The sequence below is a fragment of the Pseudomonas sp. Z4-7 genome (assembly GCF_051131965.1).
Taxonomy (GTDB): domain Bacteria; phylum Pseudomonadota; class Gammaproteobacteria; order Pseudomonadales; family Pseudomonadaceae; genus Aquipseudomonas.
Map to the genome: position 1 here is coordinate 4830701 of NZ_CP071642.1, position 57671 is coordinate 4888371.

At 61.4% G+C, this 57671-nt stretch carries 52 protein-coding genes (2 of these 52 running past the window's edge); 16 read left to right on the plus strand and 36 right to left on the minus strand.

Features of this window, described 5'->3' with window-relative positions; genetic code table 11:
- From J3P91_RS21650 to J3P91_RS21680, 7 genes are all read right to left on the minus strand, one after another.
- Positions 1–337: the start of a peptidoglycan DD-metalloendopeptidase family protein gene (locus J3P91_RS21650; protein ID WP_305499117.1), read on the minus strand. 509 nt of this gene lie to the left of the window's left edge; the window shows 337 of its 846 coding nt (coding positions 1–337); its start codon is at positions 335–337; its stop codon lies off the left edge, out of view.
- Positions 338–564: 227 nt separating this feature from the next.
- Entirely contained in the window at positions 565–1200 is a 636-nt protein-coding gene (locus J3P91_RS21655) for a protein-L-isoaspartate(D-aspartate) O-methyltransferase (protein WP_161796107.1), read from the minus strand.
- Between the two features lie 41 nt (positions 1201–1241).
- Entirely contained in the window at positions 1242–1991 is a 750-nt protein-coding gene (gene surE, locus J3P91_RS21660) for a 5'/3'-nucleotidase SurE (RefSeq protein WP_305499115.1), read from the minus strand.
- A complete protein-coding gene (gene truD / locus J3P91_RS21665; protein WP_434572140.1) occupies positions 1979–3037 on the minus strand; it encodes a tRNA pseudouridine(13) synthase TruD in 1059 nt (352 codons plus the stop codon). Before truD ends, surE begins: the two co-directional genes overlap by 13 nt.
- On the minus strand, positions 3034–3507 hold the full coding sequence (ispF, locus tag J3P91_RS21670; protein WP_305499111.1) for a 2-C-methyl-D-erythritol 2,4-cyclodiphosphate synthase: 474 nt from the start codon (positions 3505–3507) through the stop codon (positions 3034–3036). The genes truD and ispF overlap by 4 nt, the downstream gene beginning before the upstream one ends.
- Positions 3508–3550: 43 nt before the next feature.
- The gene (fghA, locus tag J3P91_RS21675) at positions 3551–4396 is read right to left on the minus strand and encodes an S-formylglutathione hydrolase (RefSeq protein ID WP_434572137.1); all 846 of its coding nucleotides are present in this window, start codon (positions 4394–4396) and stop codon (positions 3551–3553) included.
- Between the two features lie 8 nt (positions 4397–4404).
- A complete protein-coding gene (locus J3P91_RS21680) occupies positions 4405–5517 on the minus strand; it encodes an S-(hydroxymethyl)glutathione dehydrogenase/class III alcohol dehydrogenase (RefSeq protein ID WP_214915574.1) in 1113 nt (370 codons plus the stop codon).
- A gap of 107 nt (positions 5518–5624) precedes the next feature.
- Between J3P91_RS21680 and J3P91_RS21685 the strand changes: the two genes are divergently transcribed.
- Positions 5625–6521: a LysR substrate-binding domain-containing protein gene (locus tag J3P91_RS21685; RefSeq protein WP_092330626.1), complete on the plus strand. Its 897-nt coding sequence runs from the start codon at positions 5625–5627 to the stop codon at positions 6519–6521.
- A 150-nt stretch (positions 6522–6671) separates the two neighbouring features.
- On the opposite strand, the gene ispD is transcribed toward J3P91_RS21685, so the two are convergent.
- The 23 genes from ispD to rpsB form a co-directional block, all read right to left on the minus strand.
- The gene (gene ispD / locus J3P91_RS21690) at positions 6672–7379 is read right to left on the minus strand and encodes a 2-C-methyl-D-erythritol 4-phosphate cytidylyltransferase (protein ID WP_434572134.1); all 708 of its coding nucleotides are present in this window, start codon (positions 7377–7379) and stop codon (positions 6672–6674) included.
- Entirely contained in the window at positions 7376–7654 is a 279-nt protein-coding gene (ftsB, locus tag J3P91_RS21695; protein WP_003184873.1) for a cell division protein FtsB, read from the minus strand. Before ftsB ends, ispD begins: the two co-directional genes overlap by 4 nt.
- 168 nt (positions 7655–7822) lie before the next feature.
- On the minus strand, positions 7823–9112 hold the full coding sequence (gene eno / locus J3P91_RS21700; protein ID WP_434601710.1) for a phosphopyruvate hydratase: 1290 nt from the start codon (positions 9110–9112) through the stop codon (positions 7823–7825).
- Positions 9113–9266: 154 nt separating this feature from the next.
- Positions 9267–10112 carry a 3-deoxy-8-phosphooctulonate synthase gene (gene kdsA / locus J3P91_RS21705; RefSeq protein WP_041022908.1) on the minus strand — a complete coding sequence of 282 codons (846 nt, stop codon included), beginning with the start codon at positions 10110–10112 and terminating at the stop codon, positions 9267–9269.
- A gap of 4 nt (positions 10113–10116) precedes the next feature.
- On the minus strand, positions 10117–11748 hold the full coding sequence (locus tag J3P91_RS21710; RefSeq protein WP_434572132.1) for a CTP synthase: 1632 nt from the start codon (positions 11746–11748) through the stop codon (positions 10117–10119).
- Between the two features lie 274 nt (positions 11749–12022).
- Positions 12023–13348 carry a tRNA lysidine(34) synthetase TilS gene (tilS, locus tag J3P91_RS21715; protein WP_434601711.1) on the minus strand — a complete coding sequence of 442 codons (1326 nt, stop codon included), beginning with the start codon at positions 13346–13348 and terminating at the stop codon, positions 12023–12025.
- A gap of 133 nt (positions 13349–13481) precedes the next feature.
- Entirely contained in the window at positions 13482–14429 is a 948-nt protein-coding gene (locus tag J3P91_RS21720; RefSeq protein ID WP_434572128.1) for an acetyl-CoA carboxylase carboxyltransferase subunit alpha, read from the minus strand.
- A 149-nt stretch (positions 14430–14578) separates the two neighbouring features.
- Positions 14579–18100 carry a DNA polymerase III subunit alpha gene (gene dnaE, locus J3P91_RS21725; RefSeq protein ID WP_434601712.1) on the minus strand — a complete coding sequence of 1174 codons (3522 nt, stop codon included), beginning with the start codon at positions 18098–18100 and terminating at the stop codon, positions 14579–14581.
- Positions 18101–18199: 99 nt separating this feature from the next.
- Positions 18200–18844 (minus strand): ribonuclease HII, encoded by a 645-nt coding sequence (gene rnhB / locus J3P91_RS21730; protein ID WP_305501184.1) that lies wholly within the window; start codon positions 18842–18844, stop codon positions 18200–18202.
- A gap of 11 nt (positions 18845–18855) precedes the next feature.
- Positions 18856–19986: a lipid-A-disaccharide synthase gene (gene lpxB / locus J3P91_RS21735; protein WP_434601713.1), complete on the minus strand. Its 1131-nt coding sequence runs from the start codon at positions 19984–19986 to the stop codon at positions 18856–18858.
- Between the two features lie 2 nt (positions 19987–19988).
- Complete coding sequence (gene lpxA, locus J3P91_RS21740; RefSeq protein ID WP_434572124.1) at positions 19989–20765, minus strand: acyl-ACP--UDP-N-acetylglucosamine O-acyltransferase; 777 nt, start codon at positions 20763–20765, stop codon at positions 19989–19991.
- Positions 20762–21202 carry a 3-hydroxyacyl-ACP dehydratase FabZ gene (gene fabZ / locus J3P91_RS21745; RefSeq protein ID WP_008154051.1) on the minus strand — a complete coding sequence of 147 codons (441 nt, stop codon included), beginning with the start codon at positions 21200–21202 and terminating at the stop codon, positions 20762–20764. The genes lpxA and fabZ overlap by 4 nt, the downstream gene beginning before the upstream one ends.
- A gap of 111 nt (positions 21203–21313) precedes the next feature.
- Complete coding sequence (gene lpxD, locus J3P91_RS21750) at positions 21314–22369, minus strand: UDP-3-O-(3-hydroxymyristoyl)glucosamine N-acyltransferase (protein WP_434601714.1); 1056 nt, start codon at positions 22367–22369, stop codon at positions 21314–21316.
- 3 nt (positions 22370–22372) lie between these two features.
- On the minus strand, positions 22373–22876 hold the full coding sequence (locus J3P91_RS21755) for an OmpH family outer membrane protein (RefSeq protein ID WP_003184901.1): 504 nt from the start codon (positions 22874–22876) through the stop codon (positions 22373–22375).
- Between the two features lie 45 nt (positions 22877–22921).
- Positions 22922–25297: an outer membrane protein assembly factor BamA gene (bamA, locus tag J3P91_RS21760; protein ID WP_434601715.1), complete on the minus strand. Its 2376-nt coding sequence runs from the start codon at positions 25295–25297 to the stop codon at positions 22922–22924.
- Between the two features lie 74 nt (positions 25298–25371).
- Complete coding sequence (gene rseP / locus J3P91_RS21765) at positions 25372–26724, minus strand: RIP metalloprotease RseP (RefSeq protein WP_434572117.1); 1353 nt, start codon at positions 26722–26724, stop codon at positions 25372–25374.
- A 52-nt stretch (positions 26725–26776) separates the two neighbouring features.
- A complete protein-coding gene (gene ispC, locus J3P91_RS21770; RefSeq protein WP_434601716.1) occupies positions 26777–27967 on the minus strand; it encodes a 1-deoxy-D-xylulose-5-phosphate reductoisomerase in 1191 nt (396 codons plus the stop codon).
- Positions 27964–28770, minus strand: coding sequence for a phosphatidate cytidylyltransferase (locus tag J3P91_RS21775; protein ID WP_434601717.1), 807 nt, complete (start codon positions 28768–28770; stop codon positions 27964–27966). Before J3P91_RS21775 ends, ispC begins: the two co-directional genes overlap by 4 nt.
- A complete protein-coding gene (uppS, locus tag J3P91_RS21780) occupies positions 28770–29525 on the minus strand; it encodes a polyprenyl diphosphate synthase (protein WP_305499090.1) in 756 nt (251 codons plus the stop codon). The genes J3P91_RS21775 and uppS overlap by 1 nt, the downstream gene beginning before the upstream one ends.
- Positions 29526–29538: 13 nt before the next feature.
- Complete coding sequence (gene frr / locus J3P91_RS21785; protein WP_305499089.1) at positions 29539–30096, minus strand: ribosome recycling factor; 558 nt, start codon at positions 30094–30096, stop codon at positions 29539–29541.
- On the minus strand, positions 30093–30836 hold the full coding sequence (pyrH, locus tag J3P91_RS21790) for a UMP kinase (RefSeq protein WP_039591983.1): 744 nt from the start codon (positions 30834–30836) through the stop codon (positions 30093–30095). The genes frr and pyrH overlap by 4 nt, the downstream gene beginning before the upstream one ends.
- Before the next feature lie 215 nt (positions 30837–31051).
- Positions 31052–31915, minus strand: a complete 864-nt coding sequence (gene tsf / locus J3P91_RS21795) for a translation elongation factor Ts (protein ID WP_024619613.1) — start codon at positions 31913–31915, stop codon at positions 31052–31054.
- Between the two features lie 194 nt (positions 31916–32109).
- Positions 32110–32847 (minus strand): 30S ribosomal protein S2, encoded by a 738-nt coding sequence (gene rpsB, locus J3P91_RS21800; protein WP_003198231.1) that lies wholly within the window; start codon positions 32845–32847, stop codon positions 32110–32112.
- Between the two features lie 373 nt (positions 32848–33220).
- Between rpsB and map the strand changes: the two genes are divergently transcribed.
- The 5 genes from map to J3P91_RS21825 all read left to right on the plus strand — a co-directional run bounded on the left by map (position 33221) and on the right by J3P91_RS21825 (position 38929).
- Positions 33221–34003 carry a type I methionyl aminopeptidase gene (gene map / locus J3P91_RS21805; protein WP_030139491.1) on the plus strand — a complete coding sequence of 261 codons (783 nt, stop codon included), beginning with the start codon at positions 33221–33223 and terminating at the stop codon, positions 34001–34003.
- Positions 34004–34057: 54 nt separating this feature from the next.
- Positions 34058–36760 (plus strand): [protein-PII] uridylyltransferase, encoded by a 2703-nt coding sequence (locus tag J3P91_RS21810; RefSeq protein ID WP_305499088.1) that lies wholly within the window; start codon positions 34058–34060, stop codon positions 36758–36760.
- Positions 36761–36898: 138 nt separating this feature from the next.
- The gene (dapC, locus tag J3P91_RS21815) at positions 36899–38098 is read left to right on the plus strand and encodes a succinyldiaminopimelate transaminase (protein ID WP_434601718.1); all 1200 of its coding nucleotides are present in this window, start codon (positions 36899–36901) and stop codon (positions 38096–38098) included.
- A 176-nt stretch (positions 38099–38274) separates the two neighbouring features.
- On the plus strand, positions 38275–38616 hold the full coding sequence (locus J3P91_RS21820) for a type II toxin-antitoxin system RelE/ParE family toxin (protein WP_434601719.1): 342 nt from the start codon (positions 38275–38277) through the stop codon (positions 38614–38616).
- Between the two features lie 10 nt (positions 38617–38626).
- Complete coding sequence (locus tag J3P91_RS21825) at positions 38627–38929, plus strand: Fis family transcriptional regulator (protein WP_434601720.1); 303 nt, start codon at positions 38627–38629, stop codon at positions 38927–38929.
- A gap of 222 nt (positions 38930–39151) precedes the next feature.
- On the opposite strand, the gene J3P91_RS21830 is transcribed toward J3P91_RS21825, so the two are convergent.
- On the minus strand, positions 39152–40795 hold the full coding sequence (locus J3P91_RS21830; protein WP_434601721.1) for a Na+/H+ antiporter: 1644 nt from the start codon (positions 40793–40795) through the stop codon (positions 39152–39154).
- A 353-nt stretch (positions 40796–41148) separates the two neighbouring features.
- Between J3P91_RS21830 and J3P91_RS21835 the strand changes: the two genes are divergently transcribed.
- The 4 genes from J3P91_RS21835 (at position 41149) to J3P91_RS21850 (ending at position 44207) form a co-directional block, all read left to right on the plus strand.
- Positions 41149–41457: an arsenate reductase gene (locus tag J3P91_RS21835; protein ID WP_434605203.1), complete on the plus strand. Its 309-nt coding sequence runs from the start codon at positions 41149–41151 to the stop codon at positions 41455–41457.
- Between the two features lie 33 nt (positions 41458–41490).
- Positions 41491–42525, plus strand: a complete 1035-nt coding sequence (dapD, locus tag J3P91_RS21840; protein WP_434572101.1) for a 2,3,4,5-tetrahydropyridine-2,6-dicarboxylate N-succinyltransferase — start codon at positions 41491–41493, stop codon at positions 42523–42525.
- 75 nt (positions 42526–42600) lie between these two features.
- Positions 42601–43806 (plus strand): aminotransferase class V-fold PLP-dependent enzyme, encoded by a 1206-nt coding sequence (locus J3P91_RS21845; protein ID WP_434601722.1) that lies wholly within the window; start codon positions 42601–42603, stop codon positions 43804–43806.
- A complete protein-coding gene (locus J3P91_RS21850) occupies positions 43803–44207 on the plus strand; it encodes a SufE family protein (protein WP_434601723.1) in 405 nt (134 codons plus the stop codon). The genes J3P91_RS21845 and J3P91_RS21850 overlap by 4 nt, the downstream gene beginning before the upstream one ends.
- Positions 44208–44328: 121 nt before the next feature.
- Here J3P91_RS21850 and tcdA read toward each other — a convergent pair whose 3' ends face one another.
- Positions 44329–45141: a tRNA cyclic N6-threonylcarbamoyladenosine(37) synthase TcdA gene (gene tcdA, locus J3P91_RS21855; RefSeq protein ID WP_434601724.1), complete on the minus strand. Its 813-nt coding sequence runs from the start codon at positions 45139–45141 to the stop codon at positions 44329–44331.
- Positions 45142–45451: 310 nt separating this feature from the next.
- On the opposite strand from tcdA, the gene dapE reads away from it, so the two are divergent.
- The 3 genes from dapE (at position 45452) to J3P91_RS21870 (ending at position 47873) form a co-directional block, all read left to right on the plus strand.
- On the plus strand, positions 45452–46603 hold the full coding sequence (dapE, locus tag J3P91_RS21860; RefSeq protein ID WP_434601725.1) for a succinyl-diaminopimelate desuccinylase: 1152 nt from the start codon (positions 45452–45454) through the stop codon (positions 46601–46603).
- Positions 46603–47412 (plus strand): putative RNA methyltransferase, encoded by an 810-nt coding sequence (locus J3P91_RS21865; RefSeq protein ID WP_434601726.1) that lies wholly within the window; start codon positions 46603–46605, stop codon positions 47410–47412. Before dapE ends, J3P91_RS21865 begins: the two co-directional genes overlap by 1 nt.
- An 83-nt stretch (positions 47413–47495) precedes the next feature.
- Entirely contained in the window at positions 47496–47873 is a 378-nt protein-coding gene (locus J3P91_RS21870; RefSeq protein ID WP_434601727.1) for a hypothetical protein, read from the plus strand.
- 143 nt (positions 47874–48016) lie between these two features.
- Here the strand turns inward: J3P91_RS21870 and J3P91_RS21875 are convergent, their stop codons facing one another.
- On the minus strand, positions 48017–48226 hold the full coding sequence (locus J3P91_RS21875; protein ID WP_003198198.1) for a cold shock domain-containing protein: 210 nt from the start codon (positions 48224–48226) through the stop codon (positions 48017–48019).
- Between the two features lie 224 nt (positions 48227–48450).
- Here J3P91_RS21875 and plsB point away from each other — a divergent pair, with 224 nt between their 5' ends.
- Both plsB and J3P91_RS21885 read left to right on the plus strand, forming a co-directional pair.
- Positions 48451–50952: a glycerol-3-phosphate 1-O-acyltransferase PlsB gene (gene plsB / locus J3P91_RS21880; protein ID WP_434601728.1), complete on the plus strand. Its 2502-nt coding sequence runs from the start codon at positions 48451–48453 to the stop codon at positions 50950–50952.
- 96 nt (positions 50953–51048) lie between these two features.
- Positions 51049–51738 (plus strand): DUF4197 domain-containing protein, encoded by a 690-nt coding sequence (locus J3P91_RS21885; protein ID WP_434572087.1) that lies wholly within the window; start codon positions 51049–51051, stop codon positions 51736–51738.
- Between the two features lie 140 nt (positions 51739–51878).
- On the opposite strand, the gene J3P91_RS21890 is transcribed toward J3P91_RS21885, so the two are convergent.
- Together J3P91_RS21890 and J3P91_RS21895 are read right to left on the minus strand one after the other, a co-directional pair.
- A complete protein-coding gene (locus J3P91_RS21890) occupies positions 51879–54944 on the minus strand; it encodes an efflux RND transporter permease subunit (protein ID WP_434601729.1) in 3066 nt (1021 codons plus the stop codon).
- A gap of 6 nt (positions 54945–54950) precedes the next feature.
- Complete coding sequence (locus J3P91_RS21895; protein WP_434572084.1) at positions 54951–56051, minus strand: efflux RND transporter periplasmic adaptor subunit; 1101 nt, start codon at positions 56049–56051, stop codon at positions 54951–54953.
- Between the two features lie 94 nt (positions 56052–56145).
- On the opposite strand from J3P91_RS21895, the gene J3P91_RS21900 reads away from it, so the two are divergent.
- Positions 56146–56781, plus strand: a complete 636-nt coding sequence (locus J3P91_RS21900; RefSeq protein ID WP_434572083.1) for a TetR/AcrR family transcriptional regulator — start codon at positions 56146–56148, stop codon at positions 56779–56781.
- 152 nt (positions 56782–56933) lie between these two features.
- Here J3P91_RS21900 and J3P91_RS21905 read toward each other — a convergent pair whose 3' ends face one another.
- Positions 56934–57671: the 3' portion of a class I SAM-dependent methyltransferase gene (locus J3P91_RS21905; protein ID WP_434601730.1), read on the minus strand. It continues 45 nt past the right edge of the window; the window shows 738 of its 783 coding nt (coding positions 46–783); its start codon lies beyond the right edge, outside the window; the stop codon is at positions 56934–56936.

Below are 57671 nucleotides of genomic sequence, written 5' to 3' on the forward strand. Positions count from 1 at the left end.
CGACCGCGGTAGGCGTTGAGGCACTGCGACCGTCAAAGCGAATTGTCTGACCCGGATGGATCGTATAAGGCGCAGGAATGTTGTTGCGAGCCGCGAGGGCTTTGTAGTCCCAGCCGTAGCGAAACGCGATGGAAAACAGCGTATCGCCGCGACGGACTACATACTGGCCGGTCGTCACTGTAGGCCGTTGCGGTGTCGCATTGTTGCGATCGACCACCCGGACATTACCCGACGGAGTACTGGAACAACCGACCAGCAAGGTACTCAAGAGAAGGCCAGTCACCAGGCGCTTGAAGCTCGTGATACCCATACGCTGCGCAATGACTGTGAGACTCACCCCGCCGCTCCCTTTGTGGTGGCTGAAAAAATTGCACACTGCCTGTCCAGGCAGAAATATTGCCCCGTGGCGAGCCGACACCACGCTTCCATAAAGGAAGCGCGAAAAGCTGCCGCACACGTTTGCTCGACGCTGTTGAACGCTGTTTGGCAAACCAGCGCTTGTCGAACTACTGCTGCCGTAAGACACATGTCGTGCCCCGGAATTCAGCGTCTGTCTATAAATGCTCAGGCCAACGGCCCGTTGAGCAACGGCACGAAACGCACCGCCCCGAGGACGTGTCGTGAAAAACCGTGTTCTTCACGCACAATCAACATCAGTTGCTGGACTTCGCCCGCACCCACCGGAATCACCAGTCGCCCGCCGGGAGCGAGTTGGTCCAGCAGGGCCTGGGGAACATCGGTGGCAACGGCCGTGACGATGATGCCGTTATAAGGCGCCAGTGCCGGCCAGCCTTCCCAACCGTCGCCCCAGCGAAACACCACGTTGCGCAGGTTCAGCTCCACCAGGCGCTCCTTGGCGCGATCCTGAAGGACCTTGATTCGCTCCACGGAAAACACCCGCTCCACCAACTGCGACAATACCGCGGTCTGGTAACCCGAGCCTGTGCCGATCTCCAGCACCTTGTCCAGCGGCCCCGCCTCCAGCAGCAACTCGCTCATGCGAGCCACCATGTAGGGCTGGGAAATGGTCTGGTTGTGGCCGATCGGCAACGCCGTGTCTTCATAGGCGCGATGGGCCAGCGCTTCATCGACGAAAAGATGACGCGGCGTACGGCGAATCACCTCGAGCACTTGGGCGTTGGACAAGCCTTCTTCGTACAGCCGCTGGATCAACCGTTCCCGGGTCCGCTGGGAGGTCATGCCAATTCCGCGGCGCAGCATATCGTCTTGTTCACGACCCATCAGCGCAGCCCCTCCAGCCAGCCATCGAGACTTCGAAAGGCATCGTTGAAAGTGCGATCGAGCTGCAAGGGTGTGATCGAGACATAGCCCTGCATCACTGCATGGAAGTCGGTGCCAGGCCCGCCATCTTCGGCATCACCAGCAGCGGCGATCCAGTAGCCGGCCTTGCCGCGCGGGTCGACAACATGCATCGGCCTGGCGGCACGGGCGCGGTGGCCCAGGCGAGTGAGCTGGATGCCACGGATATGATCAAGCGGCAGATTCGGGATATTCACGTTCAGCACCGTACGCGGCGGCAGGTCCAGTTCGCCGTGGGCCTGCACCAGTTTGCGGGCGAAGTAGGCGGCAGTGGGCAAATTGTCGACCTGCCGTGAAACAAACGAAAAGGCAAACGACGTATGGTTGAGGAAACGACCTTCCAGGGCGGCGGCGACCGTTCCGGAATACAGTACGTCATCGCCCAGGTTGGCCCCCAGATTTATCCCGGAGACCACCATGTCGGGCTCGCGCTCCAGCAGGCCGTTCAGGCCCAGATGCACGCAATCGGTCGGCGTGCCGTTGAGGCTGATGAAACCGTTGTCCAGGTAGCAGGGATGCAGCGGACGGTCGAGCGTCAGCGAGCTGCTCGCGCCGCTTTTGTCCTGGTCCGGGGCGATGACCACGCACTCGGCAAAATCCGCCAGCGCAGCATAAAGCGCGGCAAGACCGGGTGCTGTCACCCCGTCGTCGTTAGAAATCAGAATACGCATGGGCTGTCCGTCTGCCCCACCGGCACCAGATCGACGAGTTCGCGCACCAAGACAGTGGCGAAACATCCGGCCGGCAGGACGAATTCCAATTGCAGAATGTCAGGCGAGGGATAATGCCACGACAGCCCGCCAATGGGCAGTCGCAGGATGCGACGTTCGTGACTCATTCCCGCGTTTATCAACCAGTCCCGCAGATCGGCCTCGTCCGCGGCGATGGCCTGCTCCAATTCGAAGGTTGCCCCGGCGGCGGGCGAAGGTCCTTCGCCCCACTGCGGCCCGGTCGGGTGCAGATCGAGAATGGCCAGGCGCGGATCGCTGCACTCAGCCTCACCGGCAGGGAAAAAGCTGCGGCTGTCGGTAAAGGCGAGCAAGTCGCCCACCTGGGCTTGCCGCCAGGTACCGTCGGCGACTCGCGCCGCCAGCACCCGGTTGAACAGAAAGCTGCGCGCGGTGGACAACAGCCGAGAACGCACGTTGCGCTGCTCCGGCAAAGCCTTGCGCGCCGCCCAGGCACGGGCATCGACGACATTGCCACCGTCATGGCCAAAGCGCTGGGCACCAAAATAATTCGGAATGCCTTGAAGGGCGATGTGTTGCAGACGTGTCTCGATAGCCTCTTTGTCGCCCGAGAATTGGGTCAGGCGCAAGGTAAAGCCATTGGCCGAGTGCGCGCCGCGCTGCAGTTTGCGTCTGTGGCGTGCGGTCTTGAGAATCTTCAGCGTATCGTTTTCTGCCGTCGACAGGTCCGGGTCGGCCTTGCCGGGCAACTGCACGCTGAACCATTGCCGGGTCAGGGCCTGACGATCCTTGAGCCCGGCGTAGCTGACCGTGCGCAAAGGCACGCCGGCGGCCTTGGCGATTCGCCGGGCAGCCTCCTCGGTATTCAAGCCGCGTTTTTCCACCCAGATCCACAGATGCTCGCCATCACCGGACAACGGGATATCAAGCACTTCGTCGACCTGGAAGTCCTCGGCGGTAGCCTTCAGTACCGCACGGCCCAATGTCTCACCGTAGGCCCGCGGGCCCAAGAGTTCCAGTTCGGTCATGGGCGCTGCAACAAGGCGACGGAATGGACGGCGATACCTTCTTCGCGACCAACGAAACCAAGCTTCTCGGTCGTGGTGGCCTTGACGTTCACCTGGTCCAGCTCAACTTGGAGATCCTCGGCAATCCGCTGGCGCATCGCTTCGATGTGCGGCGCCATCTTGGGGGCCTGGGCAATAATGGTGTTGTCGACATTGGCGACGACCCAGCCCTTGGCGTGGATCAACGCGACCACGTGGCGCAGCAGTACGCGGCTGTCGGCGCCCTTGAATTGCGGGTCGGTGTCCGGGAAATGTTTGCCGATGTCGCCCAGGGCAGCCGCGCCGAGCAGAGCGTCGCTCAAGGCGTGCAGCAACACGTCACCGTCAGAATGCGCAAGCAGCCCGAAGCCGTGTGCGATACGCACGCCGCCCAGAGTAATGAAGTCGCCTTCAGCGAAACGGTGAACATCGTAGCCGTGGCCAATACGCATAAAAAAACGCCCCGATTTTTGTCAGGGCGTGATTCTACCTGCATTAGGCGTTCAGAGCGCGCGCATGATGCTGCAAGTGTTCATCAATAAAGCTGGCGATGAAGAAATAGCTGTGGTCGTAGCCTGCTTGCAGGCGCAACTCCAGCGGATGACCGGCCGCTTTGGCCGCCTGCTGCAGCGCTTCGGGCTTGAGCTGATTGGCCAGGAAATCATCGCGATCACCCTGATCCACTAGCAGTGGCAGCTTTTCCTGCGCCTCGGCGATCAATGCACAGGCATCCCACTCACGCCATTTCGAGCGGTCTTCCCCCAGGTAACGGGAAAAAGCCTTCTGCCCCCACGGGCAATCCATCGGGTTGTTGATTGGCGAAAAAGCCGACAACGAACGGTAGCGCCCAGGGTTGCGCAAGGCGCAGACCAGCGCGCCATGGCCGCCCATGGAATGACCGCTGATGCCGCGTTTATCCGAGGCAGGGAAATGTGCTTCGACCAGCGTCGGCAATTCCTGCACCACATAATCATGCATCCGATAGTGCCGCGCCCAAGGATCCTGCGTGGCGTTCACATAAAAACCCGCGCCCAGGCCGAAATCCCACGCGCCGTCCGGATCGCCCGGCACGTCGGCGCCACGGGGGCTGGTGTCCGGCGCAACGATGATCAGCCCCAACTCGGCGGCCATGCGCTGGGCACCGGCCTTGTGCATGAAGTTTTCATCGGTGCAGGTCAGTCCGGACAACCAGTACAGCACCGGCAGCTTGCCGCCCTGCTCGGCTTGCGGCGGCAGGTAGACGGCAAAGACCATGTCACAACCGAGCACTTCGGAACGGTGGCGGTAACGTTTGTGCCAGCCGCCGAAGCTTTTCTGGCAGGAGATGTTTTCCAGGCTCATGACCGACCTCAGAAATGAATAACGGTACGGATGCTCTTGCCTTCGTGCATCAGGTCGAATGCCTTGTTGATATCTTCCAGGCCCATGGTGTGGGTGATGAAAGTATCCAGCGGGATCTCGCCCTTTTCGGCCATTTCCACATAGCTTGGCAACTCGCTGCGACCACGCACGCCGCCAAAGGCCGAACCGCGCCAGACGCGGCCGGTCACCAGCTGGAATGGACGGGTGGCAATTTCCTGGCCGGCCCCGGCCACGCCGATGATTACCGACTCGCCCCAGCCCTTGTGGCAGCATTCCAGCGCGGCGCGCATCAACTGGACATTGCCGATGCATTCAAAGGAGAAGTCCACGCCGCCATCGGTCATGTCGACGATGACTTCCTGGATCGGGCGATCGAAGTCTTTCGGGTTGACGCAATCGGTCGCGCCGAGCTGCCTGGCGATTTCGAACTTGGCCGGGTTGATGTCGATAGCGATGATGCGCGAGGCCTTGGCTTTCACCGCGCCGATCACTGCCGACAGGCCGATGCCGCCCAGGCCGAAGATTGCCACGGTGTCCCCTGGCTTGACCTTGGCGGTATTGAGCACCGCGCCGATGCCGGTGGTGACGCCGCAGCCCAGCAGGCAGACTTTTTCCAGCGGCGCTTCTTTTGGAATCTTCGCTACGGAGATTTCCGGCAGCACGGTGTATTCAGAGAACGTCGAAGTGCCCATGTAGTGGAAAATCGTCTCGCCCTTATAGGAAAAGCGCGAAGTGCCGTCCGGCATCAGGCCTTTGCCCTGGGTGGCGCGAATCGCCTGACACAGGTTGGTCTTGCCCGACTTGCAGAATTTGCACTGGCCGCACTCCGGTGTGTACAGCGGAATCACATGGTCACCCACTGCCACCGAAGTCACGCCTTCGCCAATGGCCTCGACGATCGCGCCGCCTTCATGTCCGAGTATCGACGGGAAGATCCCCTCCGGGTCGGCGCCCGACAACGTGTAGGCGTCGGTATGGCAAACGCCCGAAGCCACCACGCGCAACAGCACCTCGCCGGCTTTCGGCATGGCGACGTCGACTTCAACGATTTCCAGGGGTTTCTTGGCCTCGAAGGCAACGGCGGCGCGCGACTTGATCATTCGGATTCTCCGGCAAATAAAAACAAGACCGGGAGTGTAATCCTTCGCCCAACGATGAATAATCCAACCAAAAGCAAAACATTATTGCTGTATAGGGACAATCCTTGATGTCTGATAATCGCTGGGAAGGCATCGACGAGTTCGTCGCCGTGGCCGAATGCAGCCAGTTCACCGCGGCGGCCGAGCGCCTGGGGGTTTCGTCTTCTCACATCAGTCGACAAATCGTACGACTGGAAGAGCGTCTGCAGACACGATTGCTCTATCGCAGTACCCGGCGTGTGACCCTCACCGAGGCTGGTCAGACGTTTCTGCAGCACTGCCAACGCCTGCAGGACGGACGCGAGGAAGCGCTGCGGGCGGTGGGTGATCTCACCAGCGAACCCAAGGGCATGCTGCGAATGACCTGCGCCGTGGCCTATGGAGAGCGCTTTATCGTGCCGCTGGTGACGCGGTTCATGGGGCTGTACCCGCAACTGCGAGTAGACATCGAACTGAGCAATCGCCCACTGGACCTGGTCCACGAAAGTCTTGATCTGGCGATTCGCCTCGGCCGCCTGCAGGACTCGCGCCTGGTCGCGACACGCCTGGCGCCGCGGCGCATGTACCTCTGTGCTTCACCGTCCTATCTGGAACGCTACGGTCGGCCCCACAGTGTGTCGGAACTGAGCCGTCACAACTGCCTCATCGGCAGCTCCGACATTTGGCAACTGGAGCAGAACGGGCGGGAATTTTCTCAACGGGTGCAGGGAAACTGGCGTTGTAACAGTGGGCAAGCGGTGCTTGATGCGGCGCTTCAAGGCGTGGGTTTGTGCCAGTTGCCGGATTATTACGTGCTTGAACATCTGCACAGCGGTGCGCTGATCTCTTTGCTGGAGGCTCATCAGCCGCCGAACACAGCGGTTTGGGCACTGTACCCGCAGCAGCGACATCTGTCGCCCAAGGTGCGCAAGTTGGTGGATTACTTGAAGGAGGGGTTGGCTGAGCGGCCGGAGTATCGGGGGTGACAGTGGTTTTTGTGTTGCCTGAGCAATTGCTATCGCGAGCAGGCTCGCTCCCACAGAGGTTTTTGGTTGTACCCAACATTCATGGCGACTGAAGATCCAATGTGGGAGCGAGCCTGCTCGCGAAGACGGTCAGGAAGACGCCTCCAGCGCTCAATGCCGATTCGCCCAGCGCTGGCGCAACCACTCCAGGTCTTCCGGCCGGGTGACCTTGATGTTGTCCGATCGCCCTTCGATCAACCGAGGCGCCTGCCCCGCCCATTCCATGGCCGAAGCTTCGTCGGTGATCAGTGCATCCGCCACCAGGCTGTCGGCCAGGGCCCGATGCAAGGCGCCGAGGCGGAACATCTGTGGCGTGTAGGCTTGCCAGATCACGCTGCGATCGATCGTTTCCAACACACGGCCATGCTTGTCGACGCGCTTGAGCGTATCGCGGGCGGGCACTGCCAAGAGTCCTCCGACCGGATCGTTCGCCAGCTCATGGAGCAATGTGTCGAGATCGCCCCGCGCCAGATTGGGCCGCGCGGCGTCATGCACCAGGACCCAATCGAAATCGTCGGCGCCGTGTTCATGAAGGTGCAACAAGGCATTGAGCACCGAATCGGAACGCTGCTCACCGCCGTCCACACGCTGGATTCGAGGATCGCTGGCGCAGGCCAGTGTCGGCCAGTAAGGATCATCCTGTGCAACGCTGACCACCACGCCCTTGACGGTTGGGTGGTCGAGAAAGCAGCCAAGGCTGTGTTCGAGAATGGTACGTCCGCCCAGCTGCAGATATTGCTTGGGACGGTCCGCGGCCATGCGGGCACCAACGCCCGCGGCAGGAATCACGGCCCAGAAGGCCGGCAAACGAATACTCATTGGGCCAACTGGTAGAGGGTTTCGCCCTCCTTGACCATGCCCAGCTCATGTCGAGCCCGCTCTTCAACGGTCTCCATGCCTTTTTTCAGCTCTGTCACTTCGGCGTCCATTACCCGGTTACGCTCCAGCAGCGCCTCGTTTTCAGCGTGCTGGTCGGCAATTTGCTGAGTCAGGTCGGCCACTTGCGCCAGGCTGCCATTCCCCACCCACAGGCGGTACTGCAAGCCGGCCAGCAAGAGAAGCAAGACAAGAAACAACCAATTGGGACTGCGCATCGAATATCAGTATCCAGTGAAAAAAGACCGCCATGCCAAACTTGAAGGTCTGATAGCACGAAGCCTGGAAAATCCAGGCTTGTGCTTGATAAGGCATCAGATTAGAGGCAAAACCGTCGCCTTGGCGACCTTTGCTACACAATCCGCTGTCTTTTTACCATTTACCGCTTAGCCGCGAAACTCGGCACGGCCGTTGTACTTGGCCTTGCCGTTCAACTGCTCTTCGATACGCAGCAGTTGGTTGTACTTGGACACGCGGTCGGAACGGCACAGGGAACCGGTCTTGATCTGGCCTGCCGCAGTACCCACGGCCAGGTCGGCAATGGTCGAGTCTTCGGTTTCACCGGAACGGTGGGAGATGACCGCGGTGTAGCCGGCAGCCTTGGCCATCTGGATGGCTTCCAGGGTTTCGGTCAGGGTACCGATCTGGTTGAACTTGATCAGGATCGAGTTGGCGATCTTCTTGTCGATGCCCTCTTTCAGGATCTTGGTGTTGGTCACGAACAGGTCGTCACCCACCAGCTGGGTTTTCTCGCCGATCTTGTCGGTGAGGATTTTCCAGCCTGCCCAGTCGGACTCGTCCAGGCCATCTTCGATGGAGATGATCGGGTAGCGCTCGGTCAGGCCCTTGAGGTAGTCGGCAAAACCTTCGGCGGTGAACACCTGGCCTTCGCCGGACAGGTTGTATTTACCGTCTTCGAAGAACTCACTGGCCGCGCAGTCCAAGGCCAGGGTCACGTCGGTGCCCAGCTTGTAGCCAGCGTTGGCCACGGCTTCGGAGATCACTTTCAGCGCGTCTTCGTTGGACGCCAGGTTCGGCGCGAAGCCGCCCTCGTCGCCAACCGCGGTGCTCAGGCCACGAGCCTTCAGCACAGCCTTGAGGTGATGGAAAATCTCGGTGCCCATACGCAGGCCTTCGGAGAAGGACTTGGCGCCGACCGGCTGGACCATGAACTCCTGGATGTCGACGTTGTTATCGGCATGCTCGCCGCCGTTGATGATATTCATCATCGGCACCGGCATCGAGTAGACGCCCGGGGTACCGTTCAGGTTGGCGATGTGCGCGTACAGCGGCAGGTCCTGGTCCTGGGCGGCAGCCTTGGCGGCGGCCAGGGAAACGGCGAGGATCGCGTTGGCGCCCAGGGTCGCTTTGTTTTCGGTACCGTCGAGTTTGATCATGGCCTGGTCGAGGGCTTTCTGGTCGGCAGGGTCCTTGCCCAGCAACAGGTCACGGATCGGACCGTTGATGTTGGCGACGGCCTTCAGCACGCCCCTGCCCAGGTAACGGCTCTTGTCGCCATCACGCAGCTCCAGCGCTTCGCGCGAGCCAGTGGAAGCACCGGACGGCGCGCAGGCGCTGCCGATGATGCCGTTGTCGAGAAGCACGTCCGCTTCGACAGTGGGGTTGCCACGGGAGTCGAGAACTTCACGACCTTTGATGTCGACGATTTTTGCCATTGTTGTGAACACTCCAAAGTTGACGAAAACGACGCAGCGAGAGGAAATCTTTTACCGTCGGCGGGTACAGAGCAGCGGGCAGGCTCGCCGACGATAACGCCCGGCCCGCAGGCCAGAGCGTTTATCGAGCGGTACTTTACCGGAGAAAGCCGTGTTACGCGGTTTCTATCGTCGGAAAACCCTTGACCAGCTCGTCCAGCGCCTTGAGCTGAGACAGGAAAGGTTCCAGCTTGTTCAAGCGCAGGGCACAAGGGCCGTCGCACTTGGCGTTGTCCGGATCAGGGTGGGCTTCGAGGAAGAGGCCCGCCAGGGACTGGCTCATGCCGGCCTTGGCCAGGTCGGTTACCTGGGCGCGACGACCGCCGGCGGAATCGGACCGACCACCGGGCATCTGCAGCGCATGAGTAACGTCGAAGAACACCGGGTACTCGAACTGCTTCATGATGCCGAAGCCGAGCATGTCCACCACCAGGTTGTTGTAGCCGAAGCTCGAACCGCGCTCGCAGAGGATCAGTTGATCGTTGCCGGCCTCTTCGCACTTGCTCAGGATGTGTTTCATTTCCTGGGGCGCGAGGAACTGGGCTTTCTTGATGTTGATCACCGCGCCGGTCTTGGCCATCGCGACCACCAGGTCGGTCTGGCGCGACAGGAAGGCCGGCAGTTGGATGATGTCGCAGACCTCGGCGACAACCGCGGCCTGGTCAGGCTCGTGCACGTCGGTGATGATCGGCACGCCGAACGCTTGCTTGATGTCCTGGAAGATCCGCATGCCCTCTTCCAGGCCAGGACCACGGTAGGACGTCACGGATGAACGGTTGGCCTTGTCGAAGCTGGCCTTGAACACGTAAGGGATGCCCAGCTTCTGGGTGACCTTGACGTATTCCTCACAGACCTGCATTGCCATGTCGCGGCTTTCCAGCACGTTCATGCCGCCGAACAGCACCATGGGTTTGTCGTTGGCAATCTCGATGTCGCCGACGCGAATGATCTTCTGGGCCATGGTCTTATGCCTTCTTCTGGTGTTGAGCCAAAGCGGCTTTGACGAAACCGCTGAACAACGGATGACCGTCACGCGGTGTCGAGGTGAACTCCGGGTGGAACTGGCAAGCGACGAACCACGGGTGATCCGCGGCCTCGACCACTTCAACCAACGCACCATCACCGGAGCGGCCGGAGATTTTCAGGCCGGCTTCGATCAGTTGTGGCAGCAGGTTGTTGTTGACTTCATAGCGGTGGCGGTGACGCTCGACGATCACGTCCTTGGCGTAGCAATCGTGCACCTTGGAGCCAGCTTCAAGCAGGCATTCCTGGGCACCGAGGCGCATGGTACCGCCCAGATCGGAAGTTTCGGTACGCACTTCGACCGAGCCGGTGGCGTCTTCCCACTCGGTGATCAGGCCCACGACCGGGTGGCCGCTGGCGCGATCGAATTCGGTGGAGTTGGCGTCCTTCCAGCCCATCACATTACGCGCGAACTCGATGACGGCCACTTGCATGCCCAGGCAGATGCCCAGGTAAGGCACCTTGTTCTCGCGAGCGTATTGCACCGCGGTGATCTTGCCTTCCACGCCCCGCAGGCCAAAGCCGCCCGGCACGAGGATCGCATCGGCGCCTTCGAGCAGGCCGGTGCCCTGGTTCTCGATATCTTCGGAATCGATGTAGCGCAGGTTGACCTTGGTGCGGTTGCTGATGCCGGCATGGCTCATCGCCTCGATCAGCGACTTGTAAGCGTCCAGCAGCTCCATGTACTTGCCGACCATGGCGATGGTGACTTCGTGCTCCGGGTTCAGCTTGGCATCGACCACCGCGTCCCATTCGGACAGGTCGGCACTGGCGCATTGCAGGCCGAAGCGCTCGACGACGAAGTCATCCAGGCCCTGGGAATGCAGGATGCCGGGGATCTTGTAGATAGTGTCGGCGTCTTCCAGGCCGATCACCGCACGCTCTTCGACGTTGGTGAACTGGGCGATCTTGCGGCGCGAGGAAATATCGATCGGGTGGTCGGAGCGGCAGATCAGCACGTCCGGCTGCAGGCCGATGGAGCGCAGTTCCTTGACCGAGTGCTGGGTCGGCTTGGTCTTGGTTTCACCGGCGGTAGCAATGTACGGAACCAGCGTCAGGTGCATCAGCATCGCGCGCTTGGCGCCGATTTCGAAACGCAGCTGGCGGATGGCCTCGAGGAACGGCTGGGATTCGATATCGCCCACGGTACCGCCGATCTCGACCATCGCCACGTCGGCGTCGCCGGCACCCTTGATGATGCGGCGCTTGATTTCGTCGGTGATGTGCGGAATGACCTGGATGGTCGCGCCCAGGTAGTCACCCCGACGCTCCTTGCGCAACACGTGCTCGTAGACACGGCCGGTGGTGAAGTTGTTGTTCTGGGTCATGGTCGTGCGGATGAACCGCTCGTAGTGGCCCAGGTCCAGGTCGGTCTCGGCGCCGTCGTGGGTGACGAACACTTCACCGTGCTGGAACGGGCTCATGGTGCCCGGGTCGACGTTGATGTACGGGTCCAGCTTGAGCATGGTGACCTTAAGTCCCCGCGCCTCCAGGATGGCCGCCAATGAAGCCGAGGCAATGCCTTTCCCCAATGAAGAAACAACACCGCCCGTGACGAATATGTAGCGCGTCATGAAAAACCCTAGAAGTCTGCGTTAAAGCGGTCCGAGCCGCCGGGGAGAGCGAAGGAAGGCCGAAGCCCCCGATCACCTGCATTAATCACAGTGCACCTTTCAAAAAAACCGCCGCGTCGGGACAGACCGGAGGTGAAATCACCGGTACGTTGCTCGCTACACATTTTTTGGAATCGCCCAGCAAAGACTGCTTGGTAATCGGCAACTCCTGCAATTCAGGCGAATCCACAGAAGTTGTATCAAGAAGGGAGCGTAGTCTACCGGAAAGCCCCTTTCAGCTCAAACCCAGATCTTGGCTTCCTGGCGTCCAGATCAATTGCCAGCTGCCATCAACCTGCGCGTCGAGCCCGGCCAGATTGGCCACCGCCAATAATTGTTCACCTTGATAAAGCAGCGGCAATCGACCACGGACGAACGCCGGCAGGCCGCTTTCATTGAGCAGGCGCTTGAGATCACGGTGACCACGGCCGGGAACGTCAAGCACTTCGCCGCCTTGGCGATAACGAATACAGAGTGGGCCGACGGGGCCCTTGCCGCGCAGGATCACCCTGCCGTTATCGGGCAATGACAAGGGTTGATCAACCCGCGCCCAGGCTACGGAGCCCGAGACCGGGCGCAGCCAGTGGTCGGATAACCACCAGACTCTTGCACCGGCCCGGTGCAATTCGCCGCCGGCCAGTCGCCAGATCGGGCGGGCGTCCTCTTGCGCGTCACGCAGTGAGTCCCAGCCGACCCAATGATCGCTGTCGGGAAGGGTCGTCAGCGGCGCCAGCCAATGACTCAGCGCATTGCGCTGTCGAGCCGGCGAGAGGGCCCGCAATGGCGCCAGTTCAAGCGACTGCAGCCCGAGCCAGTCGAATGCGCCCGGGATGCGGGCGCGGTGCAGATCGAGCTGCGCCAGCTCGTCCAGCAAGCCCTGCGCCTCGCTCAAATGCGCGGCGCTGCGGGCCAGGGTCAACGACGCTTGGGGCCACTGCGCGGACAACACCGGGAAGACCCGCTGGCGCAGATAATTGCGCGCGTACCGGAGATCGTTGTTGGAGGGATCCTCAATCCAGTCCAGGCCTTGCTCCGCCGCGTAGTTTTCCAACTCTGCCCGGGACACGTCGAGTAATGGCCTCAGCAAATGCCCCTGACCCAAGGGACGCTGCCGGGGCATCGCCGCCAAGCCCCTCGCCCCTGCCCCGCGCAGCAAACGAAACAACAGGGTTTCTGCCTGATCATCACGATGCTGGCCAGTGAGCAACACTTCGTTGCCCTGCGTCGCGGCAATGAACGCCGCATACCGCGCGTCACGGGCGGCTCGTTCGATGCTGGCGCCGGGGCGGACCTGCACACTGACCACCTCCAGAGGCACGCCAAGGGCTGCGCAAACCCGACGACAATGTTCAGGCCAGGCATCGGCCACAGCCTGGAGGCCATGATGGACGTGGATGGCGCTCAGCGCAGGCAACGAATGGTTTTTCGAAAGGGTCGCGAGCAGATGCAACAGGACAGTGGAATCGAGGCCACCGGAGAAAGCGATGCGCCAGGTGGCGGCGTTGCGCCAGGGGGATAGTTGGGTGAGGAGCCGGGTTGGCAGATCCGCGCTGGAGTTCATAGGAGTCAGCCTGGGCACAAACAATTGTGGGAGCGAGCTTGCTCGCGATGGCGGCATATCAGTCAACTCACTTGCTGAATGTTAATCCGCCATCGCGAGCAAGCTCGCTCCCACACAGGGCACAGCGCTTGAGTCAGAGACCGTAGCTCATCAACCGCTCGTAGCGACGCGCCAACAGCGCGTCGTTATCGAAGTTCTTGAGCATCGACAGCTGGGAGCTCAGCTCCGCACGAATCAGCGCTGCGGCCGCGGCCGGGTCGCGATGGGCGCCGCCCACTGGCTCGCTGATCACCTTGTCGACGATACCCAGGCCCTTCAGGCGTTCGGCGGTGATGCCCATGGCTTCTGCGGCGTCCGGCGCCTTCTCGGCGGTTTTCCACAGGATCGAGGCGCAGCCTTCCGGCGAGATCACCGCGTAAGTGGAATATTGCAGCATGTTCAACTGGTCGCAGACGCCGATGGCCAACGCCCCGCCGGAACCGCCTTCGCCGATCACGGTAGCGATGATCGGGGTCTTCAGGCGAGCCATCACGCGCAGGTTCCAGGCAATCGCCTCGCTCTGGTTGCGCTCTTCGGCGTCGATCCCCGGGTAAGCGCCCGGCGTGTCGATGAACGTCAGGATCGGCATCTTGAAGCGCTCGGCCATTTCCATCAGGCGGCAGGCCTTGCGGTAGCCTTCCGGACGCGGCATGCCGAAGTTGCGGCGTACTTTCTCGCGCACTTCGCGGCCTTTCTGGTGGCCGATGATCATTACCGGCTGGTCATCCAGACGGGCGACACCGCCGACGATCGCGGCGTCATCGGAGAAGTGACGGTCGCCGTGAAGCTCATCGAACTCGGTAAAGATGTGTTCAATGTAGTCCAGGGTGTAGGGACGACGCGGATGCCGCGCCAGACGCGCGATCTGCCAGCTGGTCAGCTTGCCGAAGATGTCTTCGGTCAGCGTGCGGCTTTTGTCCTGCAGCCGAGAGATTTCATCGCCGATATTCAGCGAATTGTCGTTACCGACCAAGCGCAACTCTTCGATCTTGGCTTGAAGGTCGGCGATCGGCTGTTCGAAATCTAGAAAATTCGGGTTCATAGGCGTCCGTCTTGGGTCGACGTCCAAGTGAGCTTGGGCCGGCCGGTTGTCTATTCGCGCCTACCTTAAGGGAGAGGCGCGTTCAGGTCGAGATTAAAAATTCGAGTCGAGGTCAGGGGCGCTCCAGGTTCAGGAGTGGCCCCTGGCCGTCAACGGTATTGGAGGAAGACGTTGTCTTTGCCGAACTGGTCACGCAAGGCTTGAATCAACGCATCCGCCGGGTCGATCCGCCAGCCCTCGCCGAACTGCAGCACAGCCTTGGCATCGGGGCGCACGTACTCCATGGTGATCGGGCACGCACCACGGTGGCGCTTGAACAACTCGCCCAGCCAGCGTAGCTGATCGCCTTTCAGATCCTGGGTTTGCAACTTCAGGCGCAGGCTCTCGGCCAGGTTGGTACGGGCATCCTCCATGCTCATCACGCGCTTGACCCGCAGCCGCAGGCCACCGGAGAAGTCATCGTTACTGACCTCACCTTCCACGACGACCATCGCATCGGTCTGCAACAACGACTGCGCGGAATGGAACGCATCGGCAAACAACGATGCCTCGATGCGCCCGGAGCGGTCGTCGAGGGTGATAAACCCCATCTTGTCGCCCTTTTTGTTTTTCATCACCCTCAGGGCGATGATCATGCCGGCGACCGTTTGCGTGTCGCGAGCCGGCTTCAGGTCGATGATGCGCTGACGGGCGAAGCGGCGAATCTCGCCTTCGTATTCGTCGATCGGGTGACCGGTCAGGTACAGGCCCAGGGTGTCTTTTTCACCTTTGAGGCGTTCCTTGAGGGTCAGCTCCTTGGCCTTGCGATGGTTGCCATAGACATCGGCATCCTCCTCGACAAACAGCCCGCCAAACAGGTCGGCGTGGCCGCTGTCATGGGTGCGGGCGGTCTGTTCGGCGGCCTTGATCGCTTCTTCCATCGCTGCCAGCAAGACCGCGCGATTGCGATCGATGTTGGCCTGGTAGGCCTTCGGCTCGTCGTGGAAGTAAGGCCCCAGGCGGTCCAGTGCGCCGCTGCGGATCAAACCGTCGAGGGTGCGCTTGTTGATGCGTTTGAGATCGACCCGGGCGCAGAAATCGAACAGATCCTTGAACGGCCCGTCCTGGCGCGCTTCGGTAATTGCCTCCACCGGGCCTTCACCCACGCCCTTGATCGCGCCGAGGCCGTAGATGATGCGGCCTTCGTCGTTCACCGTGAACTTGAACTCCGAAGCGTTCACGTCCGGTGCGTCGAGGCGCAGCTTCATGGTCCGCACTTCTTCGATCAAGGTCACGACCTTGTCGGTGTTGTGCATATCCGCCGACAGTACCGCTGCCATGAACGGCGCCGGGTAATGCGCTTTCAGCCACGCGGTCTGGTACGACACCAGGCCATAGGCGGCGGAGTGGGATTTGTTGAAGCCGTAGCCGGCGAACTTTTCCACCAGGTCGAAAATGTTACCGGCCAGGTCAGGGTCGATGCCGTTGGTCGCGCAACCTTCAATGAAACCGCCACGCTGCTTGGCCATTTCCTCGGGCTTTTTCTTACCCATGGCCCGGCGCAGCATGTCCGCGCCGCCGAGGGTGTAACCGGCCATGACCTGGGCAATCTGCATCACCTGTTCCTGATACAGGATGATGCCGTAGGTAGGCGCCAGCACCGGCTTCAAGCCTTCGTACTGATAATCCGAGTGCGGGTAGGCCAGCTCGGCGCGACCGTGCTTACGGTTGATGAAGTCATCCACCATGCCCGATTGCAGCGGGCCCGGACGGAACAGGGCCACCAGTGCGATCAAGTCTTCCAGGCAGTCGGGCTTGAGCTTCTTGATCAGCTCCTTCATGCCTCGGGATTCAAGCTGGAACACCGCCGTGGTCTCAGCTTTCTGCAACAGGCTGTAGGTCGGCTTGTCGTCCAGCGGAATAAACGCGATGTCCAGCGGTTCTTCACCGACCTTGGCTCGGTCGCGGTTGATGGTCTTCAGCGCCCAATCGATGATGGTCAAGGTCCGCAGGCCGAGGAAGTCGAACTTCACCAGGCCCGCCGCTTCGACGTCGTCCTTGTCGAACTGGGTGACCAGGCCGTCGCCCTCTTCATCGCAATAGATCGGCGAGAAGTCAGTCAGCTTGGTCGGCGCGATGACCACGCCACCGGCGTGCTTGCCGACGTTACGCACCACGCCTTCGAGCTTGCGCGCCATTTCCCAGATTTCCGCCGCTTCCTCATCGACCTTGATGAAATCGCGCAGGATCTCTTCCTGCTCGTAGGCTTTTTCCAGGGTCATGCCGACTTCGAAGGGGATCATCTTCGACAGGCGATCCGCCAGGCCGTAGGACTTGCCCTGCACCCGAGCCACGTCACGCACCACCGCCTTGGCGGCCATGGAACCGAAGGTGATGATCTGGCTTACCGCGTTGCGGCCGTACTTCTCGGCGACGTAATCGATCACCCGGTCGCGACCGTCCATGCAGAAGTCGACGTCGAAGTCGGGCATGGAGACCCGTTCCGGGTTCAGGAAACGTTCGAACAGCAGGTCATATTCCAGCGGGTCGAGGTCGGTGATCTTCTGCACATAGGCCACCAGCGACCCGGCACCCGACCCCCGCCCTGGGCCGACGGGCACGCCGTTGCTCTTGGCCCACTGGATAAAATCCATCACGATCAGGAAGTAACCGGGGAAGCCCATCTGGATGATGATATCCAGCTCGAAATTCAGCCGGTCGACATAGACCTGGCGCTTGGCTTCGTAATCTTCGGTGGTGTCCTTGGGCAGCAGGACCTTGAGGCGCTCGTCCAGCCCGTCGAACGACACCTTGCGAAAATACTCATCGATGGTCATGCCATCGGGAATCGGGAAGTTGGGCAGGAAGTGCTTGCCCAGCTTCACTTCGATGTTGCAGCGCTTGGCAATCTCGACGGTGTTTTCCAGCGCTTCGGGCAGGTCGCTGAACAGCTCTGCCATCTCCTCGGCGCTCTTGAGGTACTGCTGGTCGCTGTAGTTCTTTGACCGACGAGGATCATCAAGGGCCCGCCCCTCACCGATGCAGACGCGGGTTTCGTGGGCTTCGAAATCTTCCTGCTTGATGAACCGCACGTCGTTGGTCGCCACCAGCGGCGCGCCCAGCTTGTCGGCCAGGGCCACGGCGGCGTGCAGGTGCTCTTCGTCATTCGGACGGTTGGTGCGTTGCACCTCGATATAGAAGCGGTCCGGGAACACCGTCATCCAGTCGCGAGCCAGTTGCTCGGCTTCCTCGGTGTTGTCGCTGAGCAGGGCCAGGCCGATCTCACCTTCCTTGGCCGCCGACAGCATGATCAGGCCTTCGCTAGCCTCGGCCACCCACTCGCGCTCGATGATGATCGAGCCATTGCGCTGGCCCTCGATAAAGCCGCGGGAAATCAGCTCGGTGAGGTTGCGGTAGCCGACGGCGTTCATCACCAGCAGGCTGATACGGCTCAGCGGCGCATCCGGGTCCTTGTTCGCCAGCCACAGGTCGGCACCGCAGATCGGCTTGATCCCGGCGCCCATGGCGTTCTTGTAGAACTTGACCAGCGAACACATGTTGTTCTGGTCGGTAACGGCCACGGCAGGCATGTTCATGCCGACCAGGGTCTTGACCAATGGCTTGATCCGCACCAGGCCGTCGACCAGGGAATATTCAGTGTGCAGGCGTAGATGAACGAATGAAGCCGGCATAGGGATCCTGCGTTAAGTCATGAAAACAACAAGGCCCGGATTGTACCGGGCCTTGGGTAAAACATCAGCCATGAGCGGTCAGCCTGACAAAGGCCTGCATCAGGAAACCAGAGCCTGACTACTCACAATCAAGCCTTCGCGAGCTTCATAGGCCAGCCGCACCGGGGCGAACGAGCGCCGGTGGATGGGCGTCGGCCCGAGGCGCGCCAAGGCTTCCAGATGAACGGGGGTCGGATAGCCCTTGTGGCTGCCGATGCCATAGCCCGGGTAGATCAATTCGAACGCGGCCATTTCCCGGTCGCGACTGACCTTGGCCAGGATCGAGGCCGCTGCGATAGCCGGCACCTTGCCGTCGCCCTGGATGACCGCTTCAGCGCGCATCGACAGCTGGGGGCAACGGTTGCCGTCGATCATCGCCAGCTTCGGCGTGATGTGCAGGCCGTGTACCGCCCGCTGCATCGCCAGCATGGTGGCATGCAGGATGTTCAACTCGTCGATCTCTTCGACCTCGGCCCGGGCAATGCACCAGCTCAAGGCTTTTTCGCAAATCTCGTCGTAGAGTTTTTCACGCCGGGCCTCGGTGAGCTTCTTGGAGTCATCGAGCCCCAGGATCGGCCGCTTCGGATCGAGGATCACCGCCGCCGTCACCACCGCACCGCACAACGGGCCACGGCCCACCTCATCGACACCCGCGACCAACTCTTCGACTTCGGCGACCAGGTTGAAATCCAGGCCCATCTGCAGCTTCACGTTGCTCATCGTCTGGCGCCGATCAAGGTCAGTACCGCGTCTGCTGCCTGGTTGGAGGCATCGCGACGCAAGGTACGGTGGATTTCGTCAAAGCCCCGGGTCTGCTCCTCGCCGCCATCGATCAACGGCAAAAGCGTGCTGGCCAGGGACTCGGCGGTCGCGTCATCCTGCAGCAGTTCAGGCACCAGCAGGCGCTGGGCCAGCAGGTTCGGCAGGGAAACGTAAGGGCTCTTGACCATGCGCTTGAGAATCCAGAACGTCAACGGCGCCAGGCGATAGGCAACCACCATCGGGCGCTTGTACAACAATGCCTCAAGGGTAGCAGTGCCGGAGGCAATCAACACGGCATCGCAGGCCGCCAGCGCTTGATGGGATTGGCCGTCAAGCAGCGTGACCGGCAAATCGCGATCGGCCAGGAGCGCTTCGAGCTGGACCCGCCGCTGTGGACTGGCGCACGGCACGATGAATCGTACGTCCGGACGCATCGCCCGCAGACGCTCGGCGGCGTCGAAGAACAGCCCGCCCAGGCGACTCACTTCGCCGCCTCGGCTACCGGGCATCAACGCCACCAGCGGGCCCGCGGCCAGGCCCAGCGCCTGGCGAGCCGCCTCGCGGTCCGCCTCCAGGGGAATGGTGTCGGCCAGGGTGTGACCGACAAATCGCACGGGCACGCCTTTTTCTTCGTAGAACCGGGCTTCGAACGGCAGTAGCGTGAGCATCAGGTCGCAGCCCTCGCGGATCTTCAACACGCGCTTCTGTCGCCAGGCCCAGACCGACGGGCTGACGTAATGCACGGTCTTGATCCCGGCCTGGCGCAGCTTGAGTTCGATATTGAGGGTGAAATCCGGCGCATCGATACCGATGAACACATCCGGGTTTTCTTCGATCAGCGTCTGGATCAGCTTCTTGCGCCGGGCCAGCAGCTCACGCAAGCGGCCGAGCACTTCCACCAGTCCCATCACCGACAGGCGCTCCATCGGGAAGTAGGACACCAGTCCCTCGGCTTCCATCAATGGCCCACCCACCCCGATGAACTCGACCGCCGGGTGCTGCGCCTTGAGCGCGCGCATCAGCCCGGCGCCCAGGATGTCACCGGAAGCTTCGCCCGCCACCAGTGCGATACGCAGGTTCGCCATGATCAGCGGGTGATGCCGCGGGTCGAAGACAGGATGGAATCGCGGAATATTGCGACTTCCGGAAACTGTGCCGCTGCCTCGGCCAGTTCGGCGAGCGCCTGCTCGACCGTCAGGCCCTGGCGATACACAACCTTGTAGGCGCGACGCAGGGCAGTTATGGCCTCTTCGCTGAAACCACGCCGACGCATGCCTTCGAAGTTCATGCTGCGAGCCTCGGCCGGATTGCCGAACACCGTGACATAGGCAGGGACGTCCTTGCCGATGGCAGTGCCCATGCCGGAGAAGCTATGGGCGCCAATGTGGCAATACTGGTGGACCAGGGTGAAACCGGACAGGATCGCCCAGTCGTCCACGTGCACATGTCCAGCCAACGCGGTGTTGTTGACCAGGATGCAATGGTTGCCGATGACACTGTCGTGGCCGATGTGGGCATAGGCCATGATCAGGTTATGGTCGCCCAGCGTCGTTTCGGAACGGTCCTGGACGGTGCCACGGTGAATCGTCACGCCTTCGCGGATCACGTTGTGATCGCCAATCACCAGGCGGGTTTCTTCACCTTTGTACTTGAGGTCGGGCGTGTCCTCGCCTACCGATGAGAACTGGTAGATGCGGTTGTGCCGGCCGATCCGGGTCGGCCCCTTGAGGATCACATGGGGCCCGATCACCGTGCCCTCGCCGATTTCCACACCTGCACCGATGATCGACCAAGGGCCAACCTCGACATCGGCGGCCAGCACGGCCGTCGGATCGATGATTGCGCGAGGGTCAATCAAACTCATAGCTTGCGTTCCGCGCAGATGATTTCAGCGGAGCAGACCGGCTTGCCATCGACCGAAGCCTGGCATTCGAATTTCCAGATCTGGCGCTTGCAACTGATAAACCTGGCTTCGAGGATCAACTGATCGCCCGGAGTGACCGGCTGGCGGAAGCGCAGCTTGTCGGAGCCAACAAAGTAGTAAAGCGTACCGTCGGCAGGCTTCACGTCGAGCATTTTGAAACCAAGGATCCCGGCAGCCTGAGCCATCGCCTCGATGATCAATACGCCCGGCATGATTGGATGCGCGGGGAAGTGACCATTGAAGAAGGGTTCGTTGATGCTGACATTCTTGTAGGCGCGAATGCGCTTGCCTTCAACATCCAGGTCCACGACCCGATCCACCAGCAGGAACGGGTAACGGTGAGGCAGGTATTCGCGAATCTCGTTGATGTCCATCATTTCGGGGGGAAGCCTATGTAAAGATTGGGAGCGCACGATTGACGCGCACCCCGCTAGCAAATCAAGGAGGCCAGGGCCTAGCGGCTGTGCACACTTGATATGGAAATGGTATCAGCCATCTGATGAAGCATTACCGCCAGGGGTCACGTCCCCTACACGCTTTTCCACCTGCTTGAGGCGCCGCGCGATGTCGTCGAGCTGGCGGATACGCGCCGCGCTCTTGCGCCACTCGGCTGCCGGTTGCATGGCTGTGCCGGAAGAATAGGCACCCGGCTCGGTAATCGAGTGGGTCACCATGGTCATCCCGGTCAGGAACACGTTGTCACAGATATCGATATGGCCCACCAAGCCCACGCCACCGGCGAGCATGCAGTGCTTGCCGATTTTGGTACTGCCGGAGATGCCCACGCAGGCGGCCATGGCGGTGTGGTCACCGACCTGGACGTTGTGGGCGATCTGGATCTGGTTGTCGAGCTTGACGCCATTACCAATGACGGTATCGGCCAGCGCGCCACGGTCGATGGCGGTGTTGACGCCGATCTCCACGTCATCGCCGACGGTTACGCCACCGATCTGGGCAATCTTTTGCCAGACGCCTTTCTCATTGGCAAAACCGAAGCCTTCGCCACCGAGCACTGCGCCAGACTGGATCACTACACGCTTGCCGATGCGCACATCGTGATACAGCGTCACCCGGGGCGCCAGCCAGCCACCTTCGCCGATCTCGCAGCGCGCGCCGACGAAGCAATGGGCGCCCAGCGTCACACCGGCGCCAATCCGGGCCGCGCCTTCAATCACGACAAACGGGCCAACGCTGGCCGAAGGATCCACCACGGCGTCCGCCGCGATCACTGCAGTCGGGTGAATACCGGCAGCCGACTTGGGCTTGGGATCGAACAGATGGGAAATCCGCGCATACGCAAGGTAGGGGTCGGCCACGATCAGCGAATCACCGGCAAACCCTTCGGCATCACCGGCCTTGAGCAACAGCGCGGCAGCCCGGCTATCAGCCAGGTATTTGCGGTATTGAGGATTTGCCAGGAAGCTCAACTGAGCTGGGCCAGCCTCTTGCAAAGTGGCTAGCCCAGTGATGACCTTCTCCGGGTCGCCACGCAGGGTGGCGCCGAGGAACTCGGCCAACTGGCCGAGCTTGATAGTCGCTGTCATGGATTACTTCAGCTGATTCATGCGCTCGATAACCTGGCGCGTGATGTCGTACTGAGGCTTGACATCAATCACTGCACCACGCTCGAACACCAGGTCAAAACCACCCTTCTTGATGACTTCTTCCACAGCGCTGTCGAGTTTCGGCTTGAGCTGCTTGAGCATTTCGCGGTCGGCAACGGCTTTCGCTTCGTTCAGTTCCTTGGACTGGAACTGGAAGTCACGGGCCTTTTGCTTGAATTCAAGCTCCAGACGCTCGCGCTCACCCTGGGCCATTTTGTCGCCACCGGCCACCAGACGATCCTGGATACCCTTGGCGCTGCTTTCCAGGCCTTTGAGCTTGGTCAGTTGGGGGCCGAATTTTTTCTCCGCGTCCACAGCGTATTTCTTCGCCGCGTCGGATTCCAGCAGAGCCATCTGATAGTTCAGGACGGCGATCTTCATGTCGGCAAAAGCCGGACCTGCGACCAGTACGGTCGCCAGGAGAACCAATTGAGTCAACTTACGCACGATGTACTCCTACAAAATCCATTGTCGTTATCTTGGGTCAGACACTTAGAACGTCTGACCGAGGGAGAATTGGAAAACCTGGGTTTCAGCGTCATCCGGTTTCTTGATCGGCATCGCCAACGCGAAGCTCAACGGGCCCAGCGCGGTGACCCAGGTCACGCCGACGCCGACGGAGCTGGCGAGGTTACTCAGGCTGATGTCGTTGCACTCGGTGTTGGACCGGGTGCCGTTGGCATTGGTGGTGTCGTCGCAGCTGGAGTCGAATACGTTACCCACGTCCCAGAATACCGAGGTACGCAGGGAGCGCTGATCCTTGACGAACGGCATCGGGAACAGGAGTTCGGCACCGCCCTGGATCAGGACGTTGCCACCGAATGGCAGCGGATCCTGGTCCGGATCACGGATGGTGCCCGGGTTAGTGCCTCGGCTCGGAGTACTGCGCGGACCCAGGGTACTGTCCTTGAAGCCACGCACCGAGTTGAAACCACCGGCGTAGTAGTTCTCGTAGAAAGGCAGGCCGTCGGTCGAACCGTAGCCATCGCCATAACCCAGCTCGGTGTGCAGGCGCATGGTGTAGTTGTCAGACAGCGGCTGGAACAGCTGGCCGCGGTAGTCGAGCTTGAAGAACGACAGGTCGCTGCCAGGCGTAGTGGTTTCCAGGACCAAGCTCTGGGAGCGGCCACGGGTCGCCAGCACACCCTTGTTCAGGGTCGACTCGGACCAACCAACAGATGCCTTGAAGTTCAGGTACTTGTCGCCCTCTTTCTCGACGAAATCGAAAATTTCGTCAACGGTATAGCGGCCAGTGCTGATCTCGTCCTGCTGGGCGGTGAGGCCGAAGGTCAGGCGCGAAGTCTCGCTGATCGGATAGCCGATGTTGACGCCGGCACCCAGGCTGTCCACCGCATAGCTGGAGATGTCAGAGTCGAGTTCGTCGTAGTCGGTGGTGCGATAGAAGGCGTTGTAGCCCAGGCTCACACCGTCGGCAGTCCAGTAGGGGTCCACGTAACCGAAGTTGTAGCGGGTCTGGTATTCGCTGCGGGTCAGGCCCACGCTGACGCGGTTACCGGTACCGAGGAAGTTGTTCTGGGTGATCGAACCACCCAGGATCAGGCCCGCGCTCTGGGCGAAACCGACGCTGGCGGTGATCGAACCGGAGGCTTGTTCCTCGACGCTGTAGTTCACATCCACCTGGTCATCGACGCCCGGTACGGCCGGGGTCTCGACGTTGACCTCCTTGAAGAAGCCCAGGCGCTCCAGGCGGGTCTTGGACTGGTCGATCAGGTAGGTCGACGCCCAGCCACCTTCCATCTGGCGCATTTCGCGACGCAGCACTTCGTCCTCGGACTTGGTGTTGCCACGGAAGTTGATGCGGTTGACGTAGGCACGCTTGCCGGGGTCCACGGCGAACGTGATGTCGACGGTATGGTCTTCATCGTGCGGTTGTGGCACGCCGTTCACGTTGGCGAAGGTGTAACCCTCGTTACCCAGGCGGCGAGTGATCAGCTCGGACGTGGTGGTCATCAGCTTGCGCGAGAACACCTGGCCCTTCTGCACCAGCAACAGCGATTTGACCTGGTCTTCCGGAACCTTCAGGTCACCACTGAGCTTGACGTCACGAACGGTGTACTTCTCGCCTTCGTTGACGTTGACAGTGATGTAGACGTGCTTCTTGTCCGGGGTGATGGACACCTGGGTCGAAGCAATGTCCATGTTGATGTAGCCACGGTCCAGGTAGTAGGAACGCAGGCGCTCCAGGTCACCGGAGAGTTTTTCACGAGCGTACTTGTCGTCGTTCTTGAAGAACGACAGCCAGTTGGTGGTCTTGAGTTCGAACAGGTCGATCAAGTCTTCATCCGGGAACACCGTGTTGCCAACCACGTTGATGTGCTGGATGGCGGCGACGGTGCCTTCGTTGATGTTGACCTTCAGGCCGACGCGGTTGCGCGGCTGCGGCACGACTTCGGTGTCGACAGTCGCCGAATAACGGCCCTGGGCGACGTATTGGCGTTGCAGCTCGTTACGGACGCCTTCGAGGGTCGCGCGCTGGAAGATCTCGCCTTCGGCCAGGCCGGATTGCTTGAGGCCTTTCATCAGGTCTTCAGTGGAGATCGCCTTGTTGCCTTCGATCTCGATACTGGCAACCGATGGGCGCTCGACGACCGTGATGACCAGGACATTGCCGTCGCGGCCCAGCTGGATATCTTGAAAGAAGCCGGTCTTGAACAGCGCACGAGTGGATTCCACCAGGCGCCGATCATCCGCCTGCTCGCCGACGTTCAACGGCAAGGCACCAAAGACGCTACCCGCGGAAACCCGCTGGAGGCCGTTGACGCGAATATCAGAGATAGTGAAGGACTCGGCGTGAACTTCGGCGATCATCAATACGGTGAGAACCGCAGTTAGCAGCAGACGTTTCATGAAGTCCTTTCTTATTCCAACTGGCAATAAACAAACTGCCGCAAAATGCGGCAGATTCGCAATTCAGCGAAGCGTTACAGACGACCCAGATCGTTGACCAGAGCAAGCAACATCACCCCGACCACCAAGCTGATACCGATCTGTATCCCCCAACCTTGCACCCGATCCGACAAGGGACGACCACGCGCCCACTCGATCAGATAAAACAGCAAATGCCCCCCATCCAGTACCGGAATGGGCAGCAAATTCAGAACCCCCAGGCTAATGCTCAGATAAGCAAGGAAATTCAGGAAATCAGCGACGCCCGACTGGGCAGAAGCGCCCGCCACTTTAGCAATGGTTATCGGTCCACTCAAGTTTTTTACCGAGAGCTCGCCGAACAACATTTTCTTCAGCGAGTCCAGGGTCAGGACACTCATGGTCCAGGTACGACGCGCACCCTCGCCAATCGCCTCAAGAGGGCCGAAGCTGACCTCGCGGATCATTTCCGGCGGCCACTCGACAGCCTTGACGCCCGCCCCCAGGTAACCGGTCGGCGCCTTGCTTTCACCACGGGCGGCCAGAGTCACCGGGACGTCGATTGAAGCACCGTCGCGTTCGACGCGCAGCAGGATTTTGGTATCAGGACGTACACGAACCGAATCAACCACCTGTTGCCAGTCATTCACCGACTGGCCATCGAATGCCAGCAATCGGTCGCCGGTTTTCAGACCTGCGGCGTGAGCCGGGCCTTTCGGATCGAGCTCGGCCAGCACAGGCGGCAGCGCCGGACGCCATGGGCGGATCCCCAGGGAACGGATCGGATCCGGCTCGTCGGCGCCCTTGAGCCAGTTGTCGAGAATCAGCTCTCGCGGCGAATCCGCCGTCGAGCCCTGCTCGCGCACCAGCAATTGCAGCGAGCCACTTTCGCCGAGGCGGCGCACCAACTGCAGGTTGACCGCCGCCCAGCCCGAGGTGGGTTCACCATCGATGGCGACAATTTCCTGGCCTGCGCCCAACCCGGCCCGAGCCGCCACGCTGCCGGCCTCTACCGCACCGATGACCGGACGCACCTGCTCGCTGCCGAGCATTGCCAAAGCCCAGAAAAACACCAGAGCCAACAGGAAATTGGCGATCGGGCCCGCCGCCACGATAGCGATACGCTGACGAACGGTCTTGCGATTGAAAGATTGGTCAAGCTGATCGACAGGCACTTCGCCTTCGCGCTCATCGAGCATCTTGACGTAGCCGCCCAGGGGGATGGCCGCGACGACGAACTCGGTGCCCTGCTTGTCGTGCCAGCGCAGCAAAGGCATGCCGAAGCCAACGGAAAAACGCAGAACCTTGACGCCACAGCGACGCGCGACCCAGAAGTGGCCGAATTCGTGAAAAGTGACCAGCACCCCCAGCGCAACCAGGGTGCCGACAATCATATAGAGCGCGCTCATCTGTTTTCTCCACAATCCTGCCCGGGACAACCCTGGCTAAGGTACCGCAGTCTCAACGCCCGTGGCGCTTCAACCAATGGCCCGCCAGCTCACGAGCCCTGGCGTCAACGGTAAATACCGCATCGAGATCATCAAGCGAAACCACGGCCTCGAGATTCAAGACCTCCTCGATGATACTCGCGATCTCGAGGTAACGGACACGCCCATCGAGAAACGCTGCGACCGCCACTTCGTTGGCCGCGTTAAGCATGGCCGGGGCACTGTTGCCGGCCTCGGCCGCCTGGCGCGCCAGGCGCAGGCAAGGAAACCGCTGTTCATCGGGCGCCTGGAAATCCAGGCGGGCGATGGCAAACAGGTCCAGCGGCGCCACCCCCGAATCGATCCGCTCCGGCCAGGCCAACGCATTGGCGATCGGCGTGCGCATGTCCGGGTTCCCCAACTGGGCGAGGACCGAACCATCGACATAATCCACCAGGGAGTGGATCACGCTTTGTGGATGGATCACCACCTCGACCTGGGACGGCCGGGCATCGAACAGCCAGCAGGCCTCGATCAGCTCCAGCCCCTTGTTCATCATGCTGGCGGAGTCCACGGAGATCTTGCGTCCCATGGACCAGTTCGGATGGGCGCAAGCCTGCTCGGGCGAAACATGCACCAATTCTTCCAGGGGTGTCTGCCGGAATGGGCCGCCAGACGCTGTCAGAAGGATCCGCCGAACGCCGACCGCCCCCAGGCCGCGGGAAAAATCCTGCGGCATGCATTGGAAAATCGCATTGTGCTCGCTGTCGATGGGCAGCAGTACCGAGCCGCTTTTGCGCACCGCCTGCATGAACAGTGCACCGGACATGACCAGCGCTTCCTTGTTCGCCAGCAGGATTTTCTTGCCGGCCTCCACCGCCGCCAGCGTCGGACGCAAGCCCGCCGCCCCGACGATTGCCGCCATCACGGCGTCGACTTCAGGGTCGGAAGCCACCTGGCAAAGGCCCTCCTCGCCCACCAGCACATGAGTTTGCAGGCCAGCGGCGCGCAGGTCGTCCTGCAGCGCCCGCGCCACATCGGCATGTGGCACCACGGCAAAACGCGGCGTGTGGCGGATGCACAGCGCCAGCAGCTCGCTCAGGCGGGTGAAGCCACTGAGAGCGAATACCTGATAGCGCTCCGGATGGCGACCGATGACATCAAGAGTACTCAGTCCGATGGAGCCCGTGGCCCCCAGAACGGTAATCTGCTGAGGACGACTCACGGTGCCGCCATCCACAACAGCACGGCGAAGATCGGGATGGCGGCGGTCAGGCTGTCGATACGGTCCAGTACACCACCGTGGCCCGGCAGCAGGTTACTGCTGTCCTTGACCCCGGACTGACGCTTGAACATGCTTTCGGTCAGGTCGCCGACGACCGATACGAAAACCACCAGGGCCGCGCCGAACAGGCCCATCAGCAATTGCGCGACGGTCCAGTCCCGCACAAAACCGACCACAGCGGTAATGACCAGGCTCAGGGCCAGGCCACCGTAGACACCTTCCCAGCTTTTGCCCGGACTGACTTTCGGCGCCAGCTTGCGCTTGCCAAAGGCACGACCGGAGAAATAGGCGCCAACGTCAGCCCCCCAGACCAGCACCATCACCGCCATGATCTGCCAGTTGCCCAGTGCGCCCTGCTTGATCCAGATCAGCCCTTGCCAGGCCGGCAGCAGGATCAACAGGCCGATCATCAGCTTGGTCGCGGCATTGGCCCATTGGTGCGTAGTGCGTGGATAGGTCAGCACCAGGAAGGTTGCCGTCGCCCACCACAGCACTGCCGCCCCCAGCACCCACGGCGCGATGCCAGGCACGAGGTACATGATGAACAGCATGGCGGCGACCACTGCCGCGTAGATCATGCGCGCCGACTGCGCAGCAAAACCTGCCAGTCGCGCCCATTCCCAGGCGCCCAGCGTCACGACCAGGCCGATGAACAGGGCGAAGCCGGCTCCTTCAAGCAGGAAAAAGCCAGCCAAGGCGATGGGCAACAGGATCAGGGCGGTGATGATTCGTTGTTTGAGCATTAAACCCGGGCTCCAGCTTCGATCTGCTCGCTCGTTTTACCGAAACGACGCTGACGGGAAGCGAAATCGGCCAGCGCAGTGCGCATGGCTTCGTGTTTGAAGTCCGGCCAGAACAGGTCGGAGAAGTACAGCTCGGCGTAAGCCAGCTGCCAGAGCAGGAAATTGCTGATGCGATGTTCGCCACCGGTGCGGATGCACAGATCCGGCAACGGCAGGTCGCCGGTTGCCAGGCAGGTTTGCAACAGCTCGGGCGTGATGTCTTCGGGCCGCAGATGACCGGCCTGGACTTCCCGCGCCAGGCGCTGCGCCGCCTGGGCGATATCCCACTGACCGCCATAATTGGCGGCAATCTGCAGCACAAACCGATCGGCGCCAGCCGTGGCGGTCTCGGCTTCGCGCATCGCAGCCTGCAGTTCCGGATGAAAGCGCGAGCGATCACCGATGATCCGCAGACTGATCCTGTTCTCGTCGAGGCGCTTGGCTTCACGCCGCAACGCCTTGAGGAAAAGGTCCATCAAGGCGCTGACCTCGTCGGCCGGACGCTGCCAGTTTTCGCTGGAAAACGCGAACAGGGTGAGCACCTCGACCCCGGCCTCGGCGCACACTTCAATGACCGCCCGAACCGCGTCGACCCCGGCTTTATGCCCGGCGACACCGGGCATAAAGCGCTTCTTGGCCCAGCGGTTATTGCCGTCCATGATGATCGCCACATGGCGCGGTACCGCGAACGGCACGGCCTGCTTGGTCTTATCCATGAAAACGAGACCCTTATACGGCCATCAGGTCTTTTTCTTTCTCGTCCGTAGCCTTGCTGATCTGGGCCTCGGATTCTTTGGTCAGCTTATCGATATCAGCGATGGCACGACGCTCTTCGTCTTCACTGATTTCCTTGTCCTTGACCAGCTTCTTCAGCTCACCCAACGCGTCACGACGGATATTGCGCACGGCAACACGCGCGTCTTCCGCGGCGCTACGGGCCTGTTTCGTGAAGCCTTTGCGCGTTTCCTCGGTGAGGGCCGGCATCGGGATCAGCAGCAGCTCGCCCAGGTTGGTTGGGTTGAGGTTCAGACCGGCGCTCTGGATCGCCTTGTCTACCGCGGCGAGCATGTTGCGCTCGAAAGCCACGACCTGCAGGGTGCGCGAGTCTTTTACAGTGACGTTGGCGACGCTGCTCAGCGGCGTGTCAGTGCCGTAGTAAGGCACCATGACGCTGCCGAGGATGCTCGGGTGAGCCTTGCCGGTACGAATCTGGCCGAATGCGTGGCTCAGAGACTCCAGGGATTTCTGCATGCGCTCTTGAGCGTCTTTCTTGATGTCGTTGATCATTGCTTGCCTTCCTCGATCAGTGTTCCTTCGGCGCCACCGTGCACGATGTTGAGCAGGGCCCCGGGTTTGTTCATGTTGAAAACGCGCAGCGGCATCTTGTGGTCGCGGCACAGGCAGATAGCGGTCAGGTCCATGACACCCAGCTTGCGATCCAGCACTTCATCGTAGGTCAGATGATCGAACTTCTCGGCATGCGGGTCTTTGAACGGGTCAGCGGTGTACACGCCATCCACCTTGGTAGCCTTGAGCACGACATCGGCGTCGATCTCGATCGCTCGCAGGCACGCGGCCGAATCCGTGGTGAAGAACGGATTGCCGGTACCCGCGGCAAAAATCACCACCTCCTTGGAATTGAGGTGGCGCATGGCTTTGCGGCGATCGTAGTGATCGGTCACGCCAACCATGGAAATCGCCGACATCACGATCGCGGAGATATTGGCACGCTCCAGCGCGTCGCGCATAGCCAGGGCGTTCATCACAGTGGCCAGCATGCCCATGTGGTCGCCCGTGACCCGATCCATGCCCGCCGCGCTCAGCGCCGCGCCACGGAACAGGTTGCCGCCGCCGATGACCAGGCCGACCTGAACGCCGATCCCGACCAACTGGCCCACTTCCAGGGCCATGCGGTCCAGCACTTTCGGGTCGATCCCGAACTCTTCCGAGCCCATCAGGGCCTCGCCGCTAAGCTTGAGTAGAATGCGTTTATAGCGAGCCTGATAACCACTGCCCTGCTGAGCCATTGCGAATCTCTCCTGCGGCGTATTTTTCAAAAAATTCTGTTGCGGGCTGTTTGCAGCCTGCGTTCACTCTAGCTTGACGCTGACACAGCGCCATCGGAACACGGCTTTGTAAGCCAGTTCCGACAGGAAACCAATATAAATCGGCATCCTTATCCGAAAAGAGGCTGCGCGCGTGAGCGGGCAGCCTCTTCAGGGCGACAGTTATACAAACTGTCTTATTGCTTGCTGGCAGCCAGCTGAGCAGCCACTTCTTCAGCGAAGTTGTCTACTGGTTTCTCGATGCCTTCGCCCACTTTGAAGTAGGTGAAGGAAACGATTTCAGCGCCGCCCTTCTTGGCCAGTTCACCGACCTTGATTTCAGGGTTCTTGACGAACGCCTGCTCAACCAGGCTGGCTTCAGCCAGGAATTTGGTGATACGACCGGCAACCATTTTTTCAACGATTTCGGCTGGCTTGCCTTTGATCTTGTCTTCGTTGAGCTGCATGAACACAGCTTTTTCACGCTCGATGGCGTCAGCGGAAACTTCCGACGGCAGCAGGAACTCAGGGTTGCTGGCAGCGACGTGCATTGCGATGTCTTTGGCCAGCTCGACGTTGCCGCCTTTGAGGGCCACAACAACACCGATCTTGTTGCCGTGCAGGTAAGAACCGACAACATCGCCTTCGACGCGAACCAGACGACGGATGTTGACGTTTTCGCCTACTTTGGCAACCAGGGCTTCACGAGCCGATTCCTGAGCGGCGATCAGCGGAGCTGCGTCGGTCAGTTTGTCGGCGAATGCTTTTTCGACGCTGGCGGCAACGAATGCCTTGAAGTCGTCTTGCAGGGCCAGGAAGTCGGTCTGCGAGTTGACTTCGATGATAACGGCAGCTTTACCGTCATCCTTGATGCCGATCGCGCCTTCAGCGGCAATGTTGCCGGCTTTCTTGGCAGCCTTGATGGCGCCCGAAGCGCGCATGTCATCAATGGCTTTCTCGATGTCGCCGCCAGCCTTGGTCAAGGCTTTCTTGCAGTCCATCATGCCTTCGCCGGTACGCTCGCGCAGTTCTTTGACCAACGCTGCAGTAATCTCTGCCATTTCAAAATCCTCTTGGATAGGTTTTCAACCATTCCACCCGACCGAACGGGCGATCAATTCTTCCTGAAAAACCACTGCTTATAGACTGCGGCAGGTTACAAACAGGTAGCTGCGCTGGCGACAAGTGGTTTTCGAGGTGGCAAAAAGGGGGCCAAGCCCCCTTTTTGCTTACTGAGTCAACGCCAGGGCGTCAATTACTCAGCGGCTGCTGCCGGAGCTTCTTCAGCGAAGACTTCGGTGCCGCCATTTACATTGTTGCGACCACGGATGACAGCGTCAGCCATCGAACCCATGTACAGCTGGATGGCGCGGATGGCGTCATCGTTGCCTGGGATGATGTAGTCAACGCCTTCCGGGCTGCTGTTGGTATCGACAACGCCGATGACCGGGATACCCAGCTTGTTGGCTTCGGTGATCGCGATGCGCTCGTGGTCAACGTCGATCACGAACAGCGCGTCAGGCAGACCGCCCATGTCCTTGATACCGCCCAGGGAGCGGTCCAGCTTCTCAAGATCACGAGTGCGCATCAGCGCTTCTTTCTTGGTCAGCTTGGCGAAAGTACCGTCTTCGGACTGGACTTCAAGGTCACGCAGACGCTTGATGGAAGCGCGAATGGTCTTGAAGTTGGTCAGCATGCCGCCCAACCAGCGGTGATCGACGTACGGCGAACCGCAACGTGCTGCTTCTTCAGCAACGATCTTGCCAGCGGAACGCTTGGTGCCGACGAACAGAATCTTGTTTTTGCCCTGGGCCAGGCGCTCTACGAAGGTCAGTGCTTCGTTGAACATCGGCAGGGTTTTTTCAAGGTTGATGATGTGGATCTTGTTGCGCGCGCCGAAAATGTACTTGCCCATTTTCGGGTTCCAGTAACGGGTCTGGTGGCCGAAGTGCACACCGGCCTTCAGCATATCGCGCATGTTGACTTGGGACATGATAGTTCCTTGGTAAGTCGGGTTTGGCCTCCACGTATCCCAATGACCAACCAGCGACTGTAAAAGCCGAAGGCACCCAGGTCATCGTGTCGACACGTGTGTGGATTTAAGCTTACGGGGTCATCCCCGGAAAGCGGCGCATTTTATACCACAGCAAGGATTAAAACGAAACCCGGATTCTGAAAACCTGGCGAAGCGCTTGCACGCCGCCCGTTCATTGCCCAGGAATACGCACCCTTATAGAGAGAAGCGATGCACGCGGGCGCGGATTTGCGCTGATCGTCTGGTAGAATCGCCTTTTTCAGGGCCGCAACGACATCATCCGCCGCCCATTTCGTTTTGAACAGCGCCGTCGGGCGCAGAGAGAGCCTGTATGACCGTCACCCTCAAGACTCCCGAGGACATCGCCAAAATGCGTGTCGCCGGCAAACTCGCCGCCGAAGTGCTGGAAATGATCGCCGACTACGTCAAGCCGGGCGTCACCACCGAAGAGCTGGACCGCATCTGCCACGATTACATCGTCAACGAGCAGAAAGCCATCCCGGCTCCGCTCAACTATAAAGGCTTCCCGAAGTCGATCTGCACCTCGATCAACCACGTGGTCTGCCACGGCATCCCCAACGAGAAACCGTTGAAGGATGGTGACACCCTGAACATCGACGTCACCGTCATCAAGGATGGCTACCACGGCGATACCAGCCGCATGTTCCACGTCGGCAACGTACCGGAGTGGGCCGAGCGCCTGTCCAAGGTCACCCAGGAATGCATGTACATGGCCATCGAACTGGTGAAGCCGGGCTGCCGCCTGGGTGACATCGGCGAAGTGATCCAGAAGCATGCGCAGAAAAACGGTTTTTCGGTGGTGCGTGAGTTCTGCGGCCACGGCATCGGCAAGGTGTTCCACGAAGAACCGCAGATCCTCCACTACGGCCGCGCCGGTACCGGCATGGAACTGCAGGCGGGCATGACCTTCACCATCGAACCGATGATCAACCAGGGCCGCGCCGACACCAAGGTCCTTGGCGATGGCTGGACCGCCATCACCAAGGACCGCAAGCTGTCGGCGCAGTGGGAGCACACGCTGCTGGTCACCGAGACTGGCTACGAGATCTTCACCCTGCGCAGCGATGACACCATTCCCCGTGTTTCCGCCTGATCAGAACCCAGCCTGACCGATCCGATAGATATAGATAGAAAGGAAAGCCATTCGATGCCGCAGGTGGATCCCGAACTCTTCGACCGCGGCCAGTTCCAGGCTGAACTGGCCCTGAAGGCAAGCCCCATCTCGGCATTCAAGAAGGCGATCCGCCAGGCCCACGAAGTGCTCGACCAGCGCTTTCGCAGTGGCCGCGATATTCGTCGGCTGATCGAGGACCGCGCCTGGTTCGTCGACAACATCCTGCAAAAGGCCTGGGAGCAGTTCAACTGGAGCGAGGACGCCGACATCGCCCTGGTGGCCGTGGGTGGCTACGGGCGCGGCGAACTGCACCCCTACTCCGATATCGATCTGCTGATCCTGCTGGAGAGCGCCGACCACGAGATTTTTCGTGATTCCATCGAGCGCTTCCTCACGCTGCTGTGGGACATCGGCCTGGAAGTCGGCCAGAGCGTGCGTTCGGTGCAGGAATGCGCCGACGAGGCCCGCGCCGACCTCACGGTGATCACCAACCTGATGGAAAGCCGCACCATCGCCGGCCCCGAGCGCTTGCGCCAGCGCATGCTCGACGTCACCAGCACGGCGCACATGTGGCCAAGCAAGGACTTCTTCCTGGCCAAGCGCGCCGAGCAGAAGGCTCGCCATCACAAGTACAACGATACCGAGTACAACCTGGAACCCAACGTCAAAGGCTCGCCGGGCGGGCTGCGGGACATCCAGACCATCCTGTGGGTCGCCCGTCGCCAGTACGGCACGCTGAACCTGCGCGCACTGGCCGGCGAAGGCTTCCTGGTGGAAAGCGAGAACGCCCTGCTGGCCTCGTCCCAGGAATTCCTCTGGAAGGTCCGCTACGCGTTGCACATGCTCGCAGGGCGCTCCGAGGATCGCCTGCTGTTCGATCACCAGCGCTCCATCGCCGGCCTGCTGGGTTTCGAAGGCCAGGACGCCAAGCAGTCCATCGAAAACTTCATGCAGCAGTACTACCGCGTGGTGATGAGCATCGCCCAGCTCAGCGAACTGATCATCCAGCACTTCGAGGAAGTCATCCTCGCGCCGGAAGACGAGGCGCCGCCGCAGCCGATCAATTCCCGGTTCCAGTTGCACGACGGCTACATCGAGGCGCGCCACGCCAACGTGTTTCGCCGCACGCCGTTCGCCATGCTCGAGATTTTCGTGCTCATGGCCCAGCAGCCGGAAATCAAGGGCGTGCGCGCCGACACCATCCGCCTGCTGCGGGAAAACCGTCACCTGATCGATGACGACTTCCGCCACGATATTCGCAACACCAGCCTGTTCATCGAACTGTTCAAGTGCAAGATCGGCGTGCACCGCAACCTGCGGCGCATGAACCGCTATGGGATCCTCGGGCGTTACCTGCCGGAGTTCGGCTACATCGTCGGGCAGATGCAGCACGACCTGTTCCACATCTATACGGTCGATGCGCACACGCTGAACCTGATCAAACACCTGCGCAAGTTGCAGTACACCCAGGTGTCGGAGAAATTCCCGCTGGCCAGCAAGCTCATGGCCAAGCTGCCCAAGCCTGAGCTGATCTACATGGCGGGGCTGTATCACGACATCGGCAAGGGCCGCCAAGGCGACCATTCGGAGATTGGCGCGGTGGATGCCGAGGCGTTCTGCCAGCGGCACCAGTTGCCGGTGTGGGACAGCCGGCTGATCGTCTGGCTGGTGCAGAACCACCTGGTGATGTCGACCACCGCCCAGCGCAAGGACTTGTCCGACCCGCAGGTGATCCACGACTTTGCCCAGGCGGTGGGCGATGAAACCCGCCTGGATTATCTCTACGTGCTGACCGTGGCCGACATCAACGCCACCAACCCGACCCTGTGGAATTCCTGGCGCGCCAGCCTGTTGCGCCAGTTGTACACCGAGACCAAGCGTGCCCTGCGCCGTGGTCTGGAAAACCCGGTGGATCGCGAAGAACAGATCCGCCGCACCCAGAGCGCGGCCCTGGACATCCTGGTACGCGGCGGCACCGATCCGGATGATGTCGAGCAACTCTGGTCGCAACTGGGCGATGACTACTTCCTGCGCCATACCGCCGGCGATGTGGCCTGGCACACCGATGCGATCCTCCAGCAGCCGGCCGATGGCGGTCCGCTGGTATTGATCAAGGAAACCACCCAGCGCGAATTCGAGGGCGGTACGCAGATCTTCATCTACGCCCCGGACCAGCACGATTTCTTCGCCGTGACCGTGGCGGCGATGGACCAGCTCAACCTCAACATCCATGACGCCCGAGTCATCACGTCCAGCAGCCAGTTCACCCTCGACACCTACATCGTGCTCGACACTGACGGCGACTCGATCGGCGACAACCCGGCGCGGGTCAAGCAGATTCGCGACGGTCTCACCGAAGCCCTGCGCAACCCGGCGGACTACCCGACCATCATCCAGCGCCGGGTACCGCGCCAGCTCAAGCATTTCGCCTTTGCGCCGCAGGTAACGATCCACAACGACGCACAGCGCCAGGTCACCGTGCTGGAACTCAGCGCGCCGGACCGCCCGGGCCTGCTGGCGCGGGTCGGCCATATTTTCCTGGAATTCGATCTGTCGCTGCAGAACGCCAAGATCGCGACCCTCGGCGAGCGGGTGGAAGACGTATTCTTCATCACCGACGCCCATAACCAGCCGCTGTCCGACCCGCAGCTGTGCAGCCGTTTGCAGGAAGCGATCGTGCGGCACCTGAGCGTCAACCAGGAACCCGACATCAACCTGACGCGCATCAGCATCTGAACGAACATATTCCCCCTGTGGGAGCGAGCCCGCTCGCGAAAGCCGCGGATCAGTCAATGATTTTGTCGACTGACACAGCGTATTCGCGAGCAGGCTCGCTCCCACAAGGGGCAGTGCCCACATTGAACGAGGCCCCCGATGAACAACGCCCTGTCCCAGCTCCAGCCCTACCCGTTCGAGAAGCTTCGCGCCTTGCTCGGCAGCGTCACGCCCAATCCAGACAAGCGCCCGATCGCGTTGTCCATCGGCGAACCCAAGCATCGCTCGCCCGCTTTTGTGGCTGAAGCCCTGGCCGGCAATCTGGAAAAAATGGCGGTGTACCCGACCACCCTTGGCATCCCCGAGCTGCGCGAAGCCATCACCGGTTGGTGCGAGCGGCGCTTCAACGTGCCAGACGGCTGGCTCGATCCGGCGCGCCATGTGCTGCCGGTCAACGGCACCCGTGAAGCCTTGTTCGCCTTCACCCAGACCGTGGTCAATCGTGGCGATGACGCCCTTGTCGTCAGCCCGAACCCCTTCTATCAGATCTACGAAGGCGCAGCGTTCCTGGCCGGGGCCAAGCCACACTACCTGCCATGCCTGGACACGAACGGCTTCAACCCGGATTTCGATGCCGTCTCGCCGGACATCTGGAAACGCTGCCAGATCCTGTTCCTCTGCTCCCCGGGAAATCCGACCGGCACCTTGATTCCGGTGGACGTGCTGAAGAAGCTCATCGCCCTGGCTGACGAGCACGACTTCGTCATCGCCGCGGACGAGTGCTACAGCGAGCTCTACTTCGACGAACAGACCCCGCCGCCAGGCCTGCTCAGCGCCTGCGTCGAACTGGGTCGCAAGGACTTCAAGCGCTGCGTGGTGTTCCACAGCCTGTCCAAGCGCTCCAACCTGCCGGGCCTGCGCTCCGGTTTCGTTGCTGGCGACGCCGACATCCTCAAGGGCTTTTTGCTCTACCGCACCTATCACGGTTGCGCGATGCCGGTTCAGACCCAATTGGCGAGCATTGCCGCGTGGAACGACGAAGTGCACGTCCGGGCCAACCGCGCGCTGTACCGGGAAAAATTCGACGCGGTGCTGGAAATCCTCAGCCCGGTGCTCGACGTGCAACGCCCCGACGGCAGCTTCTACCTGTGGCCGGACGTGGCCGGCGACGACGCGGCATTCTGCCGTGACTTGTTCGAACAGGAACACGTGACGGTCGTCCCAGGCTCGTACCTGTCGCGCGATGTGGATGGCGTCAACCCCGGCGCCGGTCGCGTGCGCATGGCCCTGGTCGCGCCATTGGCCGAATGCGTGGAAGCGGCGGAACGAATCCGCGCATTCATCCAGCGCCGGGGTTGATGGCTCTATCGAGCCGAAACGGACCGCTGTCGTGGCGAGGGAGCTTGCTCCCGCCGGGCTGCGCAGCGGCCCCAATCGCAGCATCCGCACCAATGAAGTCACCGCAAAAAAAATCCTGTACAAATGCTCAGTAACGCCTGGGTTGCGCAATGCACCTATTTAGGTACACTCCGTTCATGGTTGATATCCCTCCGATACTGCACGTACGTTTCTTCCGCACAGACGCTGGGAATGAACCCGTTCGCGAGTGGCTGACTGACCTCCCCCGCGAGCACCGACGGAGGATCGGGACTGATATCAAGACCGTTCAGATTGGTTGGCCGATAGGCATGCCGGTGGTTCGCAAGCTGGACACTGGATTATGGGAGGTTAGGATTGACCTTGGCGACACCATTGCTCGCATGCTTTTCACCGTAGTGGGCTCCGACATGGTTCTGCTTCACGGCTTCATCAAGAAAAGTCAGAAAACCCCGCCCACCGACCTGACAACCGCCAAGCAGCGCAAAGCAAGACTATGAGGCACCGTAAATGAACAAGCATATTGGATCTGATTTTGACGACTTTCTGGTCGAGCAAGGCATCGCCGAAGAAGTTTCCGCAGCTGCGCTCAAACGCGTTATTGCCTGGCAGATTGCCGAAGCAATGAAGCTTCAGAAAGTGACCAAAAAGGCCTTGGCACAGCGGATGCACACCAGTCGCACTGCCGTTGACCGTGCACTGGATCAGAACGATGCGGGAATGACTCTCGCAACGCTAGCCAGCGCAGCGCGTGCGCTGGGTCAGAGGGTGGAGGTTCGGCTGGTTCCTGAGCGGGAAGAGGCTCACGCATAAGCGCTGTCGTGGCAAGGGAGCAAGTTCCCTCGCCACAGAGCCGTCGCTTCGACGGGACTTTTTTGTTCGGCTTTCGATTTATCGCGAGCAAGCTCGCTCCCACAGTGGTCGGGTGTTGTTCACAAACCTGTGCTCAATACTAAATCTCCTGTGGGAGCGAGCCTGCTCGCGATGAGGCGGGCATTCACTGCATCAAATCCAAGGCTCTACCCGTCCCAGTATTTATTTACCCAACCCCAAATTCGCCTCCGCCAGATCCAGCTCCGCCAGCACCTCACGCAACACATCATCGCCAATCTGGTGCTGGCGACTGAGGCGATACAGCTCCAACCGCTGCGCTCGGTACGCCTTCAAACGCAATCGGCGCTCCAGCAGGTCCATTTCGAACGCCAGCGCCTGGGCTTCGGCCGAGTCGTTGAATACCTCAAGCTGATGACGATACTCGGACATCAGCCGCGCCTTGACCTCCGTCGCCAGCGCCGCCGTGGCCGCGTCAGGCGCGGCTGTCTCGGCCGGTTCCTCCACTTCCAAGGCATGAATCGCCGCTTCAGCGGTTTTACGCCAGGCCTCACGGACTTCGTTGCGGCGCTTGTCGTCCGGCCCCTTCTCGACGCCGCGCAACAGCAGGGGCAAAGCGATGCAAGCGGCGACCAGTGACAGCAGAATCACCCCCGCAGCGATGAAAATCAGCAAGTCGCGCTCAGGAAACGCCTCCCCCGCCTCCAACAGCAACGGCACCGACATCACGCCCGCCAGCGTTACCGCCCCGCGCACGCCGCCAAACGTCAGCAACCAGCAAGAGCGCGCGTTCGGCACCAGGGTCAACTCGCCCTTGCCGCGCCAGCGGCGCAACAGCCCGGACAAGCGCCAAATGCTTTGCACCCAGACAAAACGCAACACCAGCAGCACCAGGAAAATCGCCACCACATCCAGGCAGCGGTAGAACAACATCGGCCACAACGTGGTCTCGTGGCTGGTCACGGCTTTGATGATGTCCGGCAGTTGCAAGCCCAGCAGCAGGAAAATCAAGCCATTGAAGGCAAATTCCAACAGCGCCCAGACACTGCGATTGAGCAGCCGCGTGCCGGTCTGGCGCGGCAGCAGGTCAAGCCAGCTCTGCATCATCCCAGCCGCCACCGCCGAGAGAATGCCCGAGGCACCCAGGCGTTCAGCCAGCACATAAGCGGCAAACGGCAGCAACAACATGAACACCACATGGGTAGCGGGATCGTCCCAGCCCCGGGCGATCATCCATGCCCGCAAGCGTCCCACCAGCCAACTCAGGGCCACGCCTACCAGCAGGCCACCGACAGCGACCAGGACAAAAGTCAGGCTGGCACTGGCCAGGGAGAACACCCCGGTGATGGCCGCTGCCACAGCGAACTTGAAAGTCACCAGGCCCGACGCATCGTTCATCAGTGCCTCGCCCTGGAGCATGTGCATCAACGGCGCGGGCAAGCGGTCCCGGGCGATCGCCGACACCGCCACCGCGTCGGTCGGCGACAGCACCGCCGCCAGGGCGAAGGCCACCGGCAACGGGATGCTCGGCAATAACCAATGAATGAAATAACCCGCGCCGACCACCGTGAACAACACCAGCCCGACCGCCAGCGTCAGGACCGGCCCGCGCAGGCGCCACAGCTCGCGCTTGGGCATGCGCCAGCCGTCGGAGAATAACAACGGCGGGAGGAACAGAAACAGGAACAACTCGGGATCAAGCGCCACATGCAGCCCCAGCGATGGCCAGGCCAGCACGGCGCCGGCAGCGATCTGCACCAGGGGCAACGGCAGCGGGATCAATCGTCCGACCAGGCGCGAGACGCCCACCAGCATCAACAGGATCAGGACGGTATAGGCGCTTTGCATAACAACTTTCCAGTGACAGCCACACACATCCGGCAACAGCTTGCCGTTGAAGTGCCATATTAACCGCTTAGCATTGGCCTGGCCGTTACACCTATGTCGCAATCCACCTGCTGTGGGAGCGAGCCTGCTCGCGAAGGCGCTCGGTCAGTCATATTGCCGTCGACGGAATAACCGCTATCGCGAGCAGGCTCGCTCCCACAGGTTCGAAGATGCATGACGATCTGGGCCGCCGCGAAACCGTCCGGTCATGGCATAATCCTTCACCTTTTATTTCCAGCACCTGCAAAGGGGGCAGTTCCTTGACCGATTCAAGCAAAACGTTGCACCTTTTCGGCATCAAAGCCTGCGACACGATGAAAAAGGCCCGCACCTGGCTCGATGAACACGCGGTGCATTATGACTTTCACGATTACAAGACTGCCGGCATCGACCGTGAGCACCTGGCCCAATGGTGCAACGAGCATGGCTGGCAAGTGGTGTTGAACCGTGCCGGTACGACCTTTCGCAAACTCGACGACGAACGCAAAGCCGATCTCGACCAGACGAAAGCCATCGAACTGATGCTCGCCCAACCCTCGATGATCAAGCGCCCGGTGCTCGATCTCGGTGACCGAACCCTGATTGGCTTCAAGCCAGATATCTATGCGGCAGAGATCAAGTAAGCCTGCCCAGTCCATTTTGTTGAGGTAATTTTCATGTCCACTACCCTGTTCAGCCTGGCCTTCGGTGTAGGCACTCAAAACCGTGAAGGCGCCTGGCTGGAAGTCTTCTACGCCCAACCGCTGCTCAACCCGTCGGCCGAGATCGTTGCCGCCATCGCGCCGATCCTTGGCTACAGCGAAGGCAACCAGGCCATCACGTTCACCACGGCCCAGGCCTCGCAACTGGCTGAAGCGCTGCGCAACGTCGACGCCGCGCAAGCCAAGCTGCTGACCCGCCTGGCTGAAAGCCACAAGCCGCTGGTCGCCACGCTGCTGGCCGAAGATGCGCAACTGACCTCCACGCCCGAGGCGTACCTCAAACTGCACCTGCTGTCCCATCGCCTGGTCAAGCCCCACGGCTTGAACCTGGCCGGCATTTTCCCACTGCTGCCGAACGTGGCCTGGACCAGCCAGGGCGCGATCGACCTGGCCGAACTGGCCGAGCACCAGCTCGAAGCCCGTCTGCGTGGCGAGTTGCTGGAAGTGTTCTCGGTGGACAAATTCCCGAAGATGACCGACTACGTGGTTCCGGCCGGCGTGCGTATCGCCGACGCCGCGCGCCTGCGCCTGGGCGCCTATGTGGGCGAAGGCACCACGGTGATGCACGAAGGTTTTGTCAACTTCAACGCCGGTACCGAAGGGCCGGGGATGATCGAAGGCCGGGTCTCGGCGGGTGTGTTCGTCGGCAAGGGCTCGGACCTGGGCGGCGGTTGCTCGACCATGGGCACCCTGTCGGGTGGTGGCAACATCGTGATCAAGGTTGGCGAAGGTTGCCTGATCGGCGCCAACGCCGGCATCGGCATTCCGCTGGGCGATCGCAACACCGTGGAGTCGGGCCTGTACGTGACGGCAGGCACCAAGGTTGCGCTGCTGGATGAGAACAACCAATTGGTCAAAGTGGTCAAGGCTCGCGACCTGGCCGGCCAGCCGGACCTGCTGTTCCGTCGCAACTCCGAGACCGGCGCAGTGGAATGCAAGACCCACAAGTCGGCCATCGAGCTGAACGAAGCACTGCACGCGCATAACTGAACCGCTTCACACCTCACCTGTGGGAGCAATCTTGCTCCCGCAGGGTCCGGCGTAACTCCAGCAGGGCCCGAAAGCATGTTGATTCCATCCCCCTGGCGTGCCGATTTTCCGGCCCTCGCCGCCCTGCAACGGCAAGGCCAGACCTATCTGGACAACGCCGCCACCACACAGAAACCCCAAGCCCTGCTGGACGCTCTGGCGCATTACTACGCCAACGGCGCGGCCAACGTGCACCGGGCGCAGCATCTGCCCGGCGCACTGGCCACCCAGGCGTTCGAGGACAGCCGACTCAAGGTTTCCCAGTGGCTCAATGCGGGAAATTGCGGACAGATCGTTTTTACCCACGGCGCCACGTCGGCGCTGAACCTGCTGGCCTATGGGCTGGAAAACCTGTTCAACCCGGGCGATGAGATTGTCATCAGCGCCCTCGAACATCACGCCAACCTGCTGCCGTGGCAGCAACTGGCCGAGCGCCGCTCGCTGGCGCTGGTGGTGCTGCCCCTGGATGCCGACGGGGTGATCGATACAGAGGCCGCCACCAGGCTGATCGGTCCGCGCACCCGCCTGCTGGCGGTGAGCCAGTTGTCCAACGTGCTTGGCACCTGGCAACCGGTGCCGGCGTTGCTGGCGATGGCCAAGGCGCAAGGTGCGCTGACGGTGGTCGATGGCGCACAGGGCGTGGTCCACGGTCGCCATGATGTGGAGGCGCTGGGCTGCGACTTCTATGTTTTTTCCAGCCACAAGCTTTACGGTCCCGAAGGCCTGGGCGTGCTGTTCGGCCGTACCGACGCCCTCGCTCGACTGCGTCATTGGCAGTTCGGCGGCGAAATGGTGCAAACGGCTGATTACCACAGCGCCACGTTCCGCCCGGCGCCGTTGGGTTTCGAAGCCGGCACGCCGCCCACCGCCAGCGTGATCGGCCTGGGAGCGACGCTCGACTATCTGTCCGATCTCGACGGGCAGGCGGTTATCGACCATGAAACCGCGCTGCACGATTATCTGCTTCACGGCCTGCTGGCGCGCAACGGCGTGCGGCTGGTGGGCAACCCACAACTGGCGCTGGTCAGCTTCGGCGTCGAAGGCGTTCATAACGCTGATCTGGCGCATCTGTTGACCGAGCAAGGCATTGCCGTGCGCGCCGGGCATCACTGTGCGATGCCGCTGTTCAAGCAATTGAAGCTTTCCGGGGCGATTCGTGTGTCGCTGGCGCTGTACAACGACTCCGCCGATATCGAACGGTTCTTCGAGGCGCTGGATCAGGCCCTGGAGATGCTGCGATGAGCCTGCCTGCCGATGCCGCTGCGGCATTGCGGATTTTCCAGGACGCCTCCGGCTGGGAGCAACGCGCCCGGCTGCTGATGCAGTGGGGGGATCGCTCGCCACCGCTGAGCGATGCAGACAAGTGCGAGGCCAACCTCGTCAACGGCTGTGAAAGCCAGGTATGGCTGGTGGGTCGGCTGCATGATGGGCACTGGCAGTTTTCCGCCAGCAGCGATGCGCGCTTGATACGCGGGTTGGTGGCGTTGTTGCTGGCGCGGGTCAACGGGTTGTCGGCTGAGGATTTGCGCCAGGTCGACTTGCCGGACTGGTTCAATCAGTTGGGGTTGTCACGGCAGTTGTCGCCCTCGCGCAGCAATGGCTTGAATGCGGTGCTGAAGCGGATGCGCGAGCTGGCTGGATAACCGCCAAAAAGCATCGCGAGCAAGCTCGCTCCCACAGGGGCTCAGGATATACGCAATACTGTATTCAGCCCGATCCAATGTGGGAGCGAGCTTGCTCGCGATGAGGCCATCAGCCCCACCTTCAAACCTCAGGCTTAAGCCGGTCCGCCGGCCGCCGCACACCCGCGACGATCTTGTCCACAGCCTTGGTCGCCGCGACCATGCCGAACGTCGCGGTGACCATCATCACCGCGCCAAACCCGCCAGCGCAGTCGAGCTTGACGCCGTCGCCGACAAAACTCTTCTGCAGGCAGATGCTGCCGTCCGGTTTCGGATAGCGCAATTGCTCGGTGGAGAACACGCAGGGCACGCTGTAATGACGGGTCACGGTGCGCGAGAAACCGTAGTCGCGGCGCAAGGTGGAGCGCACCTTGGAGGCCAGCGGATCGTTGAACGTACGGTTGAGGTCGCAGACCTGGATCAGCGTCGGGTCGATCTGCCCGCCTGCGCCGCCGGTAGTGATGATCTGAATCTTGCGGCGCTTGCACCACGCGATCAACGCAGCCTTGGCGTTGACGCTGTCGATGCAGTCGATCACGCAGTCGATGTTCGGCGTGATGTACTCGGCCATGGTGTCGCGGGTGACAAAGTCGGCCACCGCATGCACGGTGCAATCGGGGTTGATCCTCCGCAGCCGCTCGGCCATCACCTCGACCTTGGGCTTGCCGACAGTGCTGTCCAGGGCGTGCAACTGACGGTTTGCGTTGCTGACGCAGACGTCATCCAGGTCGAATAGCGAAATCTCGCCCACGCCACAACGGGCAATGGCTTCCGCCGCCCAGGAACCAACGCCGCCGACGCCGACAATCGCCACATGCGCCGCCCGCAGGCGCTCCAGGCCTTCGATGCCATACAAACGGGCGATGCCGGCGAACCGTGGATCTTCTGTACTCATGACCATTACCCCAAAAACCGGCGCGCATTATAGGGCTTTGCCGTGGTAATTCGAGCCGTTCGCAAAATGAAACTCCATCCTCCTTATCCTCCTTGTGGGAGCGAGCTTGCTCGCGATGGCGTCAGTCCAGCAATAGAGTATCGACTGATCCGCCGCCATCGCGAGCAAGCTCGCTCCCACAGGATTTGTGCTCCTCCTGTCCCGCAGCAAGGGCCCATGACGATCGTTTTGCTATAAGATAACCGCCATTTTGCGCGAACCAGCCCGCGCCAGCACTAGCCTTGCGTCCACACTATATTCCGGAGTTTCCATGACGGCCCACGCCGACCTCTCGCCGACCCTGCAACTCGCCTGCGACCTGATCCGCCGTCCGTCCGTGACGCCGGTGGATGCCGATTGCCAGAAACTGATGATGCAGCGCCTGGGCGACGCCGGTTTCAAGCTCGAACCCATGCGTATCGAGGATGTGGATAACTTCTGGGCCAGCCATGGCAAGCATGACGGTCCGGTTTTGTGCTTCGCCGGTCACACCGATGTGGTCCCGACGGGTCCGGTACAGGCCTGGCAGCTCGACCCGTTCGATGCGGTCATCGACGAACAGGGCATGCTCTGCGGCCGTGGCGCGGCGGACATGAAAGGCAGCCTGGCGGCGATGGTAGTGGCGGCCGAACGGTTCGTCGCCGACTACCCGGATCACCAGGGCTCGATCACCTTCCTGATCACCAGCGACGAAGAGGGCCCGGCCCACCATGGCACCAAAGCCGTGGTCGAGCGCCTCAAGGCCCGCCAGGAACGCCTGGACTGGTGCATCGTCGGCGAACCATCGAGCACCACGCTGGTGGGTGATGTGGTGAAGAATGGCCGTCGCGGCTCCCTCGGCGCAAAACTGACGGTGCGCGGCAAGCAAGGCCACGTGGCTTATCCACACCTGGCGAAGAACCCGATCCACCTGGCCGCGCCTGCCCTGGCCGAATTGGCCGCCGAGCACTGGGATCACGGCAACGATTTCTTCCCGCCGACCAGTTTCCAGATCTCCAACCTCAACTCCGGCACCGGCGCGACCAACGTGATCCCCGGTGACCTGGAAGCCGTGTTCAATTTCCGCTTCTCCACCGAGTCCACCGTCGAAGGCCTGCAGCAGCGGGTCGCCGACATCCTCGACAAGCATCAACTGGACTGGAACATCGACTGGGCGTTGTCCGGCCTGCCATTCCTCACCGAGCCGGGCGCACTGCTCGACGCCGTGTCGTCGAGCATCAAGGACGTCACCGGCCGCGAGACCAAGGCCTCCACCAGCGGCGGCACCTCCGACGGTCGCTTCATCGCGACCATGGGCACTCAAGTGGTTGAGCTGGGGCCGGTCAACGCGACGATCCACCAGGTCAACGAACGCGTGCTGGCCGCCGATCTCGACGTGCTGACCGAGATCTACTACAAGACGCTCATCAAGTTGCTCGCCTGATGCTCGCCTGCCCGATCTGCAATGAACCCTTGAATGCGGTGGAGAACGGCGTGGCATGCCCCGCCGGGCATCGTTTCGACCGCGCGCGCCAGGGTTACCTGAACCTGCTGCCGGTGCAGCACAAGAACAGCCGCGACCCTGGCGACAATCAGGCGATGGTCGAGGCCCGCCGCGATTTCCTCAACGCTGGCCATTACGCCCCGGTCGCCCGGCGCCTGGCTGAACTGGCCGCCGAACGTGCGCCCGGACGCTGGCTGGACATTGGCTGTGGCGAAGGTTATTACACCGCGCAACTCGCCGACGCCCTGCCCGACGCCGATGGCTACGCCCTGGATATTTCCCGCGAAGCCGTCAAGCGCGCCTGCAGACGCAACCCCCAACTGACCTGGTTGATCGCCAGCATGGCGCGGGTGCCGCTGGCGGACGGCTGCTGCCAGTTCCTCGCCAGCGTGTTCAGCCCGTTGGACTGGCAGGAGGCCAAGCGCCTGCTCAGCCCCGGCGGCGGCTTGATGAAAGTCGGGCCTACCAGCGGCCACCTGATGGAGCTGCGCGAGCGGCTGTATGACGAGGTTCGCGAATACACCGATGACAAACACCTGGCCCTGGTGCCGTCGGGGATGGCGCTGGATCACAGTGAAACCCTTGAGTTCAAGCTCACGCTCGACAACAGCCAGGATCGCGCCAATCTGCTGGCGATGACGCCCCACGGCTGGCGCGCCAGCGCCGAACGCCGCGCCAGCGTGATCGAGCAGGCCGAGCCGTTCGAGGTGAGCGTGTCGATGCGCTACGATTATTTCGTTCTTCAGTAACCTTTTTATTCCGGGCCTCGGACAACTGTCCGGGGCCAGTTAAATCCGCGAATGGATTTTTCGAGACCGCAGTGAGGACATCCATGCGCCAACCCGATATCGAGATTTACCTCAAGGACGCCGACGTCGACCACAAGGCGATCGCCGCCTGGCTCGGCCAGGCCCTCGGCCCGTGCAGCGACTGGGTGCAGAAAGGTCAGACGTACAAGTGCAAGGCCGGCGACATCCCCGTGACCTGGTTGCCCAAGGCTGTAGGCAAATGGAACAGCCTGTACCTGGAAAGTGACCAGACCCCGTGGGAAGACGACATCGCCTGCGCCCGCGCCGCCTTCGCCGCGCTGAACGTCGAAGTGCGCTGCGCGCCGGGGTCGTGGGTGGAGGAAGAAGGCGAGGATTCGGCGGATCGCTGGATGCGCATCAGCGCCGATGGGGAAGAAGAGATTACCTGGAAGACGGCGTAAGGCTGGCTTCTGATCAACGGTGATCCCTTGTGGGAGCGAGCCTGCTCGCGAAGGCGGTGTGACGGTATATAACTGATCACCTGACACAGCCTTCGCGAGCAGGCTCGCTCCCACGGGGGATTTGCGGCGATTGCAGGAGCGGCTTACAACCCCACCACATCCTCAGCCTGCAAGCCCTTCTGCCCTTCCACCACCGCGTATTCGACCTGCTGGCCTTCGGTCAGTGAACGGTGGCCTTCGCCACGGATCGCGCGGTAGTGGACAAACACATCCGCCCCGCCTTCGCGCTGGATGAAGCCATAACCCTTGGCGTCGTTGAACCACTTCACACTGCCAGTTTCGCGTGCTGCCATGATGCTCACTCCCGTTCTTGTTTTCTGAGCCGGCTTTTCGAGGGAAAGCCGTACGCGTTTCAGCCGCCGTCCCACCGTCCGTCGGAAGGCCGGGGCAGTAACTGGCCGAGTATATGACACCCGGAAAAACTCTCAACTGACTTTACTTCGCCGCTTTTTTGCCGATTTTCAGTGAATCCGGCACACTAGTACCGCTTGCTCTTATCCACTCACGCAGAAGCCGTATGACCCGTTCCCCGTTCCGCCGTCTTGTGTTTGGCACCCTGCGCCGGCTGTTGTACCTCTGGGTTCGCTCCGAGACCATCAACCAGTCGTCCTTCACCCTCAACCTCGACCGCAGTCGTCCGGTGTTCTACGTCCTGCAAGATCCTTCGCTCACCGATCTGGTGGTGCTCGACACCGAGTGCACCAAGGCCGGCCTGCCACGTCCGGTGCTGCCCGTCTCGGTGGGCGGCCTGCTGGAGCCGGCGGCGTTTTTCTACCTGACGCCGGCGCCGGACTGGCTCGGGCGCCAGGACAAACGCGGTGCGCCGCCGACCCTGACGCGGCTGGTCGACGAACTGACCCACAACGCCGCCGAGGACGCCCAGATCATTCCGGTCAGCGTCTTCTGGGGCCAGTCGCCCGACAGCGAGTCCAGCCCCTGGAAGCTCCTGTTCGCCGACAGTTGGGCGGTCACCGGGCGCCTGCGTCGCTTGCTGAGCATCATGATTCTCGGGCGCAAGACACGGGTGCAGTTCTCCGCGCCAATTCATCTGCGCGAACTGATCGAGCACGACAAAGGCCATGAACGCACCGTGCGCATGGCCCAGCGGATCCTGCGGGTGCACTTTCGCAATCTGAAAGCAGCGGTTATCGGCCCGGACATTTCCCACCGGCGCAACCTGGTCAAGGGTCTGTTGAACCAGCCGCTGGTCAAGCAGGCCATCCTCGAAGAGGCCGAACGGGAAAAGATCCCGGCTGAAAAAGCCAAGGCCCAGGCCCTGCGTTATGGCAATGAGATTGCCTCGGACTACACCTACACCGCGATCCGTTTCCTGGAAGTGGTGCTGAGCTGGTTCTGGAACAAGATCTACGATGGCATCAAGGTCAACCACATCGAAGGCGTGCAGAACGTTGCCCAAGGCCACGAAGTTATCTACGTACCCTGTCATCGCAGCCATATCGACTACCTGCTGCTGTCGTACCTGCTGTTTCGCAATGGCCTGACACCCCCGCATATTGCCGCCGGCATCAACCTCAACATGCCGGTGATCGGCGGCCTGCTGCGCCGTGGCGGCGCGTTTTTCATGCGTCGCACGTTCAAGGGCAACCCGCTTTACACCGCCGTGTTCAACGAATACCTGCACACGCTGTTCACCAAGGGCTTCCCGGTGGAGTATTTCGTCGAAGGCGGCCGTTCGCGCACCGGGCGCATGCTGCAGCCGAAGACCGGCATGCTCGCCATTACCCTGCGTAGCTTTTTGCGCTCCTCGCGCATGCCGATCGTCTTCGTGCCGGTGTACATCGGTTATGAGCGCGTACTGGAAGGCCGCACCTACCTCGGTGAACTGCGGGGCGCGAGCAAAAAGAAGGAGTCGATCTTCGACATCTTCAAGGTCATCGGCGCCCTCAAGCAACGCTTTGGCCAGGTCGCGGTCAACTTTGGCGAGCCAATCAAGCTGGCGGAGTTCCTCGACGGCGAACAACCCGGCTGGCGCCAGCAGGAGCTCGGTCCGCAGTTCAAACCCGACTGGCTCAACGCGACCACCAACCGCCTCGGCGAACGTGTCGCCCGCCATCTGAACGAAGCCGCGGCCATCAACCCGGTCAACCTGGTCGCGCTCGCGCTGCTGTCCACCAGCCGTCTGGCCCTGGACGATCATGCCATGGCCCGCGTGCTGGACCTGTACCTCGCGTTGCTGCGCAAAGTGCCATATTCACCGCACACCACCTTGCCCGAAGGCGATGGCCAGGCGCTGATCGCGCACGTCAAAGGCATGGACCTGCTGTCGGAACAGAAGGACGCCCTGGGCAAGATTCTGTATCTGGATGAGCAGAACGCGGTGCTGATGACCTACTACCGCAACAATGTCCTGCACATCTTCGCCCTGCCGGCGCTGCTCGCCAGTTTCTTCCAGAGCAGCTCGCGCATGAGCCGCGAACAGATCCTGCGCTACACCCGGGCCTTGTATCCGTACCTGCAGTCGGAGCTGTTCATTCGCTGGTCGCTGGAGGAACTGGACGCGGTGGTAGACCAGTGGCTCGAAGCATTCGTTGAACAAGGCCTGCTGCGTTTCGAAAAAGACCTCTACCTGCGCCCGGCGCCGAGTTCGCGGCATTTCGTGCTGCTGACGCTGCTGTCGAAAAGCATCGCCCAGACCTTGCAGCGTTTCTACATGACCGTCTCGCTGCTGCTCAACAGCGGGCAGAACAGCATCAGCGCCGAAGAACTGGAGGACCTCTGCACCGTCATGGCCCAGCGCCTGTCGATCCTGCATGGGCTGAACGCACCGGAGTTCTTCGACAAAAGCCTGTTCCGCCACTTCATCCAGACAATGCTCGATCTCGATGTCCTGCGGCGCGACGAAGCAGGCAAGCTGAGCTATCACGATCTGCTCGGCGAGCTGGCTGAAGGCGCGGCCAAGCGGGTGCTGCCGGCGGAAATTCGTCTGTCGATCCGCCAGGTGGCGTTGCATCGCAGCGAAGATGCGGCGGATCAGGGCGTTCCGACGGCTGCGGACTGAACCCTGGGCGCCTGGTTGCATTCGGGCGCCCTGAATATGAAGATCCCTGGCAATGCCGTACGCTGATTCTTTTCCAAACGTTCAAGGAAAGTGCCCATGCTCCGCCCTACCCTCCGTTTCACCGGCCTCTGCGCCGGCCTGTTGATCTGCGCCAACGCCATGGCCCTGTCGCTCGGTGATCTCTCGCAGAAGGACGCCACGGGCGGCCTGAAGGATGCCCTCACCCAAGGCGCCCAGATCGCGGTCAAGCAACTGGGTAAGCCTGGCGGTTTCAGCAACAACCCCGAGGTGAAAATCGAGCTGCCGGGCAAGCTCGGTAAAGTCGCCAGCAAGATGAAGGCCTTCGGCATGGGCGCTCAGGTCGACCAATTGGAAACCAGCATGAACCAGGCTGCCGAAGCCGCCGTGGTGCAGGCCCAGCCGATCCTGGTGGATGCGGTGAAGAACATGAGCGTGACGGATGCCAAGGGCATTCTGAGCGGCGGCAACGACTCGGCCACGCAATACCTGAACAAGAGCAGCCGCGAGCAGATTCGCGCGAAGTTCCTGCCGATCGTCAAGCAAGCCACCGACAAGGTCGGCCTGGTCCAGAAGTACAACGCCTTCGCCGGCCAGGCTGCGACACTCGGCGTGGTGGACACCAAGAGCGCCAACGTCGAGAACTACGTGACCGAGCAGGCGCTGGACGGTCTGTTCGAAATGATCGCCAAGCAGGAAGCAACGATCCGCCAGAACCCGGCGGCCGCGGCGACCAGTCTGGCCAAGAAAGTGTTTGGCACCCTCTGAGCCCTATCCGACAAATACAATACCTGTGGCGAGGGAGCTTGCTCCCGCTGGGGCGCGTAGCGCCCCCAGGTCTTTTGCGGTCGCTGCGCAACCGAGCGGGAGCAAGCTCCCTCGCCACAGGTTCGATGTGCGCCTGTGGGTCAGGTTTTCCTGACCCTGAACCATGCCGCATACAACGCCGGCAGGAACAACAGCGTCAACGCCGTCGCCACGATCAAGCCGCCCATGATAGCCACCGCCATCGGCCCGAAGAACAGGCTGCGCGACAGTGGGATCATCGCCAGGACCGCCGCCAGTGCAGTCAGTACAATCGGCCGGAAACGGCGCACGGTCGCTTCGATGATCGCCTGCCAGGGGGCGAGCCCCGCCTTGATGTCCTGTTCGATCTGGTCCACCAGGATCACCGAATTGCGCATGATCATCCCGGACAACGCGATAGTGCCGAGCATGGCGACAAAACCGAACGGCTGGCGGAACACCAGCAGGAACAGCGTGACGCCGATCAGTCCCAGCGGCGCGGTGAGAAACACCATCGCCGTGCGCGAGAAGCTGCGCAGCTGCAGCATCAGCAACGTCAGCACCACCACGATGAACAGCGGCACGCCCGCATTCACCGATTTCTGCCCGCGGGTTGAATCCTCCACCGTGCCCCCGACTTCCAGCAGATAGCCGTCCGGCAACTCTGCGCGGATCGGGTCCAGGGTCGGGAAAATCTGTTGCACCAGCGTCGCCGGTTGCTCCTTGCCATAGATGTCGGCACGTACGGTCACACTGGGCAAACGGTTACGGTGCCAGATCACCCCTTCTTCAAAGCCGTATTCCAGCGTCGCGATCTGCGACAGGGCAACGCTCGTGCCGTTGTCGGTAGGCACCGCCAGGCTTGGCAACAGTGAAAGCTCGGTGCGCTCATGCAAGGTGCCACGCAGCAGGATCTCGATCAGCTCGTTGTCTTCGCGGTACTGGCTGACACTGGAGCCGGTGAGGGAGCTTTGCAGGAAACTCGACAGGTTGGCGGTGGTGACGCCCAACGCGCGGGCGCGATCCTGATCGATGTTGAGGTACACCACCTTGCTCGGTTCTTCCCAGTCCAGGTGGACATTCGCGACGTAGGGGTTTTCGCGAACCTTTGTCGCGACTTTCCGGGCAAGCGCGCGGACTTCTTCGATGTGCTCACCCGTCACCCGAAACTGCACCGGATACCCCACGGGCGGGCCGTTTTCCAGGCGTGTGACCCGCGAGCGCAGGGTCGGGAACTGCTCGTTCAGTGTGCTGATCAGCCAACTGCGCAGAGGCTCGCGGTCTTCGATGGTCTTGGCCAGCACGACGAATTGGGCAAAGCTCGGCGCCGGCAGTTGTTGATCCAGCGGCAAGTAGAAGCGTGGTGAGCCGGTGCCGACGTACGCCACGTAATTGTCGATGCCAGCGTGGTCCTTGAGCAGCGCTTCAAGGCGCTTGACCTGCTCCGCGGTGTTGACCAGCGAAGCGCCTTCGGCCAGCTTCAGGTCGACCATCAGCTCCAGTCGTCCCGACGCCGGGAAAAACTGCTGCGGGACAAAACGGAAAAGCACCACCGAGCCAACGAACAACAGCACGGTCAAGGTGATCACTGTCTTGCGTCGACGCACGCACCACTCCACCGTTCGCCGGACTCGCTGATAGAACGGCGTGCCGTAAGGGTCCGGCTGGCCGTCAGCGGTGCCATGCCTGGCCGCGTGAATCTTCGCCAGGTCCGGCAGAAGTTTTTCCCCGAGATACGGCACGAACACCACCGCGGCCACCCAGGAAGCGAGCAGCGCGAGGGTCACCACCTGGAAAATCGAACGGGTGTACTCACCGGTGCCCGATTGCGCGGTGGCGATCGGCAGGAACCCCGCCGCGGTGATCAGGGTACCGGTGAGCATCGGGAACGCTGTGCTGGTCCAGGCAAAGCTGGCCGCCTTGATCCGGTCGTAGCCCTGCTCCATCTTGATGGCCATCATCTCCACCGCGATGATCGCATCGTCCACCAACAGACCCAGCGCCAACACCAACGCGCCAAGGGAAATCTTGTGCAAACCGATGCCCAGGTAATACATCGCGGCGAAGGTCATCGCCAAGACCAGCGGAATCGCCAGCCCCACCACCATTCCGGTACGCAGCCCCAGGGAAAAGAAGCTCACCAGCAACACGATCGTCAGTGCTTCCACCAGTACCTGGACAAACTCGCCGACGCCAGTCTTCACCGCAGCCGGCTGGTCGGAAACCTTGCGCAGTTGCATGCCCGCCGGCAGGGTGTTCTGGATGCGGGCAAACTCGGCTTCGAGGGCCTTGCCGAGGATCAGGATGTCGCCGCCCTCCTTCATCGCCACGGCCAGGCCGATGGCGTCTTCAGCCATGAAGCGCATGCGCGGGGCCGGTGGGTCATTGAAGCCGCGCCGGACATCGGCCACGTCACCGATGCGGAAGGTCCGGTCGGCCACGCGGATCGGAAAGTCACGGATCTCTTCCACGGTCTGGAAATTCCCCGAGACCCGGAGCTGCAATCGCTCGCTGCCGGTCTCGAAGAAGCCGGCGGTCGATACCGCGTTCTGCGCCTGCAGAGCCTGCTGGACAGCCGCCAGGGGCAAGCCGAGGGTCGCCAGCTTCACGTTCGACAGCTCGACCCAGATTTTCTCGTCCTGCAGGCCGACCAACTCGACCTTGCCCACGTCCTTGACCCGCTGCAGCTGGATCTGGATACGGTCGGCGTAATCCTTGAGCACGCCATAATCGAAGCCGTCACCGGTGAGCGCGTAGATATTGCCGAAGGTAGTGCCGAACTCATCGTTGAAGAACGGCCCCTGGATACCGGGCGGCAAGGTCTGCCGGATATCGCCGATCTTCTTGCGGATCTGGTACCACAGCTCGGGAATCTGCTTGGAATGCATGGAGTCGCGAGCCGCAAAAGTCACCTGGGATTCTCCCGGGCGGGAAAACGAGACGATCTTTTCGTAGTCGCCGGTTTCCATGAGCTTCTTTTCGATACGCTCGGTGACCTGGCGCGACACTTCCTCCGCCGTGGCCCCCGGCCAGACGGTGCGGATGACCATGGCCTTAAAGGTGAATGGCGGATCTTCGCTCTGACCCAGCTTGGTGTAGGAAAGCGCGCCGACGATCGCCAGCAAGAGCATCAGGAATAGTACGATCTGGCGGTTACGCAACGCCCATTCGGAGAGATTGAAGCCCATCGGGGATTACTCCTTGGCCGCCAGGTTGACCACGCGATTGGAGCGATCCACCGGCCGAACCTGCTGGCCGTCCAGAAGCACATGCACGCCAGCGGCCACCACCCAGTCATTGGCACTCAGGCCTTCGAGCACCGGCACGGTCTTTTCACCGAAGGCGCCAACGCGCACCGGGACTTTCCTGAGCGTGTTGTCGGGCTTGACCACCCAGACGAAGGTGGCGCCGTTCTCGGCGGTGAGGGCCGACAATGGCACCGACAGCGGCGCCTTCTCAGTGGTCTGGATAAACACCCGGGCGCTCTGGCCCAGTTCCGCCGGGACGCTGCCAGCGGTAAAGGCGACGCGCGCGGCGAAGGTACGGGATTTCGGATCGGCGGCCGGCGAGAGTTCGCGGATGCGTCCGCTGAAGCGCTGATCGGGCTGGCTCCACAATTCAACCGACACTGGCTGGCCGATCTTGAACCGCCCAAATCCCTGCTCCGGCAGGCTGATCAACACTTCACGCTCGCCGTCGGTGGCCAGGGTGAAGACGGTCTGTCCAGCCGACACCACCTGGCCGACTTCCACCGCCCGCCGGGCCACCACGCCGTCCTGGGGTGCACGCAACACCGAATAGCTGGCCTGGTTGCTGGCAACGTCGAATTCGGCCTTGATCTGCTTGAGCCGCGCGGCACCGGAGCGATAGAGATTTTCGGCGTTGTCGTATTGGGAGCGGCTGACCATCTGCCGCTCCATCAAGGTCTTGTAGCGGTCACGCTCGGCTTTCACCAGGCTCAGGTTGGCCTCGGCGGCGGCGACCTGGGCCCGACTGGCTTCCAGTTGCAGGCGCACATCCTCGGGGTCGAGTTCGGCCAGCGCCTGGTTGGCCTTGACCCGCTGGCCCTCTTCCACCAGCCGGCGGCTCACCTTGCCGCCAATGCGAAACGCCAGGTCCGGCTCGAACCGCGCCCGTACTTCGCCGGGATAACTATCCATTGCTTGGGCCGAAGGCTCCGGCTTGACGACCATCGCAGGGCGCACGGCGACCGGCGTCGGCTCCTCATGACCGCACGCAGACAATAAAAAAGCCAGGCTGACTGGCACGGCGAGGGGCAGGACATAGCGGAACATGGTGGATGACCTTTCGCTAATGGTGCTTGGAATAATTATACTGGCGAGTATGTTATTAATAGCAAACTCACCAGTCCAGTATTAAAAGCGAATAATGTCGAACAATCCTCCCTCCTCCAGCGGCCCTGGTCGTCCCAAGGATCTGGCCAAGCGCCAGGCCATTCTCGACGCCGCAAAACGCCTGTTCCTGAGCCTGGGCTACGCCAGCACCAGCATGGACGCTGTGGCCACCGAGGCCGGCGTCTCGAAGCTGACCGTCTACAGCCACTTCAATGACAAGGAAACGCTGTTTTCCGCCGCCGTGATTGCCAAGTGCGAGGAACAGGTGCCGCCGCTTTTCTTCGAATGGGCCGACGGTGTTCCGATTGAACACGTGCTGCTGAACATCGCCCGCGGCTTCAACCAACTGATCAACAGCGACGAATCGGTGAACCTGCATCGGCTGATGGTGGCGCTGGGTAGCCAGGATCCGAAGCTCTCGACCATCTTCTACCAGGCCGGCCCGCAGCGAATGCTTTCCGGAATGGAAAGGTTGCTGACCAAGATCGACCAGAGCGGCGCCCTGAGCATCGACAAACCGCGCAACGCCGCCGAGCATTTTTTCTGCCTGATCAAGGGCGCGGCGAACTTCAGGTTGTTGTATGGCTGCGACGGGCCGCAGGACGCCGAAGCGGCCGAAGCGCATGTGCAGGAAGTGGTGGGGTTGTTTGTGCGGGCTTATCGGCCTTAGTTCGACCGGTCACTTTCGCTGGCTGGGAGGGCCTCTTCGCGAGCAGGCTCGCTCCCACAGGAGAACTGTGGTGAATATGGATTCTGCTGAACAGCTCCTTCCCAAGACCCTATGTGGGAGCGAGCCTGCTCGCGAATGAAGTCACCCCGGTCTCAAGCCTTGAGCGCTTTCTTCGGATAGATATCGTACCGACTGGACTTGCCTTCCAGCCCATGGCTCGGCTTCGGCCCTTCAATGCAGGGGGCCTTGCGCGGGCGCTTGACCACCACCCGGTGGGTCGCCAACGCCAGCGCGGCGGCAAGCAGCGCCGGGGCGTCGGTATCATCGCCCACCAGCGGGCGGAACAGGCGCATCTCTTTTTTCACCAGGGCGGTTTTCTCCCGATGGGGAAACATCGGGTCCAGGTAGATCACCTGGGGCGGCTCGCCTTGCCAACTGCGCATCACTTCGATGGAATTGCCCTTGAGCAAGCGCATCCGCGCCACAATCGGCGCCACATCGAAATCTTCCGCACCGCGAGCCAGGCCATCCTCCAGCAAAGCACCGATCAAGGGTTGACGCTCGATCAGGCTCATCTCGCAGCCGAGACTCGCCAGCACGAACGCATCCTTGCCCAACCCCGCCGTGGCATCCAGCACTCGCGGACGCACACCCTGGGCGACACCGACTGCCTTGGCGATCATCTGGCCACTGCCGCCCCCGTACAAACGACGATGGGCTGCGCCGCCTTCGACGAAATCCACCCGCACCGGTCCCGGCGCATCGGGACCCAGCTGCTGCAATTGCAACCCGTGCTCGCCGACCTGCAAGGCGAACTCGCCGTCATCCATCTGCAACGGCAGGCCGAGCTGCTCGGCCCACTGCTCGGCGCGGGGTTGGAATGCCGGGGC

Excerpts from the sequence above, each read along its gene's own strand:
- J3P91_RS21900 (WP_434572083.1), top strand. The coding sequence starts at position 56,146 with ATGTCGAACAATCCTCCCTCCTCCAGCGGCCCTGGTCGTCCCAAGGAT.
- map (WP_030139491.1), top strand. The coding sequence starts at position 33,221 with ATGACCGTCACCCTCAAGACTCCCGAGGACATCGCCAAAATGCGTGTC.
- fabZ (WP_008154051.1), bottom strand. The coding sequence starts at position 21,202 with ATGATGGACATCAACGAGATTCGCGAATACCTGCCTCACCGTTACCCG.
- frr (WP_305499089.1), bottom strand. The coding sequence starts at position 30,096 with ATGATCAACGACATCAAGAAAGACGCTCAAGAGCGCATGCAGAAATCC.
- J3P91_RS21685 (WP_092330626.1), top strand. The coding sequence starts at position 5,625 with ATGTCTGATAATCGCTGGGAAGGCATCGACGAGTTCGTCGCCGTGGCC.
- J3P91_RS21825 (WP_434601720.1), top strand. The coding sequence starts at position 38,627 with ATGAACAAGCATATTGGATCTGATTTTGACGACTTTCTGGTCGAGCAA.
- J3P91_RS21885 (WP_434572087.1), top strand. The coding sequence starts at position 51,049 with ATGCTCCGCCCTACCCTCCGTTTCACCGGCCTCTGCGCCGGCCTGTTG.
- J3P91_RS21835 (WP_434605203.1), top strand. The coding sequence starts at position 41,149 with ATGAAAAAGGCCCGCACCTGGCTCGATGAACACGCGGTGCATTATGAC.
- rseP (WP_434572117.1), bottom strand. The coding sequence starts at position 26,724 with ATGAGCGCGCTCTATATGATTGTCGGCACCCTGGTTGCGCTGGGGGTG.
- dapD (WP_434572101.1), top strand. The coding sequence starts at position 41,491 with ATGTCCACTACCCTGTTCAGCCTGGCCTTCGGTGTAGGCACTCAAAAC.
- rpsB (WP_003198231.1), bottom strand. The coding sequence starts at position 32,847 with ATGTCCCAAGTCAACATGCGCGATATGCTGAAGGCCGGTGTGCACTTC.
- lpxB (WP_434601713.1), bottom strand. The coding sequence starts at position 19,986 with ATGGCGAACCTGCGTATCGCACTGGTGGCGGGCGAAGCTTCCGGTGAC.
- J3P91_RS21775 (WP_434601717.1), bottom strand. The coding sequence starts at position 28,770 with ATGCTCAAACAACGAATCATCACCGCCCTGATCCTGTTGCCCATCGCC.
- dnaE (WP_434601712.1), bottom strand. The coding sequence starts at position 18,100 with ATGCCGGCTTCATTCGTTCATCTACGCCTGCACACTGAATATTCCCTG.
- J3P91_RS21820 (WP_434601719.1), top strand. The coding sequence starts at position 38,275 with ATGGTTGATATCCCTCCGATACTGCACGTACGTTTCTTCCGCACAGAC.
- dapC (WP_434601718.1), top strand. The coding sequence starts at position 36,899 with ATGAACAACGCCCTGTCCCAGCTCCAGCCCTACCCGTTCGAGAAGCTT.
- J3P91_RS21680 (WP_214915574.1), bottom strand. The coding sequence starts at position 5,517 with ATGATCAAGTCGCGCGCCGCCGTTGCCTTCGAGGCCAAGAAACCCCTG.
- J3P91_RS21810 (WP_305499088.1), top strand. The coding sequence starts at position 34,058 with ATGCCGCAGGTGGATCCCGAACTCTTCGACCGCGGCCAGTTCCAGGCT.
- ftsB (WP_003184873.1), bottom strand. The coding sequence starts at position 7,654 with ATGCGCAGTCCCAATTGGTTGTTTCTTGTCTTGCTTCTCTTGCTGGCC.
- truD (WP_434572140.1), bottom strand. The coding sequence starts at position 3,037 with ATGACCGAACTGGAACTCTTGGGCCCGCGGGCCTACGGTGAGACATTG.
- plsB (WP_434601728.1), top strand. The coding sequence starts at position 48,451 with ATGACCCGTTCCCCGTTCCGCCGTCTTGTGTTTGGCACCCTGCGCCGG.
- J3P91_RS21890 (WP_434601729.1), bottom strand. The coding sequence starts at position 54,944 with ATGGGCTTCAATCTCTCCGAATGGGCGTTGCGTAACCGCCAGATCGTA.
- J3P91_RS21895 (WP_434572084.1), bottom strand. The coding sequence starts at position 56,051 with ATGTTCCGCTATGTCCTGCCCCTCGCCGTGCCAGTCAGCCTGGCTTTT.
- J3P91_RS21710 (WP_434572132.1), bottom strand. The coding sequence starts at position 11,748 with ATGACGCGCTACATATTCGTCACGGGCGGTGTTGTTTCTTCATTGGGG.
- ispF (WP_305499111.1), bottom strand. The coding sequence starts at position 3,507 with ATGCGTATTGGCCACGGCTACGATGTTCACCGTTTCGCTGAAGGCGAC.
- pyrH (WP_039591983.1), bottom strand. The coding sequence starts at position 30,836 with ATGGCTCAGCAGGGCAGTGGTTATCAGGCTCGCTATAAACGCATTCTA.
- J3P91_RS21875 (WP_003198198.1), bottom strand. The coding sequence starts at position 48,226 with ATGGCAGCACGCGAAACTGGCAGTGTGAAGTGGTTCAACGACGCCAAG.
- eno (WP_434601710.1), bottom strand. The coding sequence starts at position 9,112 with ATGGCAAAAATCGTCGACATCAAAGGTCGTGAAGTTCTCGACTCCCGT.
- J3P91_RS21655 (WP_161796107.1), bottom strand. The coding sequence starts at position 1,200 with ATGACCTCCCAGCGGACCCGGGAACGGTTGATCCAGCGGCTGTACGAA.
- kdsA (WP_041022908.1), bottom strand. The coding sequence starts at position 10,112 with ATGGCCCAGAAGATCATTCGCGTCGGCGACATCGAGATTGCCAACGAC.
- J3P91_RS21850 (WP_434601723.1), top strand. The coding sequence starts at position 43,803 with ATGAGCCTGCCTGCCGATGCCGCTGCGGCATTGCGGATTTTCCAGGAC.
- bamA (WP_434601715.1), bottom strand. The coding sequence starts at position 25,297 with ATGAAACGTCTGCTGCTAACTGCGGTTCTCACCGTATTGATGATCGCC.
- lpxA (WP_434572124.1), bottom strand. The coding sequence starts at position 20,765 with ATGAGTTTGATTGACCCTCGCGCAATCATCGATCCGACGGCCGTGCTG.
- tsf (WP_024619613.1), bottom strand. The coding sequence starts at position 31,915 with ATGGCAGAGATTACTGCAGCGTTGGTCAAAGAACTGCGCGAGCGTACC.
- lpxD (WP_434601714.1), bottom strand. The coding sequence starts at position 22,369 with ATGACAGCGACTATCAAGCTCGGCCAGTTGGCCGAGTTCCTCGGCGCC.
- fghA (WP_434572137.1), bottom strand. The coding sequence starts at position 4,396 with ATGAGCCTGGAAAACATCTCCTGCCAGAAAAGCTTCGGCGGCTGGCAC.
- J3P91_RS21830 (WP_434601721.1), bottom strand. The coding sequence starts at position 40,795 with ATGCAAAGCGCCTATACCGTCCTGATCCTGTTGATGCTGGTGGGCGTC.
- uppS (WP_305499090.1), bottom strand. The coding sequence starts at position 29,525 with ATGGATAAGACCAAGCAGGCCGTGCCGTTCGCGGTACCGCGCCATGTG.
- tilS (WP_434601711.1), bottom strand. The coding sequence starts at position 13,348 with ATGAACTCCAGCGCGGATCTGCCAACCCGGCTCCTCACCCAACTATCC.
- J3P91_RS21870 (WP_434601727.1), top strand. The coding sequence starts at position 47,496 with ATGCGCCAACCCGATATCGAGATTTACCTCAAGGACGCCGACGTCGAC.
- surE (WP_305499115.1), bottom strand. The coding sequence starts at position 1,991 with ATGCGTATTCTGATTTCTAACGACGACGGGGTGACAGCACCCGGTCTT.
- J3P91_RS21845 (WP_434601722.1), top strand. The coding sequence starts at position 42,601 with ATGTTGATTCCATCCCCCTGGCGTGCCGATTTTCCGGCCCTCGCCGCC.
- ispD (WP_434572134.1), bottom strand. The coding sequence starts at position 7,379 with ATGAGTATTCGTTTGCCGGCCTTCTGGGCCGTGATTCCTGCCGCGGGC.
- tcdA (WP_434601724.1), bottom strand. The coding sequence starts at position 45,141 with ATGAGTACAGAAGATCCACGGTTCGCCGGCATCGCCCGTTTGTATGGC.
- J3P91_RS21865 (WP_434601726.1), top strand. The coding sequence starts at position 46,603 with ATGCTCGCCTGCCCGATCTGCAATGAACCCTTGAATGCGGTGGAGAAC.
- J3P91_RS21720 (WP_434572128.1), bottom strand. The coding sequence starts at position 14,429 with ATGAACCCGAATTTTCTAGATTTCGAACAGCCGATCGCCGACCTTCAA.
- dapE (WP_434601725.1), top strand. The coding sequence starts at position 45,452 with ATGACGGCCCACGCCGACCTCTCGCCGACCCTGCAACTCGCCTGCGAC.